The sequence below is a fragment of the Streptomyces sp. NPDC014676 genome (assembly GCF_043084105.1).
GTDB lineage: Bacteria > Actinomycetota > Actinomycetes > Streptomycetales > Streptomycetaceae > Streptomyces.
Window position 1 is genome coordinate 94,658 of sequence record NZ_JBIBZI010000017.1, and the last position, 56,208, is coordinate 150,865.

At 71.7% G+C, this 56,208-nt stretch carries 52 protein-coding genes and 3 pseudogenes (1 of these 55 running past the window's edge); 33 read left to right on the forward strand and 22 right to left on the reverse strand.

The features are described 5' to 3' along the window. Positions 1-109: 109 nt before the first annotated feature. The 6 genes from ACF1DX_RS33605 to ACF1DX_RS33630 are packed head-to-tail and all read right to left on the reverse strand — an operon-like array spanning position 110 to position 5,612. The gene (locus ACF1DX_RS33605; RefSeq protein WP_391794944.1) at positions 110-1,096 is read right to left on the reverse strand and encodes an ABC transporter substrate-binding protein; all 987 of its coding nucleotides are present in this window, start codon (positions 1,094-1,096) and stop codon (positions 110-112) included. Between the two features lie 37 nt (positions 1,097-1,133). Continuing rightward, on the reverse strand, positions 1,134-1,940 hold the full coding sequence (locus ACF1DX_RS33610) for an amino acid ABC transporter ATP-binding protein (RefSeq protein ID WP_391794945.1): 807 nt from the start codon (positions 1,938-1,940) through the stop codon (positions 1,134-1,136). Then, positions 1,937-2,959: an amino acid ABC transporter permease gene (locus ACF1DX_RS33615; protein ID WP_391794946.1), complete on the reverse strand. Its 1,023-nt coding sequence runs from the start codon at positions 2,957-2,959 to the stop codon at positions 1,937-1,939. Before ACF1DX_RS33615 ends, ACF1DX_RS33610 begins: the two co-directional genes overlap by 4 nt. A 21-nt stretch (positions 2,960-2,980) precedes the next feature. Then, the gene (locus tag ACF1DX_RS33620; RefSeq protein WP_391794947.1) at positions 2,981-3,937 is read right to left on the reverse strand and encodes an ABC transporter substrate-binding protein; all 957 of its coding nucleotides are present in this window, start codon (positions 3,935-3,937) and stop codon (positions 2,981-2,983) included. Continuing rightward, positions 3,934-4,479 carry a GNAT family N-acetyltransferase gene (locus tag ACF1DX_RS33625; RefSeq protein WP_391794948.1) on the reverse strand — a complete coding sequence of 182 codons (546 nt, stop codon included), beginning with the start codon at positions 4,477-4,479 and terminating at the stop codon, positions 3,934-3,936. The genes ACF1DX_RS33620 and ACF1DX_RS33625 overlap by 4 nt, the downstream gene beginning before the upstream one ends. Then, positions 4,476-5,612 carry an LLM class flavin-dependent oxidoreductase gene (locus ACF1DX_RS33630; protein ID WP_391794949.1) on the reverse strand — a complete coding sequence of 379 codons (1,137 nt, stop codon included), beginning with the start codon at positions 5,610-5,612 and terminating at the stop codon, positions 4,476-4,478. The genes ACF1DX_RS33625 and ACF1DX_RS33630 overlap by 4 nt, the downstream gene beginning before the upstream one ends. A 596-nt stretch (positions 5,613-6,208) precedes the next feature. On the opposite strand from ACF1DX_RS33630, the gene ACF1DX_RS33635 reads away from it, so the two are divergent. From ACF1DX_RS33635 to ACF1DX_RS33680, 10 genes are all read left to right on the forward strand, one after another. Beyond that, positions 6,209-7,216, forward strand: a complete 1,008-nt coding sequence (locus ACF1DX_RS33635) for an amino acid ABC transporter permease (RefSeq protein WP_391795020.1) — start codon at positions 6,209-6,211, stop codon at positions 7,214-7,216. Next, positions 7,213-9,189: an FAD/NAD(P)-binding protein gene (locus tag ACF1DX_RS33640; RefSeq protein WP_391794950.1), complete on the forward strand. Its 1,977-nt coding sequence runs from the start codon at positions 7,213-7,215 to the stop codon at positions 9,187-9,189. Before ACF1DX_RS33635 ends, ACF1DX_RS33640 begins: the two co-directional genes overlap by 4 nt. 273 nt (positions 9,190-9,462) lie before the next feature. Beyond that, entirely contained in the window at positions 9,463-10,032 is a 570-nt protein-coding gene (locus ACF1DX_RS33645) for a winged helix-turn-helix domain-containing protein (RefSeq protein ID WP_391794951.1), read from the forward strand. Positions 10,033-10,045: 13 nt separating this feature from the next. Then, positions 10,046-11,272, forward strand: a complete 1,227-nt coding sequence (locus ACF1DX_RS33650; RefSeq protein ID WP_391794952.1) for an acyl-CoA dehydrogenase family protein — start codon at positions 10,046-10,048, stop codon at positions 11,270-11,272. Between the two features lie 101 nt (positions 11,273-11,373). Next, complete coding sequence (locus ACF1DX_RS33655; protein WP_391794953.1) at positions 11,374-11,832, forward strand: RrF2 family transcriptional regulator; 459 nt, start codon at positions 11,374-11,376, stop codon at positions 11,830-11,832. Positions 11,833-11,971: 139 nt separating this feature from the next. Next, positions 11,972-12,073 carry a putative leader peptide gene (locus tag ACF1DX_RS33660; protein ID WP_366815035.1) on the forward strand — a complete coding sequence of 34 codons (102 nt, stop codon included), beginning with the start codon at positions 11,972-11,974 and terminating at the stop codon, positions 12,071-12,073. Between the two features lie 184 nt (positions 12,074-12,257). Beyond that, a complete protein-coding gene (locus ACF1DX_RS33665; RefSeq protein ID WP_391794954.1) occupies positions 12,258-13,364 on the forward strand; it encodes an aliphatic sulfonate ABC transporter substrate-binding protein in 1,107 nt (368 codons plus the stop codon). 460 nt (positions 13,365-13,824) lie between these two features. Further along, the gene (locus ACF1DX_RS33670; protein WP_391794955.1) at positions 13,825-14,895 is read left to right on the forward strand and encodes a Rieske 2Fe-2S domain-containing protein; all 1,071 of its coding nucleotides are present in this window, start codon (positions 13,825-13,827) and stop codon (positions 14,893-14,895) included. After that, complete coding sequence (locus tag ACF1DX_RS33675) at positions 14,892-15,062, forward strand: hypothetical protein (RefSeq protein WP_391794956.1); 171 nt, start codon at positions 14,892-14,894, stop codon at positions 15,060-15,062. The genes ACF1DX_RS33670 and ACF1DX_RS33675 overlap by 4 nt, the downstream gene beginning before the upstream one ends. After that, on the forward strand, positions 15,059-15,997 hold the full coding sequence (locus ACF1DX_RS33680) for a PDR/VanB family oxidoreductase (RefSeq protein WP_391794957.1): 939 nt from the start codon (positions 15,059-15,061) through the stop codon (positions 15,995-15,997). Before ACF1DX_RS33675 ends, ACF1DX_RS33680 begins: the two co-directional genes overlap by 4 nt. Here ACF1DX_RS33680 and ACF1DX_RS33685 read toward each other — a convergent pair. After that, the gene (locus ACF1DX_RS33685; RefSeq protein WP_391794958.1) at positions 15,948-16,763 is read right to left on the reverse strand and encodes an IclR family transcriptional regulator C-terminal domain-containing protein; all 816 of its coding nucleotides are present in this window, start codon (positions 16,761-16,763) and stop codon (positions 15,948-15,950) included. The two genes, ACF1DX_RS33680 and ACF1DX_RS33685, sit on opposite strands and share 50 nt — an antisense overlap. Before the next feature lie 284 nt (positions 16,764-17,047). On the opposite strand from ACF1DX_RS33685, the gene ACF1DX_RS33690 reads away from it, so the two are divergent. From ACF1DX_RS33690 to ACF1DX_RS33705, 4 genes are read left to right on the forward strand one after another with little or no spacing between them, the layout of a single operon-like run. After that, the gene (locus ACF1DX_RS33690) at positions 17,048-18,019 is read left to right on the forward strand and encodes an ABC transporter substrate-binding protein (RefSeq protein WP_391794959.1); all 972 of its coding nucleotides are present in this window, start codon (positions 17,048-17,050) and stop codon (positions 18,017-18,019) included. Further along, positions 18,016-18,789, forward strand: a complete 774-nt coding sequence (locus tag ACF1DX_RS33695; RefSeq protein WP_391794960.1) for an ABC transporter permease — start codon at positions 18,016-18,018, stop codon at positions 18,787-18,789. Before ACF1DX_RS33690 ends, ACF1DX_RS33695 begins: the two co-directional genes overlap by 4 nt. Next, entirely contained in the window at positions 18,786-19,565 is a 780-nt protein-coding gene (locus ACF1DX_RS33700; RefSeq protein WP_391794961.1) for an ABC transporter permease, read from the forward strand. The genes ACF1DX_RS33695 and ACF1DX_RS33700 overlap by 4 nt, the downstream gene beginning before the upstream one ends. Before the next feature lie 20 nt (positions 19,566-19,585). Beyond that, on the forward strand, positions 19,586-20,389 hold the full coding sequence (locus ACF1DX_RS33705; protein ID WP_391794962.1) for an ABC transporter ATP-binding protein: 804 nt from the start codon (positions 19,586-19,588) through the stop codon (positions 20,387-20,389). On the opposite strand, the gene ACF1DX_RS33710 is transcribed toward ACF1DX_RS33705, so the two are convergent. The 8 genes and pseudogenes from ACF1DX_RS33710 to ACF1DX_RS33745 all read right to left on the reverse strand — a co-directional run bounded on the left by ACF1DX_RS33710 (position 20,361) and on the right by ACF1DX_RS33745 (position 29,578). Beyond that, positions 20,361-22,526, reverse strand: a complete 2,166-nt coding sequence (locus ACF1DX_RS33710) for a discoidin domain-containing protein (RefSeq protein WP_391794963.1) — start codon at positions 22,524-22,526, stop codon at positions 20,361-20,363. The genes ACF1DX_RS33705 and ACF1DX_RS33710 overlap by 29 nt on opposite strands. A 36-nt stretch (positions 22,527-22,562) precedes the next feature. Further along, positions 22,563-24,146 (reverse strand): glycoside hydrolase family 13 protein, encoded by a 1,584-nt coding sequence (locus ACF1DX_RS33715; protein ID WP_391794964.1) that lies wholly within the window; start codon positions 24,144-24,146, stop codon positions 22,563-22,565. Positions 24,147-24,183: 37 nt separating this feature from the next. After that, positions 24,184-25,050, reverse strand: coding sequence for a carbohydrate ABC transporter permease (locus ACF1DX_RS33720; protein ID WP_391794965.1), 867 nt, complete (start codon positions 25,048-25,050; stop codon positions 24,184-24,186). Continuing rightward, complete coding sequence (locus ACF1DX_RS33725; RefSeq protein WP_391794966.1) at positions 25,047-26,000, reverse strand: carbohydrate ABC transporter permease; 954 nt, start codon at positions 25,998-26,000, stop codon at positions 25,047-25,049. Before ACF1DX_RS33725 ends, ACF1DX_RS33720 begins: the two co-directional genes overlap by 4 nt. Before the next feature lie 3 nt (positions 26,001-26,003). Further along, positions 26,004-27,347 carry an ABC transporter substrate-binding protein gene (locus ACF1DX_RS33730; protein ID WP_391794967.1) on the reverse strand — a complete coding sequence of 448 codons (1,344 nt, stop codon included), beginning with the start codon at positions 27,345-27,347 and terminating at the stop codon, positions 26,004-26,006. Between the two features lie 136 nt (positions 27,348-27,483). Beyond that, positions 27,484-28,482 (reverse strand): LacI family DNA-binding transcriptional regulator, encoded by a 999-nt coding sequence (locus ACF1DX_RS33735; protein WP_391794968.1) that lies wholly within the window; start codon positions 28,480-28,482, stop codon positions 27,484-27,486. 140 nt (positions 28,483-28,622) lie between these two features. Further along, a pseudogene (locus ACF1DX_RS33740) lies at positions 28,623-28,922 on the reverse strand (hypothetical protein); the annotation flags it as partial. Further along, the gene (locus ACF1DX_RS33745) at positions 28,919-29,578 is read right to left on the reverse strand and encodes a hypothetical protein (RefSeq protein ID WP_391794969.1); all 660 of its coding nucleotides are present in this window, start codon (positions 29,576-29,578) and stop codon (positions 28,919-28,921) included. The pseudogene ACF1DX_RS33740 and the gene ACF1DX_RS33745, both read right to left, overlap by 4 nt. A gap of 223 nt (positions 29,579-29,801) precedes the next feature. On the opposite strand from ACF1DX_RS33745, the gene ACF1DX_RS33750 reads away from it, so the two are divergent. Both ACF1DX_RS33750 and ACF1DX_RS33755 read left to right on the forward strand, forming a co-directional pair. Further along, on the forward strand, positions 29,802-30,458 hold the full coding sequence (locus ACF1DX_RS33750) for a helix-turn-helix domain-containing protein (protein ID WP_391794970.1): 657 nt from the start codon (positions 29,802-29,804) through the stop codon (positions 30,456-30,458). Between the two features lie 386 nt (positions 30,459-30,844). Further along, positions 30,845-31,081, forward strand: a complete 237-nt coding sequence (locus ACF1DX_RS33755) for a hypothetical protein (RefSeq protein ID WP_391794971.1) — start codon at positions 30,845-30,847, stop codon at positions 31,079-31,081. Positions 31,082-31,094: 13 nt separating this feature from the next. Here the strand turns inward: ACF1DX_RS33755 and ACF1DX_RS33760 are convergent, their stop codons facing one another. Further along, positions 31,095-31,772, reverse strand: coding sequence for a 4'-phosphopantetheinyl transferase (locus ACF1DX_RS33760; protein ID WP_391794972.1), 678 nt, complete (start codon positions 31,770-31,772; stop codon positions 31,095-31,097). Further along, positions 31,769-32,626, reverse strand: coding sequence for a metallophosphoesterase family protein (locus tag ACF1DX_RS33765; protein ID WP_391794973.1), 858 nt, complete (start codon positions 32,624-32,626; stop codon positions 31,769-31,771). The genes ACF1DX_RS33760 and ACF1DX_RS33765 overlap by 4 nt, the downstream gene beginning before the upstream one ends. A gap of 239 nt (positions 32,627-32,865) precedes the next feature. Between ACF1DX_RS33765 and ACF1DX_RS33770 the strand changes: the two genes are divergently transcribed. After that, on the forward strand, positions 32,866-33,993 hold the full coding sequence (locus tag ACF1DX_RS33770; RefSeq protein WP_391794974.1) for an ATP-grasp domain-containing protein: 1,128 nt from the start codon (positions 32,866-32,868) through the stop codon (positions 33,991-33,993). Positions 33,994-34,169: 176 nt separating this feature from the next. On the opposite strand, the gene ACF1DX_RS33775 is transcribed toward ACF1DX_RS33770, so the two are convergent. Further along, the gene (locus tag ACF1DX_RS33775; protein WP_391794975.1) at positions 34,170-35,507 is read right to left on the reverse strand and encodes a 6-phospho-beta-glucosidase; all 1,338 of its coding nucleotides are present in this window, start codon (positions 35,505-35,507) and stop codon (positions 34,170-34,172) included. 100 nt (positions 35,508-35,607) lie between these two features. Between ACF1DX_RS33775 and ACF1DX_RS33780 the strand changes: the two genes are divergently transcribed. The 5 genes and pseudogenes from ACF1DX_RS33780 to ACF1DX_RS33800 all read left to right on the forward strand — a co-directional run. Next, positions 35,608-36,378, forward strand: coding sequence for an IclR family transcriptional regulator (locus ACF1DX_RS33780; protein WP_391794976.1), 771 nt, complete (start codon positions 35,608-35,610; stop codon positions 36,376-36,378). A gap of 261 nt (positions 36,379-36,639) precedes the next feature. Then, a complete protein-coding gene (locus ACF1DX_RS33785; RefSeq protein ID WP_391794977.1) occupies positions 36,640-37,836 on the forward strand; it encodes a sensor histidine kinase in 1,197 nt (398 codons plus the stop codon). Beyond that, positions 37,833-38,501: a response regulator gene (locus ACF1DX_RS33790; RefSeq protein ID WP_391794978.1), complete on the forward strand. Its 669-nt coding sequence runs from the start codon at positions 37,833-37,835 to the stop codon at positions 38,499-38,501. Before ACF1DX_RS33785 ends, ACF1DX_RS33790 begins: the two co-directional genes overlap by 4 nt. Positions 38,502-38,629: 128 nt before the next feature. After that, positions 38,630-40,738: an MMPL family transporter gene (locus ACF1DX_RS33795; protein ID WP_391794979.1), complete on the forward strand. Its 2,109-nt coding sequence runs from the start codon at positions 38,630-38,632 to the stop codon at positions 40,736-40,738. Positions 40,739-40,884: 146 nt separating this feature from the next. Then, positions 40,885-41,082: pseudogene (locus tag ACF1DX_RS33800) on the forward strand (carbohydrate-binding protein); the annotation flags it as partial. Between the two features lie 27 nt (positions 41,083-41,109). On the opposite strand, the pseudogene ACF1DX_RS33805 reads toward ACF1DX_RS33800, so the two are convergent. Then, positions 41,110-41,232: pseudogene (locus tag ACF1DX_RS33805) on the reverse strand (RNA-guided endonuclease TnpB family protein); the annotation flags it as partial. Between the two features lie 143 nt (positions 41,233-41,375). Between ACF1DX_RS33805 and ACF1DX_RS33810 the strand changes: the two are divergent. From ACF1DX_RS33810 to ACF1DX_RS33840, 7 genes are all read left to right on the forward strand, one after another. After that, a complete protein-coding gene (locus tag ACF1DX_RS33810) occupies positions 41,376-41,534 on the forward strand; it encodes an Arc family DNA-binding protein (protein ID WP_391794980.1) in 159 nt (52 codons plus the stop codon). A 488-nt stretch (positions 41,535-42,022) separates the two neighbouring features. Continuing rightward, complete coding sequence (locus ACF1DX_RS33815) at positions 42,023-42,202, forward strand: hypothetical protein (protein ID WP_391795022.1); 180 nt, start codon at positions 42,023-42,025, stop codon at positions 42,200-42,202. After that, a complete protein-coding gene (gene zwf, locus ACF1DX_RS33820) occupies positions 42,199-43,812 on the forward strand; it encodes a glucose-6-phosphate dehydrogenase (RefSeq protein WP_391794982.1) in 1,614 nt (537 codons plus the stop codon). The genes ACF1DX_RS33815 and zwf overlap by 4 nt, the downstream gene beginning before the upstream one ends. After that, entirely contained in the window at positions 43,809-44,744 is a 936-nt protein-coding gene (gene opcA / locus ACF1DX_RS33825) for a glucose-6-phosphate dehydrogenase assembly protein OpcA (protein WP_391794983.1), read from the forward strand. Before zwf ends, opcA begins: the two co-directional genes overlap by 4 nt. Continuing rightward, positions 44,737-46,383 carry a glucose-6-phosphate isomerase gene (pgi, locus tag ACF1DX_RS33830; RefSeq protein ID WP_391794984.1) on the forward strand — a complete coding sequence of 549 codons (1,647 nt, stop codon included), beginning with the start codon at positions 44,737-44,739 and terminating at the stop codon, positions 46,381-46,383. The genes opcA and pgi overlap by 8 nt, the downstream gene beginning before the upstream one ends. Before the next feature lie 6 nt (positions 46,384-46,389). Continuing rightward, complete coding sequence (gnd, locus tag ACF1DX_RS33835; protein ID WP_391794985.1) at positions 46,390-47,274, forward strand: phosphogluconate dehydrogenase (NAD(+)-dependent, decarboxylating); 885 nt, start codon at positions 46,390-46,392, stop codon at positions 47,272-47,274. 5 nt (positions 47,275-47,279) lie between these two features. Further along, positions 47,280-47,864, forward strand: coding sequence for a histidine phosphatase family protein (locus tag ACF1DX_RS33840; protein ID WP_391794986.1), 585 nt, complete (start codon positions 47,280-47,282; stop codon positions 47,862-47,864). A gap of 191 nt (positions 47,865-48,055) precedes the next feature. On the opposite strand, the gene ACF1DX_RS33845 is transcribed toward ACF1DX_RS33840, so the two are convergent. After that, a complete protein-coding gene (locus tag ACF1DX_RS33845; RefSeq protein ID WP_391794987.1) occupies positions 48,056-49,849 on the reverse strand; it encodes a bifunctional sugar phosphate isomerase/epimerase/4-hydroxyphenylpyruvate dioxygenase family protein in 1,794 nt (597 codons plus the stop codon). A 51-nt stretch (positions 49,850-49,900) separates the two neighbouring features. Then, complete coding sequence (locus ACF1DX_RS33850) at positions 49,901-50,779, reverse strand: shikimate dehydrogenase (RefSeq protein WP_391794988.1); 879 nt, start codon at positions 50,777-50,779, stop codon at positions 49,901-49,903. A gap of 146 nt (positions 50,780-50,925) precedes the next feature. Between ACF1DX_RS33850 and ACF1DX_RS33855 the strand changes: the two genes are divergently transcribed. From ACF1DX_RS33855 to ACF1DX_RS33865, 3 genes are all read left to right on the forward strand, one after another. After that, positions 50,926-51,591, forward strand: coding sequence for a TetR/AcrR family transcriptional regulator (locus tag ACF1DX_RS33855; RefSeq protein ID WP_391794990.1), 666 nt, complete (start codon positions 50,926-50,928; stop codon positions 51,589-51,591). A gap of 177 nt (positions 51,592-51,768) precedes the next feature. After that, positions 51,769-53,127 carry an MFS transporter gene (locus ACF1DX_RS33860; protein ID WP_391794991.1) on the forward strand — a complete coding sequence of 453 codons (1,359 nt, stop codon included), beginning with the start codon at positions 51,769-51,771 and terminating at the stop codon, positions 53,125-53,127. 140 nt (positions 53,128-53,267) lie between these two features. Continuing rightward, a complete protein-coding gene (locus tag ACF1DX_RS33865; protein WP_391794992.1) occupies positions 53,268-55,655 on the forward strand; it encodes an ATP-binding cassette domain-containing protein in 2,388 nt (795 codons plus the stop codon). 33 nt (positions 55,656-55,688) lie between these two features. Here the strand turns inward: ACF1DX_RS33865 and ACF1DX_RS33870 are convergent, their stop codons facing one another. Then, positions 55,689-56,135: a PPOX class F420-dependent oxidoreductase gene (locus ACF1DX_RS33870; RefSeq protein WP_391794993.1), complete on the reverse strand. Its 447-nt coding sequence runs from the start codon at positions 56,133-56,135 to the stop codon at positions 55,689-55,691. Positions 56,136-56,192: 57 nt separating this feature from the next. Here ACF1DX_RS33870 and ACF1DX_RS33875 point away from each other — a divergent pair, with 57 nt between their 5' ends. Then, positions 56,193-56,208, forward strand: the start of a protein-coding gene (locus ACF1DX_RS33875; RefSeq protein ID WP_391794994.1) for a serine hydrolase domain-containing protein. Its footprint extends 1,214 nt past the window's final position; 16 of the gene's 1,230 nt are visible here — the first part of the coding sequence; its start codon is at positions 56,193-56,195; the stop codon falls past the right edge of the window.

Below are 56,208 nucleotides of genomic sequence, written 5' to 3' on the forward strand. Positions count from 1 at the left end.
GTGGTGTGTTTTTGGTTGTGGGTTGGTGGTTTTTGTGGGTTTGGGTTTTGTGTCGTGTTGGTGGGGGGGGGGGGGGGGGGGTGGCGGGCCCCGCCCACCCCCGGGTCGGCTACTTGTTGGTCCTGGGCAGGCCGGGCGGGTTGATCTCGGACTTGGTCACGGCCTCGTCGGACAGGCCCCAGCGCTCGAGAACCTTCGCGTATGTGCCGTTGTCGATGACGTGGTTGAGGGCGTCGGCGAGCGGCTCGGCCAGGCCGCTGTCCTTCTTGGTGGTGGCCGCGATGAGGCCCTGGAGGGTGGAGCCGGCGCCGGAGTACGTGCCGACCACTTCCGTCTTCCCGGTGGTGGCCGCGTGGTAGGCGGCGGTCGGGTTGGGGCCGAGGTAGAGGTCGATGCGGCCGGACTGGAGGGCGAGGTAGGTGTCGCTGTCGTTCTGGTAGTACTTGATGTTCACCGGCTCGCGGCCGGCCTTCTCGTTCTCCTTGCTCCACTCGATGAGCAGCTTCTCCTGGTTGGTGCCGCTCTGGACGGCGACGGTCTGTCCGGCCACGTCCTTGGGCCCGGTGACCTTCTGGCCGCTGCCCTTCTTCGCCTCGAAGCCCAGGTTGTCCTCGCGGTAGGTGGCGAAGTCGTACTTCTCCTTGCGCTCCTCGGTGACGGTGATGTTGCTGAAGCCGACGTCGTACTTGGCGCTGTCGAGGCCGACGAAGATGTTCTCCCAGGAGACGGCATGGAACTTCGGCTTGAGGCCGAGCACGTCGGCGACGAGGTGGGCGATGTCGGGCTCGACGCCGATGAGGGTCTTGTTGTCGGTGGCGTGGAAGTTCAGCGGCGCCGCGCTCCCGGACGACTGGACGAGTTCCAGCGTTCCTCTCTCGCGGATCTCCTCCGGGACCCCGGCGGCGATGGAGTCGACCTTGTCGGTGGTGACGCGGTTCTGGTCGGGACTGATGTTGATCTTCGTCTTGCCGCCCGACGTGGCCGCGACCTCGGTCGTGCCGCCGTCGTCGGGGTTGCTGCACGCGGCGAGGACGAGGGCGGTGGCGAGTCCGAGCGCGGCTGCGGCGGTGCGGCGGGGGATCGAGGTGGTCGACATGGTCGTGCTCCTTGCTGCGGAAAGGGGTGAGGGCCGGTCAGAGGACCTTGGAGAGGAAGGCGCGGGTGCGCTCGTGCCGCGGGTCGTCCAGGACGGCCGCGGGCGGACCCTGCTCCACGACGACACCGCCGTCCATGAACACCACGGTGTCGGCGACCTCGCGGGCGAAGCCGATCTCGTGGGTCACGACGATCATGGTGGTTCCGGTGCGGGCCAGGTCCTTGATGACGTCGAGGACTTCGCCGACCAGTTCCGGGTCGAGCGCCGAGGTGGGCTCGTCGAAGAGCAGCACCTTCGGTTCGAGGGCGAGCGCGCGGGCGATGGCCACGCGCTGCTGCTGGCCGCCGGAGAGCTGCCGGGGGTAGGCGTCGGCCTTGTCGGCGAGGCCGACCCGGTCGAGGAGCCGGCGGGCGGTCTCCTGCGCTGCCCTGCGCGGGCGGCGCAGTGCGGAGACGGGGGCCTCGATCAGGTTGTCCAGCACGGTCAGGTGCGGGAAGAGGTTGAAGTTCTGGAAGACGAACCCGATGTGGGTGCGCTGCTTCAGTACGTCCTTCTCCTTCAGCTCGTGCAGCTTGCTCCCGGAGCGGCGGTAGCCGATGAGTTCGCCGTCGATGCTGATCCAGCCGCGGTTGACTTTCTCCAGGTGGTTGATGGTGCGCAGCAGCGTGGACTTCCCCGAGCCGGACGGGCCGAGGATCACGGTGACCTCGCCGGCCCGGACCTTCAGGTCGACGCCGCGCAGCACCTCCAGCGGGCCGAAGCTCTTGTGGACGCCGTGGACGTCCACCATCACGTCGTCGGCCGTCGGCGTCGCGTCCTTGACGGCCACCGTCACGTCGCTCATCGGCTGTCTCCCAAGGGCTTCAGGGGTATGACGGGCTGGTCGCGCCGGGCGGCGGCCGCGCGCAGGGCGCGGACGAAGCGCCGGGCGCGCTGGAGCGGGGTGGGTGGCGGGGTGCGGTCGGCGCCCCGGGCGTAGCGGCGCTCCACGTAGTACTGCGCGACCGACAGCAGGGAGGTCAGCACCACGTACCAGGCGGTGGCGACCAGCAGCAGCGGGATCACCCGGCCGTTGCGGCCGTAGATCACCTGCGCCTGGTAGAACAGCTCGCCGATGGACATCACGTAGACCACCGAGGTGCCCTTGAGCAGCCCGATGATCTCGTTGCCGGCCGTGGGCAGGATGGCGCGCATGGCCTGCGGCAGCACGATCCGGCGGATCTGCCGCAGCCGGGGGATGCCCAGCGCGGCGGCCGCCTCCAGCTGCCCGTGGTCGACGGCGATGACACCGCCGCGCACGATCTCGGCGGCGTAGGCGGCCTGGTGCAGCGTCAGCCCGATGACGGCCGCGCCCATGGTGCCGATGATGCTGTTGCTGTCGACGGACCAGAACACCGGGCCGAAGGGGATGCCGAAGCCCAGCCTCTCGTAGAGCGCGCTCAGGTTGAACCAGAACACCAGCTGGACGATCATCGGGATGGACCGGAAGATCCAGATGTAGGTCCAGGCGACGGTCTGCAGCACCGGACTGCGCGACAGCCGCATGAAGGCCAGGACGGTGCCGAGGAGGAAGCCGAGCACGGTGGCGTAGGCGGTGAGCTGGAGGGTCACCCACACCGCTTGGACGATCGTCTCGGACAGCACGTAGTCGCTGAAGACATCCCACTCCCAGACCGGGTTGGTGGCCAGACCGTGCACGAACTGGGCGACCAGCACGATCACGGTGACGGCCGCCACCCAGCGGGCGTGGTGGCGGGCGGGGACGACCTTGAGGGAGGCCGGATCGTCCGGAGCGGGCGGGGCCCCGGGGCCGGTGCCCGGGGTGGCCGCGCCGGGCGGCGCGATGTCGGTGGTGGATGCCATCGTGGTGTACCTGCTCGACTCTCAGGTGTGCTCGGGCGGGTTGATCCGCGACGTGTCGATCGCGGAGGCGGAGGTGCCCCACTTCTCGAGGATCCGGGCGTACGTGCCGTCCTTGATCAGCTCGTTGACGGCCGCCTGGAAGGCCTTGGTGAGGGGGGAGCCCTTCTTGAAGGCGAAGCCGACGTCGAGGCGGTGGAACTCGCCGAGGAAGGTGGTTCGGGAGGCGGGCTGGGCCGCCTGGTGACGCAGGCCGTTGATGGTCGACATGATCACGTCGATACGGCCCTGCTGGAGCGCGCTGAGGGTCGCCGCGTTCTCCGAGTAGACCTTCACGTCGTACGGCTTCTTGCCCGCCTTCGCGCACACCCCCTTCCACGCGGTGAGGGTCGCCTCGAAGGTGGTGCCGGCGCCGGTGCCGATGGTCAGCCCGCACAGCCGGGTGAGGTCGGTGACCTTCTTGCCGAGGGCGGTGTTGCCCGTCCTCACCGCGAAGCCCTGGCCGTCGTTGATGTAGGTGACGAAGTCGATGGTCTTCAGGCGTTCGGCCGTGACGCCGAAGTTGCCGGTTCCGAAGTCGTACTTGCCGCTGCCCAGGGCGGGCAGGATCGTCTCGAAGGAGGCGTCCTGGCGCTCCAGCTCGACGCCGAGGACCTTGGCCACCGCGTCGGCGAGGTCGATGTCCTGGCCGGCGGGTGGCTTGTCCTGCCCGTTCGGGTAGTACGCCCCGGGCGGGAATCCGACCGAGCTGCCGACCCGCAGCGTGCCCGCCTCGCGGACGTCGGCGGGCAACAGGGCGGCGGCGGAGTCCACCTTGCGTACGGCGGCGACCGGGTCGTCGGTCGGCGCGGGGGACGCCTGAGCGCCCGCCGGTGCGGTGCCGGAGGTGTCGCCTGAGCCACAGGCGGTCAGCGCCAGTACGGGCAGCAGCGCGATGGTCGCGGCGATGCGCAGGCGGGTTCCGATCGGGTGGAGGTTCACAGGTCGGCTGCCTTTCCCGTACGTGCTGTGCGTGCTTCGGCCGGCAGATGCTTCTCGAAGGGCAGCGGGCCGATGGTTTCCGGGTCGGCCTCGGTGTCGAACAGCGGTGTGTAGCCGGTGGCCAGGTACAGGCCGCGGGCCTCGGGCTGGCGCGGCCCGGTGGTCAGGTGGACCCGCCGGTAGCCGCGTGCGCCCGCCTCGCGCTCCAGCTCGGCGATGACACGGCGGGCGAGGCCACGCCGCCGGTGGGCGGAGTGGGTCCAGATCCGCTTCAGCTCGGCGGTGGTCGCGTCGTACCGCCGGAAGGCGCCGCCCGCGACGGGCTCGCCGCGCTCCAGCAACAGGAGCAGCAGACCGCCGTACGGTTCGGTGAACTCCTCGTCGGGGTAGCGGGAGATCTCGGCGTGGGCGTCCTTGCCGTAGCGCGTGGAGTACTCGTGGCCGAGCTCGCGCAGCAGGGGTCTCACGCGCGGGTCGGACACAGGGACATGGAGTACCGTCACATCCACTGCTGCCGACGGCTGTTGGGCCACGGAGGTCATTCGCCCACCGCCGCAAGGGTCTGCGTCCCGCGTGCCGCCCGTTCGGCGTCGCGCTTGGCGACCTCCTCGCGGACGATCGGGATCACGTACCGGCCGAAGTCGATGGCGTCGCCCAGCAGGTCGTAGCCGCGGGCGGAGAGGATGTCGACGCCGAGGTCGTAGTAGTCGAGCAGCGCCCGGGCCACGGTCTCGGGGGTGCCGACCAGGGCGTTGGAGTTGCCCGCGCCACCGGTCGCGGCGGCGGTCGGGGTCCACAGGGCGCGGTCGTAGCGCTCCCCCGCCTCGGCGATGGCGATCAGCCGCTGCGATCCGGCGTTCTGAGGCCGGGCGTGCCCGTTGTGGCGTTTGGTGATCGCCTCGCCCTTCTCCTTGCGGGCCTTGATCGCGCCGACCGTGCGGTGGGCCTTCTCCCAGGCCAGTTCCTCGGTCGGGGCGATGACCGGGCGGAACGCGACCTGGATGCGGGGCACGTCGGTGCGGCCCGCGGCCTTGGCGGCGGCCTTGACGTTCTCGATCTGCTCGGCGGTCTCGGCGAGGGGCTCGCCCCACAGGCAGTAGATGTCGGCCTCGGCGCCTCCGGCGGCGTACGCGGCAGGGGACGAGCCTCCGAACGAGACGTTCGGGCGGGGCTGTTGGACGGGGAAGACGTCGCTGACGAAGTCATGGAAGCGGTAGTGCTCGCCCTCGTGGTCGAAGGGCTCGTGGGTGGTCCAGATCTTCTTGACGATCCGGATGTACTCGCGGGTGCGGGCGTAGCGCTCGTCCTTGGTGAGGGTGTCGCCCTCGCGGCCCTGCTCGTGGTCGTTGCCGCCGGTGATGAAGTGCACGGTCAGCCGGCCCTCGCTGATCCGGTCAAGGGTGGCGAAGGTCTTGGCGGCGAAGGTGGGGTAGGAGACGTTGGGCCGGTGGGCGAGCAGGATCTGCAGGCGCTCCAGCCGGCTCGCGATGTACGCGGCGGCCGGGGCGGGGTCCGGGGACCCGGAGCCGTAGGCGAACAGGACCCGGTCCCAGCCGTGGTCCTCGTGTGCCCGGGCGAGCCGGAGCGTGTACTCCTTGTCGAACGCGGCGCCGGAGCGGGGCGTGGTTTCGGAGCCGTCGTTGGTGGCGGCGATACCGAGGAACTCCACGGGCATGGGAATGGCCTTTCAGGAATCGCGGCGGCACGCGGGCAGGGCGGAATCGCCGTGCGTGCGGGCATGAGTGAACAGACCGTCAGGCGGACGGGTCGGTGCGGTCGTGACGACGTCGAGCGTGGGGAGAAGCAGAGCTTCGGCAGCGCGCGTGAGGGGAGAACTCGGCCCGCGACGGGGTCACCGAGGGAGGGAACGGCCGGTCAGACGGCCCGCTGCCGAGTCAGGCGCAACACGCGGCGGACCACACTCGACCGAAGTCGATGTGATCGCGCGTGACCAAGCGCGGCTGGGCATCCATGCGACTACTTGAGCAGTACATCGTGGCGCTCGTCAAGCAGCACCCGGATGCCGGACCGCCCGTGGCCGGCGCCGCGCCGGGCGCTGTTGACACATCGACGCCCTGGGCACATACGATCGACAGCGGATCGGCCGCCCTTCCCGGCAGCCTTTCCGGCCGCGTTGAGGGACGCGGCGGATGTGACGACGCCGAGCCCCGGCCGCACCGTACGCACGCAGCGCCTGTGCCGTTGCGCTCCCTGCGGGTGCCACCGGGTGGTCACCCACGCCTGCGATCCCCTCCCCCGGAGAGCCCCTCGATGCTCACGCCTTCCGAAGTCACGCCAATACCTGCGACGAAACCCCCGGAACGGGCGGGCGCGCCCGACCCCGACGTGCCGCGGGTCGTGCCGCGCCGGCATGTCGGCCGGTGGCTGACCGCTGTCGTCGCGCTGCTGCTGTTCGCGATGGTGCTCAACTCCGTCGTCCGCAACGACGCCTTCCAATGGAGCGTGGTGGGCCGGTACTTCACCACCGCCGCCGTGCTCGACGGACTGCTGCTGTCTCTGTGGCTGACGGCTGTGGTGATGGTGCTCGGATTCCTGCTCGGCACCGTGCTCGCGGTGATGCGGCTGTCGGGCAACCCGGTGCTGCGCACGCTGAGCTGGGGTTACGTGTGGATCTTCCGGTCCACGCCGTTGCTGGTGCAGCTGCTGTTCTGGTTCAACATCGGTGCCCTGTACCCGACGCTCGGCTTCGGCATCCCGTTCGGCCCGGAGTTCGTCACCGTCAGGACGGTGAATCTGCTCGGCCCCACCCTCACCGCCGTCATCGGCCTGACCCTGCACGAGACCGCCTACGCCGCGGAGGTGGTGCGCGGCGGCATCCTCTCCGTGGACGCCGGGCAGACCGAGGCCGCACAGGCACTCGGTCTGAGCAGACGCCGCACCCTGCGCCGGATCGTCGTCCCGCAGGCGATGCGCTCCATCGTGCCCACGGCCGGGAACATGCTGATCGGCACCCTCAAGGGCACCAGTATCGTCAGCGTGCTGGCCGTGCACGACCTGCTGTACTCGGTGCAGCTCATCTACAACCAGACCTACCAGGTCATCCCGCTGCTGATGGTCGTCACCCTCTGGTACATCGCGGTCACCACGGTGCTCAGCACGGGCCAGTTCTACGTCGAGCGGTACTACGCGCGCGGGGACTCCCGCGCCCTGCCGCCGACCCCGTTGCAACGGCTGCGCGGCCACCTGACCGCCGTGCGCCACCGGCTGAGCGCGGCCACGGCCGCCGACGCCCGCCCGGCGATCGGCGGTGACCGGTGAGCGGCACCCCTCCGCCGGCCGTCCTGGTCGTCGTCGGCGCGGGGCCGCGCGCCACGGGCCTGCTGGAGCGGATCGCCGCCAACGCGCCCGGACTGTGGGACGGAGCACGGGAGTTGCGCATCCACCTGGTGGACCCGCACCCGCCCGGTCCGGGACGCGTCTGGCGCCACGAGCAGTCGGCGCTGCTGCGGATGAACTCCATGGCCGAGGACGTCACCATGTTCACCGACGACTCCTCCACGATCGACGGCCCGGTACAGCCGGGCCCTTCCCTTGCCGAGTGGGCCGCCCAGTTCTCCGGCCGGAGCCCGCGCCACGCCCCGTACGCCGAACCCACCGACCCTGACGTGCTCGCCGAACTGCGCACGCTCGACGGGTCCGACTTCCCCACCCGCCGCGCCCAGAGCGCCTACCTGGACTGGGTGTTCCGCAGGGTGCTGGCCCGGCTGCCGTCCACCGTCACGGTCGAGTGGCACCCCACCACCGCGACCGCCGTCACCGGCCCCCCGGACGGCCCGCAGCAGGTGCACCTCGCCGACCGTGCCACTCCGCTCACCGCCGACCTGGTCGTCCTCGCCCAGGGCCACCTCGGCTCCACACCCGCCGCCGAGCACCGCGGCCACGCCGCCTTCGCCCGCCGCCACGGCCGCCGCCACCTCCCACCCGAGTTCACCGCCGACGCCGACCTGTCCGGACTGCGACCCGGCGAACATGTCATCGTGCGCGGCTTCGGACTGGCCTTCATCGACCTGATGGCGCTGCTCACCGAGGGGCGCGGCGGCACCTACCGCACCGAGGCCGACGGCACCCTCACCTACCTCCCGTCCGGCCGCGAGCCCGTCCTGCACGTCGGATCGCGGCGCGGGGTGCCGTACCACTCCAAGACGCGCTACCGCCTCCAGGGCCCGCCGCCGCCGCTGCCCCGCCACTTCGGCCCCGAGGCGGTCGACGCGCTGCTCGCCGAGGGCCGTCCGCTGGACCTGCGGCGCGATGTGTGGCCGCTGATGGCCAAGGAGATCGGCTTCGGCCACTACCACGAGCTCTTCCACGCCCACCCCGGGCGCACGGCCCTCCCCTGGCCGGATTTCGTCGCCGCCTACGACCGCCTGGGCTGGTACGACGCCGAGATGGCGGCCCTCGTCGCCACGGCCGTACCCGACCCGGTGGACCGCCTGGACTTCGAGGTCCTGGACCGCCCGCTGGGCGGCCTCGCGTTCCCCACGCCGGAGGCCTTCCAGGACCACCTGCGCGACCACATCTCCCGGGACGTCGCCCGCCGCGAGGACCCGGCGTTCAGCGCCGACCTCGGGGCGTTCCTCGCCCTGCTCTCGGTCTACGGGCAGCTGCCCCGCCTGGTCGCGGCGGGGCGACTGACCGCGCGTTCCGTCGCCGAGCAACTCGACGGCTGGTGGCACGGCTTCTTCAGCTTCCTGGCCTCCGGGCCGCCCGGCTTCCGCCTGCGCCAGCTGCTGGCTCTGTCCCGGGCCGGGGTCGTCCGTTTCCTGGGTGCCGGCATCCGGATCGGCACCGACGAGAGCACCGGCACCTTCACCGCGACCGGCCCCACCGTCCCGGGGCACACCCTTCACGCCACCGCCCTCGTCGAGGCGTACCTGCCGGGCCCCTCCCTGGCCCACACCGAGGACCCACTCCTGCGGGGCCTGTACCGGGAAGGCGCACTCGCCGAGGAGGTCATCGCCGACCCCACCCACACCCACCGCTCCGGCCTGCTCGCCGTCTCCCCCACGGACGGCCACGTCATCGACCCGTCCCTCGAGAGCCCCCATCCCCGCCGCATCGCCCTCGGCGCCCCCACCAACAGCCGGGCCGTCGCCGCCTTCGCCCGTCCCCGCACCAACGCGCCGGCCTTCCGCCAGAACGACGCGGTCGCCCGCGCGCTCCTGCGTGCCCTGAGCGCCACCGAGGCCGGGACGGCCACGTCTCCGGTGGACGGCCGGCCTCTCAGAGTGTGAGACCTTCCCTGCTTTTCCTATCGAATTACTAGGGAAACCTTGACTGCGTCCGCCGGGGGTGCACAGGATGGTGAACATGTCCCGTACGCAGCAACGACTCGTTCGTCGTCGGCATGTCGACTTTGGTCACGTCGTCAGTGCCGCCTGCTGCCGCGCGTGAGGCACGCGACTCACCCCTTCGTCCGTGCCGCTCCGCTCCCCCCCTTCCCAGGCGATCAGGCGAACTCACCCACCGCGCCTGACGGCCCGACACACTTCCGAGGGACAACTGCCATGACCACGACACTTCCGGCCCAGGCCGCCCCGCACGATCCGCTCCTCTCCGACACACCCCGTCTTCGTCTGGTGGGCGATACCGCTCAGAGGGACACCCAGGGACACACTTCCACGCCGCTCGTCGGCTACCTCGTGCTCGTCCCCGAGGGCACCGATCCCACCGAACTCTTCGCCAAGGACAGGCCACGGCCCGAGATCCGACCGGTCGCCGCCGCAGGCCCGGCCCCTGTCCCGCGGACGGCGGACGACGTCGTCCGGATCGATCCGGCGCGACATGTCGCCGAGGTCGACGGACGCGAACTCGACCTCACCTACCTGGAGTTCGAGCTGCTGGCGCATCTCGTTCAGCACCCCCACCACGTGCAGACGCGTGATCGGCTGGTGACCGCCGTCTGGGGCTACGACCACATCGGCGACGGCCGCACCGTGGATGTCCACATCGCCCGCCTGCGCCGCAAGCTGGGCAAAGCTCACCGGCACCGCATCGTCACCGTTCGGCGCGTGGGCTACAAGTACGTGCCCGACCAGCAGGAGAGCTCCAACGCCGCGCTCCGCGGCCGACCTTGAGGAGACCACTTCCATGCCTGCCTCCGCGCCGTCCCACCCCGCCTCACCGTCCGACCGGACCGGGCCCGGCCATGCGCACTGGCTGCGCGTGGCCCGCGAGGCGGCGGACGACCTGGCCACGGACACCGCGGCCAGGGAGCAGGCGGGCAAGGCCCCGATCGAGGAGGTGTCCCGGCTGCGCGAGGCGGGACTGCTGACGCTCCTGACGCCGGCCGGATCCCGGGGAGGCGGCGCGGACTGGCCCACGGCCTACGCCGTCGTCCGGGAGATCGCCGCGGCCGACGGCGCGATCGGTCGACTGCTCGGCTGTCACTACTTCCTGTCGTGGAGCGCCCGGTTCTTCGCCGGGCCCGCTCTCGCCGCGCGGACGGAGGAGCGGTCCGCGGCCGAACAGTGGTTCTGGGGCGGCGGTTTCGCTCCTCAGGAGCCGCCTCTGATGCTGGCCAGGACCTCCGAGGGACTGGTGCTCGACGGTCGGCAGAGCTACACCACCGGGGTCCTGGTCGCCGATCGTCTCGCCGTGCGCGCCGTGCGGGAGGACACGGGTGAACCGCTCGCCGTCGTGGTGGATCCCGCCCGTCGCGGTGTGGTGATCGACGGCGATACCGACACCTTCGGCCAGCGGCTCGCGGCCGGCGGCAGCGTGGAGTTCGACGACGTACCGGTGGATGCCGACGACGTGCTCGGCTCCCTGTCCGCGGACGAGGACCTGTTGTCGCCCCGGGCCGCCCTGGCAGCTCCGGTCGGGCGTCTCTTCTCCGCCCAGCTCCTTCTCGGCATGGCCGAGGGGGTCCTCTCCGAAACCCGTGAGTACAGCAGGACGGGCCACGCACCCTGGCACCCCGCCTGGCCGACCGGCACTCCGCACGACCCGCAGGTGCAGACCGCCTACGGAGAACTCACCGTCCTGACCCGCTCCGCGTCGGCACTCACCGATCAAGCACTGGAAGCCGTGCGGGGCGGCCTCGAGCGCGGCGAAGACCTCACCTACGACGAGTGGGCGGACATCTCCGCCCTCGTGGCGATGGCCGAAACCGCCGCGGCCCGGGCAGCGCAGGAGTCCACCACCCGCGCCCTCGACATCATCGGCGCCCGGTCCACCTCCGCGCGGCTGGGCTTCGACCGGTTCTGGCGCGATGCCAGGACCCACACCTTGTACGAGCCCGTCGCCCACCGGCTCCGCGATGTCGGGGAGTACTTCCTCAACGGCGCCCACCCCCCGTTCGTCCTGCCCGCCTGAGCGGGAGGCGGGGACGTTCGGGGAGACCGGTTCCGGAGATCGACCGGCCGGCGGCCTGCCGGTGACGGACACCGGCCGAGGTCATGCGGGATAATGGACGCATGCGGATCTCAGCCAGGGCGGACTACGCGGTACGTGCCGCGCTGCAGCTCGCCGCGTCACGGGACGACGGGCCACTGAAGGCCGAGGCCATCGCCGACGCCCAGGACATCCCGCACAAGTTCCTCGAGAGCATCCTGAACGACATGCGCCGGGGCGGTCTCGTGCTGAGCCAGCGCGGCGGCAACGGAGGCTACCGGCTGGCCAGGCCCGCCGAGTCCATCAGCATCGCCGACGTCATCCGCGCCGTGGACGGGCCGCTGGTCTCGGTGCGGGGGGTCCGCCCGCCGGACCTGTCCTACACCGGCCCCGCCGAGTCGCTGCTCCCCCTGTGGATCGCGCTGCGGTCCAATGTGCGCGAGATCCTCGAGGGTGTGTCGCTCGCCGATGTCGCATCGGCCCGGCTGCCCGACGACGTGGCCGCACTGACCGACGCCCCGAAGGCCTGGGTGAATCCCTGACGCACCGGACCGTCGACCAGGGATCCCGACAGGCGAGATGAGCGCGTCCGGCATATGAACACCCCCTTGGGGTGGGCGCCGCCTTCCGCCACAATCCCTATCAGCCAGGTAGGAAAACTAGGGATCTGTGGGGGTGGCCATGAGAACGCTCAGCCGCGCGGACCTTTCACTCCTCCTGCTGACCTCGCGCCGCCACATCGACCTCGGCCGCACGTCCAGCGCCATCTGTCGGACCGTCTGAGACCGTCCGCGGGGCGCCCTTCGGCCGGCAGCACCACTCGTCCGCGCACACCTCCGCTCCCGGACCCGCGACGGCGTTCCCGCCGCCGAGGGCCTTCGAGCGGAGTGCCCGCGCACGTCCGCGCGCTTTCGCCCCGCGCCCTCCTCACCTCCCCGATCGACTTCTTCCCTGAGAGGACACCTCCGTGTCTGCCGCAAGACCGCTCACCGCCCTGCGCACCTTCGCCGCCGTAGCGGCGTTTCCCCTCCTGCTCACCGCCTGCGGCTACGGATCCGACGCCGCTGACGACGACAAGCGGGCCGAGGTCGCGGCGGGTGCCGAGAAGCTCTCCGCCGACGAGGTGAGGATCGGCTACTTCCCCAACCTCACGCACGCCACCGCCCTGGTGGGCGTCCAGGAGGGTCTGCTCCAGAAGGAGCTCGGCGGCACCGAGATCAAGACCTCGACCTTCAACGCCGGCCCCTCCGAGATCGAGGCGCTCAACGCCGGGTCCATCGACATCGGCTGGATCGGCCCCTCCCCCGCCATCAACGGCTACACCAAGTCGAACGGCAAGAACCTGCGCATCATCGGCGGTTCCGCCTCCGGCGGCGTGAAGCTCGTGGTCAACCCGGACAGGATCAAGACCCTGGACGACCTCAAGGGCAAGAAGATCGCCACGCCCCAGCTCGGCAACACCCAGGACGTGGCGTTCCTCAACTGGATCGCGGAGAAGGGCTGGAAGGTCGACGCGGCGAGCGGCGCCGGCGACGTCTCCGTCGTCCGCACGGACAACAAGATCACACCGGACGCCTACAAGTCCGGCTCCATCGACGGCGCCTGGGTACCCGAGCCGACCGCGTCCAAGCTGGTCTCCGAGGGCGCCGAGGTGCTCCTCGACGAGGCCGACCTGTGGCCGGACAAGAAGTTCGTGATCACGAACATCATCGTGTCGCAGAAGTTCCTGAAGGAGCACCCGGACGTCGTCGAGGCCGTGCTGCGCGGTTCGGTGAACACCAACGAGTGGATCAACGCCAACCCGGACAAGGCCAAGGCGTCCGCCAACGCGGCGCTGAAGGAGCTGTCGGGCAAGGAACTGCCCGCCGACGTCATCGACCCGGCCTGGAAGTCGATCACCTTCCTCGACGACCCGCTGGCCTTGACCCTCAGCGCCGAGGCGGACCACGCGGTCAAGGCCGGCCTGCTGGAGAAGCCCGACCTGAAGGGCATCTACGACCTCGGGCCGCTCAACAAGGTCCTCGAGGCCGAGGGCAAGGACGAGGTCGACGACGCCGGTCTCGGCGCCGAGTGACGGCCACCGCACCCGAAGCGCTCCCGGGAGACGACGACCACGGCCACGACGACGGCACGGACGGCCGACCCGCCCCGATGCTCCAGGAGCACGCGCCGTTCCCGTGGCCGACCGCGGGCGAGGACACCGGACTCGCCCCGAGGCTCAGGAGGATCGCCGAGTCCGCTCGCCGGGATCGGCGCCGGCCCGCCGGAGCGGCGCGTGCCGCGCGGCCGGGGTCTGCCGGTCATCCGCTGAACGCACGGCACCGGCTCCGCGGGGCATCACCCACCGCGGAGCCGGTCGCGCCGTCCGCACCGGTGAACACCGCCGGGCCGGCCGGCACACTCCGGCCGGCCCTTTCACCGGAGCGCTTCCGCCCGGCAGAAGCCTCCTTGCCCGGTGGTCGCGGCCGGCAGGACCCTGAACCCGACCACGGAACGCGGGGCGACGACGCCCCGCCGACAGGGACGGGGCCGTCATGCCGCACATCACCGCCTTCGCCAGGAACCAGTGGTACGTCGCCGCCCACAGCCACGAGGTGGGCCGGGAGCTGCTCGGCCGGACGGTGCTCGGGGAGCCGCTCGTGCTCTACCGCACCGAGGGCGACGGAAGTCCGGTCGTGCTCAACGACCGTTGCGTGCACCGTCGTTACCCGCTCTCCGAGGCGCCGACGCGGCTCGACGGCGACCGGATCGTGTGCGGGTACCACGGGTTCACCTACGACACCACCGGTGCGTGCGTGTACGTGCCGGGGCAGAAGCGGGTGCCGCGCACCGCGCGCGTCGCCTCCTACCCCGTCGTCGAGCAGGACGCGCTGGTCTGGGTGTGGATCGGCGACCCGGCACTCGCCGACGCGGACAGCATTCCGCGGGCCCGGCACCTGGACTCCCCCGGCTGGGTGACCGTGCGGGGCATGGAGCCCGTCGACTGCGACCACGGGCTGCTCGTCGACAACCTCCTCGACCTCTCCCACGAGACCTACCTGCACGGCGGCTCCATCGGCACCCCCGAGGTCGCCGAGACGCCGATCACCACCGAGGTCGACGAGGGGGCCGGGATCGTCCGGGTGAGCCGGCACATGGACGACGCCGCGTGCCCGCCGTTCTACGCCCGGTCGACCGGCATCGAGGGGCGGATCACCCGCTGGCAGGACATCGAGTACCACGCGCCGTGCCTGTACCTGTTGCACAGCAGGATCGCCCCGGTCGGTGTGCTGCCCGAGCCGGACGGCAGCGACCCGAACGGCTTCCACACCGAGATCACGTACGCCATCACGCCGTCCGCCGACGGCAAGGTGTACGACTTCTGGGCGGTCTCACGGGACTGGGCCACGGACGACGGCGAGGTGAGCGAGTTCCTGCGGAGCAACAACCACACGGTCGTCATGCAGGACGTCGACGCGCTCAACCTGCTCCAGCGCTCCCTCGGCACCGAACGCGCCGGCTACCAGGAGCTGAGCATCAACATCGACACCGGCGGTCTGGCCGCCCGCCGTATCCTCGCCCGGCTGGTGGAGGAGGGGAACAAGCCCGTGGAGAGGGTCCGATGAGCGAGCGCACCGGCGAGGTCTACCGCGTCGACTGGCTGCCGGGCACCGATCTGCTGCACGGCACCTGTCACTGCGGGCGCGAGCACACCGCGCGGGACCCGGTCGAGATGTGGGAGTGGATGCTCGCCCATCCGCGGGGGCACGAGCCGCGGGGAGCCGGTGCATGACCTCGTACGACGACGTCGAACTCGTCGTGGAGCGGCGGGAGCCGGCGGCCGACGGCGTCCTCGTCCTCACCCTGCGGCACCCCTCGGGCGCGGAGCTGCCCGTCTGGGAACCGGGCGCGCACATCGACCTGCTGCTGGGGCCGGGTCTCGAGCGGCAGTACTCGCTGTGCGGGGACCCGGCCGACCGGGACCGCTGGCGGATCGCCGTCCTGCGGGAGCGGAACGGACGCGGTGGCTCGGCACATGTGCACGAGCGGGTCCGGCCGGGCGACAGGGTACGGGCGCGCGGGCCGCGCAACCGCTTCCGGCTGGAGCCGGCCGGGCGCTACCGCTTCGTCGCGGGCGGCATCGGCATCACCCCCCTGCTGCCGATGCTGGCCGCGGCCGAGGCGGCGGGCGCCGACTGGACCCTGCTGTACGGCGGGCGCACCCGTGCCTCCATGGCGTTCACCGGGGAGCTGGCCCGGTACGGGGAGCGGGTCACGCTCGCCCCCGAGGACGAGACCGGGCTACTGCACCTCTCCCCCGTGCTGGACGGCCTTCCGGAGGGTGCTCTCGTCTACTGCTGCGGTCCCGGTCCGCTGCTCGACGCGGTCGAGGAGCGGTGCCCGGCCGGAGCACTGCGCGTGGAGCGGTTCCGTCCAGCAGCACAACACGGTGGGACGGAGCGCGAGTTCGAGGTCGTACTGGCCCGCAGCGGCCGGACGCTCACCGTCCCGCCGGACGTCTCCGTCCTGGACACGGTGCGCGGAGCGGGCGTCGAGGTGCTCCACTCCTGCACGGAGGGCACCTGCGGCACCTGTGAGACCGAGGTGCTGGAGGGCGAGCCGGACCACCGTGACTCGGTGCTCACCGAGGAGGAGCGGGCGGCCGGGGAGACCATGCTCATCTGTGTGTCCCGGTGTCGCGGCCGGCGGCTCGTACTGGACCTGTGATCCGCAGGTCTGCGTCGATCCGGGCGACCGTCGCCAGCAGGTGGGGCAGCAGGTCCCGGCGTACGGACTCCACGGAGTTGCGGCCGGCGTGCACCGCGATGTTCACGCCGGCCACCACCTCGCCGTCCCGGTCCCGCACCGGCGCGGCGACGGACCTGAGCCCGTCCTCCAACTCCTGGTCGACGAGCGCGTAGCCCTGGCGGCGCACCCGGCGCAACTCGGCGCGCAGGGCGTCCGCCGTGACCAGGGTGCGGGCGGTGAGCGGGCGCAGGTCGGCACGGGCCAGCCGGGTGTCGATCTCGGTGTCCGGCAGACCGGCGAGGATCACCCGGCCCACCGAGGTCAGGTGGGCCGGGAAGCGGGTGCCGACCGTGATCGACGCCGTCATGATGCGGCTGGTGGGGACGCGGGCGACGTACACCACGTCGTCGCCGTCCAGCACGCACAGCGAGGACGACTCCCTCACCTGCGCGACGAGTCGTTCCAGATGCGGCTCGGCGAGCTGCGGCAGCGTGAACCCGGCGAGGTAGGAGTAGCCGAGCTCCAGCACCCGCGGGGTGAGCCGGAAGAGCCGGCCGTCGGTGTGGACGTAGCCGAGATCGGCCAGGGTGAGCAGGAAGCGGCGGGCCGCAGCGCGGGTCAGTTCGCAGGTGCGGGCGACCTCGCTCAGGGTCAGCGCGGGGTGCTCGGCGTCGAAGGCCCGGATGACGGCGAGGCCCCGCTCGAAGGACCGGACGAAGTGCGGTCCGCGGACGTCAACGGTCATCGTGGCCTCCGGGAAGACGTACGAACGTACGCGTCGCGCACGCTATGAGTGCGCGATCCGGCTGTCAACGATGCGTACGCGCACGGGCGGTTGTCCACGATGCGATCGTCGACGACGCGTCCGCGCACGAGCGGGTGTCCACGATGCGATCGTCAACAATTGGACGGCGTACGGGGATTGACCGTGTCTCGGCACGGGCCCTACGTTCCCGATCGGCACGTCCGTTCTCTCTGCGCACAGCCTGTCGGAGCATCCGGTCCGGTCCCACCGCGGGAGTCACAGTCATGCGTCGTCGTCTGCTCATCGGCCTCACGGCCCTGTCCGTCCTGACCGCCGCGACGGCCTGCGGCTCCTCCGACTCCGGTGGGTCGGACGGGGCCGGCTCGTCCGGCGGCACCACCAGCGTGACGGTGGGGCTGATCCCCATCGTCGATGTGGCGCCCCTGTATCTGGGCCAGAAGAAGGGCTTCTTCAGCGAGCGCGGGCTGAAGCTCGAATTCTCCAGCGCGCAGGGCGGCGCCGCCATCGTGCCCGGCGTGGCCAGCGGCCAGTTCGAGTTCGGGTTCTCCAACATGACCTCGCTGATGATCGCCCGGTCCAACAACGTGCCGGTGAAGGCGGTGGCGAACGGCATCGCCTCGACCGGTGTGGTGGGCGAGGACTTCGAGGCGCTCACCGTCAAGGGTGACAGCCCCATCAAGTCGGCGAAGGACCTGGAGGGCAAGAAGGTCGCCATCAACACCCTGAAGAACATCAACGAGACCGCGGTGCGCGCCTCGGTGCGCAAGGCGGGCGGCGACCCCGACAAGGTGGAGCTGGTCGAGCTGGCCTTCGACCAGATGCCGGCCGCGCTCGACGGCGGGCGGATCGACGCGGCGATGGTGGTGGAGCCGGCGCTGGCCACCGTCAAGAGCCAGGGCGGCCGGGAGATCGCCTCCCCCATGATCGACGTCGCGCCGAAGCTCACCGTCGCCATGTACTTCACCTCCGTCACGTACGCGCGGGAGAACCCGGAGACGGTGAGGAAGTTCCAGGAGGCCACCGCCGAGTCCCTGGCCTACGCCGACTCCCACCCCGACGAGGTGCGCGAGATCGTCACCACGTACACGAAGATCCCGGCCGACGTGCTGGCGAAGGTGACCCTGCCGAAGTGGCCGGCCGAGCCGAACCGCGCCTCCATCGAGGAACTGGCGGAACTGGGCGCCGAGGACGGGCTGTTCAAGCAGACTCCGGACCTGGACGAGCTGCTGCCGTGAGGGGAGCCGACGCCGCTCTCGGCGCGGCCGGGCTCGCGGCCTTCCTCCTGCTCGCGGAGGCGGTGCCGCGGCTCGGCCTGGTCGAGGAGGACTACTTCCCGCCGGTCACCCGGATCGCCGACGCCCTCGGCACGGAGCTCGCGGACGGCGCCTTCTGGACCGCGCTGGGCGACACCCTCACCGGCTGGGCGCTGGGCCTGGCGATCGCGGCCGTCGCGGGGATCGTCGCCGGGGTGGTCCTGTCGGTGGTGCCGTATCTGCGCGAGGCGACGGCGTCCACGATCGAGTTCCTGCGCCCCATCCCGTCGGTCGCGCTGATCCCGCTGGCGGTGCTGCTGTACGGCACCGAACTGCGGTCGGTGCTGCTCCTCGTCGTGTACGCCTCCTTCTGGCAGGTGCTGATCCAGGTCCTGTACGGCGTCCAGGACGTCGACCCGGTCGCCGAGGAGACGGCACGGTCGTACGGGCTCGGCACCTGGGCCATGGTCCGGCATGTGCTGTGGCCGACCGCGCTGCCGTATGTGATGACCGGGGTGCGGCTGGCGGCGGCGGTCGCGCTGATCCTCGCCGTCACCGCCGAACTCGTCATCGGCGCGCCGGGGCTGGGCGCGCGGATCGCGGTGGCGCAGACCTCGCAGGCGGTGCCCGAGATGTACGCGCTGATCGTCGTCACCGGTGTGCTCGGGCTGCTGGTCAACGTCGGGGCCCGGTCGGTGGAGCGGCGGGCGCTGGCCTGGCACCAGTCGGTGCGCGGGGAGGTGGCGGTGTGAGGCGGCTGCTGCTGCGGCTGGTGTTCGTGCTCGCGCTGCCGCTGGTGCTGGTGGCGGTGTGGTGGGTGTCCTCGGCCGGCAGCGAGGACGTGTACTGGCCGCCGCTGCGCACGATCCTGGAGACCTTCCCGGACGTCTGGACCGGCGAGCGGTGGCACGGTGACGTGCTGCCCAGCGTGCTGCGGCTCACGGCGGGATACGCCCTCGCCGCCGTCGCCGGAATCGCGCTCGGCACGCTGATCGGCTCGTACCGGAGGGTGCGCGCGGTGTGCGAACCGGTGCTGGAGTTCCTGCGGGCCGTGCCGCCGCCGGTGCTGGTGCCGGTGATCATGCTGTTCGCGGGCATCGGCGACACGATGAAGATCGTCGTCATCGCGAGCGGCTGTGTCTGGCCGGTGCTGCTCAACACCGTCGAGGGCGTGCGGGCGGTCGACGCGGTGATGACGGAGACGGCCCGCTCCTACGGCATCACGGGCGCCGCACGCCTGAAGGACGTGGTGCTGCCGGCGGCGAGCCCGCAGATCTTCGCGGGGCTGCGGCAGGCGCTGTCGATCGGGATCATCCTGATGGTGATCAGCGAGATGTTCGCCGCCAGCAACGGTCTCGGCTTCACCGTCGTGCAGTTCCAGCGCTCCTTCGCGATCCCCGGCATGTGGACCGGCATCCTGCTGCTCGGTCTGCTCGGCTTCGTCCTCTCGGTCCTCTTCCAGTTGGTCGAGCGGCGGGCGCTCGGCTGGTACCACGGTCTGCGCGCCGCCGCCCGGCGGTCCCGGTGAATCTCGCGAAAGGGCGGTCGATGCTCGACGTACGCGGTCTGCGGAAGGTGTACGAGGGTGCGGGGCGGCGCGTCGAGGCGGTGCGCGACCTGACCTTCACGGTGGAGGCCGGTGAACTGGTCTGCCTGGTCGGCCCGTCCGGCTGCGGCAAGACGACACTGCTGAAGTGCGTGGGCGGGCTGCTCGAACCGACGGCCGGCGAGGTGGTCCTGGCCGGGCGGAGGGTGGACGGCCCGCCGCCCGGGATGGCGTTCGTGTTCCAGGAGTACGGGCGCAGCCTGTTCCCGTGGATGCGGGTCGGGCAGAACGTCGAACTCCCGCTGAGGCAGAAGGACCTGGGCAAGGCGCGACGCCGCGAGCTGGTCGCGGACGCCCTCGCCTCGGTGGGGCTCGCGGACGCGGCCGGGGCGTACCCGTGGCAGCTCTCGGGCGGGATGCAGCAGCGGGTGGCGATCGCACGGGCGCTGGCGTACGAGCCCGAGGTGCTGCTGATGGACGAGCCGTTCGCGGCGGTCGACGCGCAGACCCGCGCCGATCTGGAGGATCTGGTACGGCGGTTGTGGCGGGAGCGCGGGATCACGGTCCTGTTCGTCACCCATGACATCGACGAGGCGGTGTACCTGGGCGAGCGGGTGATCGTGCTGTCGGCCTCCCCCACCGTCGTACAGGAGCAGCTGAAGGTCGATCTGCCGGCCGAGCGGGACCAGTTGAGCACCCGTGTGGCGCCGCGCTTCGCCGAGCTGCGGACCCATGTGTACGAGCGGATCCAGGCGGCGAAGCGCGGCGTCGTCACCGTCAAGACAGATACGCCTCCACCTCACTGAACTGGGCCGCCGGCCAGCCGGTGTTGCCGGTGACGTGCAGCCGCAGGTGGCGCAGGTCGCCGGTGACCGGGATGGTCACCGTGTTGCCGGTGGCCGGGTCGAAGCGGTACTCCTTCGAGGCGACCACCGTCGAGTACGCCGAGCCGTCGGCGCTGCCCTGCACGGACAGGGTCTGGGTGCGGGCTCCCCAGGCTGCCTGCGGGGGCAGTTTCAGCACCAGCCGGCGTACCGGCTGCCGGGAGCCGAGGTCGACCGTGAGGGACTGCGGAAAGGCGTGGTTGGCCGACTCCCAGTAGCTGTTGGCGTCCCCGTCGACCGCCTTGCCGGGGGTGTAGACGTCCTGGGAGCCCGTGGCGGTGGCCGGGCGGCCCTGGGCGAGGTTGCGGTCCGGGTCGGGGTCGGGGTTGCCCTGGCCGGGCTGGGGCCAGGTGGTGCAGTCTGACCAGGTGCTGTCCCAGCCGGAGTTGCCGCCGCCGTCGGTGACGGCGAAGGTGCCGGAGCCGGACGGGTAGGGGCAGTTGTAGACGCCGGCCGAACCGACGCCGGTCGCTGTCACGTTGCGGAAGGTGGCGGCCCCCTGGGTCTCCGCCTGGACGACGACCGTGCCCGCCCTGGTCACGGTGGCGCCGTCGACGGTGATGTTCTTCGCGGCGTGTCCGCGTCCGCTGCCCGAGACGAACTCGAAGGCGCTGTAGGGGCTGTCGGTGATGGTCGTGTTGGTGATCCGCACCTGCGCCTCGATGGCGCTGTCGTAGGAGTCGACGCGCAGGGCGCCCATCGGGTGGTTCCAGTTGGGGTTCATGGCGCCGGTGCGCACGAGGGTGTTGCCGTCGACGGTGATGGTGCCGGACAGCGGGTGGAAGGGGTCGAGGAACTTCTGGTTGGAGATGGCGATACCGCTGCCGAGGGCGTTGGTGTCGGAGATCAGGTTGTTCCGTACGGTGATGTCGGTGCCGCCGTAGACGGCGATGCCGTTGGCGAGGTTCGGCTGCGAGATGGTGTTGTTCTCGAAGCTGCTGTTCACGTCGGGGGCGTTCAGCGACCACATGGCGAGCGCGTCGTCGCCCTGGTTGCGCAGGAAGTTGTTGCGGACCTTCACTCCGCGCGCGTTGCCGTTGAGGTTGAGGCCGTCCGCGGTCATGTCGAGGAAGCGGTTGTTCTCGACGACGAGGTTGTCGTTGGTGCCGGTCAGCCAGAGGCCCACCTTGAGGTGCTGGAGCCACATGCCGGAGACGGTGGAGTTCGGGCCGAGCGAGCCGTTGACGAAGTTGTCGGGGCTGGAGTCGACGCGTTCGGTGACCTCGCCGATGACGGCGAAGTCCTTGAGGTGGACGTTCCCGGCGGAACCGGTCTGGTCGATGAAGCGGGAGCCGCGCACGATCGAGTGCCAGCTTCCGGCGCCCCGGATGGTGACGTTCTGGACGCCGTTGAGGGAGGAGGTGAGCCGGTACTCCCCCGGCGGGATCCAGACGGTGCCGCCCTGGGCGGCGGCGATCGCGGACCGGAAGGCCTGCGTGGAGTCTCCCTGTCCTCCGGGGTCGGCGCCGTGGTCGGTGACGGAGACGGCGCCGGAGGGCTTGGCGGCGGGGGCGGCGACCTGCTCGAAGTCGGCGACGTCGACGGTGACCTGGACGCCGGTGGCCTCCACGGCGACCTTGTCACCCGCCTGGAGGTCGCGTCCGAGCAGCATGCGGGTGTTGTCGTAGAGGTGGTGGGTCCTGGCGCCGGCGATCCAGGAGGTGTCGACGTAGGAGTACTTGGAGGTGACGGGGAGGGTCCTGTCGAGTCTCTGTCCGTTGACGTGGACGGCGAGGCTGCCGGACTGGCCGTCGGGGACGCTGTAGGCGACGTTCACGGCGTTGGCCGCGCGGGGCACGGTGAACTCCACGCGCTGGCCCGCGGCCAGGCGCACCGCTTGGCGGCCGGAGGCCTCGGAGGCGAGGGTGCCCTGGGTGTGGTCGGGTCCGATCCTCGTGCCGGTGCCGGTGGCCGCCTCGGCCTCGACGGAGGTGAAGGGGAGGGTGGCGCCCGCTGCGGCGTGGGCGGGGGCGGGCGCGAGGGCGACGAGCATGCCGGCGGCCACGGCGACGACCGTACCAATGGCTGACATGTTCCTGACAGTAGATCCGGTGCTCATGTGTACTGGTCCCTTCGTGGTGGGGGGCAGGGGAAGCTAGCCGCGCAGCCAGACCGCGGTGTCCTTCGGCAGTCGTCCGTCGGGGTCCAGGGGGCCGCTGCCGAGGAGCAGTGCGGTGTGGGCGGGGAGGGCGGCGGGTGCGTCCGCGAGATTGACCACGCAGAGGACGCCACCGTCCGCGCGGCTGAAGGCGAGGACGCCGTCGGCGGCGGGCAGCCAGGTGAGCGGGCCGTCGCCGAGGACCGGGCGCAGCCGGATCGCCTCACGGTAGAGGGCGAGCATCGAGCCGGGGTCCCCCTCCTGCCGGTCGGCCGCGTACGAGGCCCAGCCGGCGGGCTGCGGCAGCCACGGTTCGCCGCCGAACCCGGCGTGCGGTGCGTCGGCCGTCCACGGCAGCGGCACCCTGCACCCGTCGCGGCCGGGGTCGGTGCCCCCGGAGCGGGCGTGCATGGGGTCCTCGATGCGGTCGAGCGGGATGTCCGCCTCGGGCAGGCCGAGTTCCTCGCCCTGGTAGACGTAGACCGCGCCGGGCAGGGCCAGGGAGAGCAGGGCGGCGGCGCGGGCCCGGCGGGTGCCGAGGGCGAGGTCGGTCGGGGTGCCGAAGGCCTTGGCGGCGAAGTCGAAGCCGGTGTCGGCGCGGCCGTAGCGGGTGACGGTGCGGGTGACGTCGTGGTTGCACAGCACCCAGGTGGCGGGGGCGCCGACCGGGGCGTGTTCGGCGAGGGTGTCCTCGATGGAGGTGCGCAGGCGGGCCGCGTCCCAGGGGCAGGTCATGAAGGAGAAGTTGAACGCGGTGTGCAGTTCGTCGGGGCGGAGGTAGCGGGCGAAGCGTTCGGTGTCGGGGAGCCAGACCTCGCCGACGAAGACGCCGCCGTACTCGTCGGCGACGGCACGCCAGCCCCGGTAGACGTCGTGGAGTTCGTCGCGGTCGACATAGGGGTGCGGGTCGCGGCCCTCGACGAAGTCGGGCAGCCGGGGGTCCTTCACCAGCAGGGCGGCGGAGTCGATACGGACGCCGGCCACGCCCCGCTCGAACCAGAAGCGCAGGATGTCCTCGTGCTCCCGGCGGACTGCGGGATGGGCCCAGTTGAGGTCGGGCTGCTCGGGGGCGAACAGGTGGAGGTACCAGTCGCCGTCGTCCAGCCTGCTCCAGGCGGGGCCGCCGAACTCGGACTTCCAGTCGTTCGGGGGGAGTTCGCCGTGCTCGCCGCGGCCGGGGCGGAAGTGGAAAAGTTCCCGCTCGGGGCCGCCGGCGAGCGCGGCCCGGAACCAGGGGTGCTGGTCGGAGACGTGGTTCGGCACGATGTCGACGATCGTGCGGATGCCCAGTTCCCGGGCCTCGGCGATGAGTTTCTCGGCTTCGGCGAGGGTGCCGAAGGCCGGGTCGATGGCCCGGTAGTCGGCGACGTCGTAGCCGCCGTCCTTCATCGGGGACAGGTACCAGGGGTTGAACCACAGGGCGTCCACGCCGAGTTCGGCGAGGTACGGCAGCCTGGCGCGGACGCCGGCGAGGTCTCCGGTGCCGTCGCCGTCGCCGTCGGCGAAGCTGCGGACGTACACCTGGTAGATGACGGCGGAGCGCCACCAGTCGTCGTTCGGGGCAGGGGTGAGCTGTCCCACGGTGCGTGCCTTTCTCTTGTGCGGATGAGGTGCGGTGTCAGCCCTTGGTGCTGCCCGCGCTGATTCCGGCGATGATGTGCCGCTGGAAGATGAGGAACAGCGCGACCATGGGGATGCTGGCGATCACCATCGCGGCGATGAGCACGGTGAGCTGGATGTTCTGCGACAGTTGCACCAGTGCCACGCTGATCGGCTGCTTGCCGGTGTCGGAGAAGACCATCAGCGGCCACAGGAAGTCCTGCCACACGGCGACCAGCGCGAAGATCGACACCACGCCGAGCACCGGACGCGACATGGGCAGCACGACCGACCACAGGGTGCGCAGCTTCCCGGCGCCGTCCATCTCCGCGGCCTCGAGCACGTCCCTGGGCAGTTGGTCGAAGAACCGCTTGAGCAGGTAGAGGTTGAAGGCGTTGGCGACGGCCGGCAGCCAGATGGCGAGGGGGTCGTTGAGCAGGCCGAGGTCGGCCACGGTCAGGTACTTCGGTACGACCAGGGCCTGCGCCGGGACCATCAGGGTGGCGAGGATGCCGCCGAGGATCAGCGTGCCGAAGGCGGGCCGGAGCTTGGACAGGGCGTAGGCGGCGGCCGTGCAGAACACCAGTTGGAACAGCCAGGCGCCGGCCGCCTGCACCACCGTGTTCCACAGGTGCGTGGGCAGCTCCATCAGCTCCCAGGCGTCGGTGTACCCGCTGGTGCTCCAGCTCTCCGGGACGAGGGTGGGCGGGGTGCGCGCCACCTCGTCCGGTGACTTCATCGCGCCGCTCGCCATCCAGTAGACGGGGAAGAGGAAGGCGAGCGCGAACAGCACGACGACGCCGGTGAACACGGTCCGGTAGACGGCCCTGCCGCGCGGGCGGGCCAGCACGGCCGGGGAGACGAGGGTGCGGGTGGTGCTGCTCATACGGCCTCCTCTCCGGAGCGGGTGAGACGGAGGTAGACGGCGGAGAACGCGCCGAGCAGGGCGAGGAGCATCACGCTCAGCGCGCAGGCGCCGCCGAAGTCGTTGTAGAGGAAGGCGTACTTGTAGATGAGGTAGAGGACGGTCACGGTGGCGTTCTCGGGGCCGCCGCCGGTGATCACGAAGGGTTCGGTGAACACCTGCATGGTGGCGATGATCTGGAGCAGCATCAGCATGAGGATGACGAACCTGGTCTGCGGGATCGTCACATGGCGGATGCGCTGGAGCAGGCCCGCGCCGTCGAGTTCGGCGGCCTCGTACAGCTCGCCGGGGATGGACTGCAGGGCGGCGAGGTAGATGAGGACGGTGCCGCCCATGTTGGCCCAGGTGGCGACGATGACGAGGGAGATCAGTGCGGTGTCGGCGCCGTTGGACCAGTTCGAGGTGGGCAGGTGGAGGAAGCGCAGCGCCTCGTTGGCGAGGCCGGCGCCGGGGTCGTAGAACCACTTCCACAGCAGGGCGCTGACCACCGGCGGGATCATCACCGGCAGGTAGACGACGACCCGGAAGAAGGCCTTGGCGTGCCGCAGTTCGTTGAGCACGAGGGCCAGGACGAAGGGGATCGCGAAGCCGATCAGCAGGGCGAGCAGGGTGAAGGTGAGCGTGTTGCGCCAGGCGGCGCCGAATTCGGGGTCGTTCAGGACCCGGGTGAAGTTGGCGGTGCCGACCCATTCGGGGTCGGAGCCCGGCGTGTACTTCTGGAAGGCGATCACGACGGCGCGGATCGCCGGGTACCAGGAGAACAGGGCGAAGCAGACGAGTCCGCCGGCGAGGAAGCCGTAGGTGCGCAGGTGGTCGGTGAGGCGGCGCCGTCTCCGCTCCCCTGCCGGGGACGGCGCCTTCACCGGTCGGATCCGCACGGCCGTGGGCGGCCGTTCAGCCGTCTTCGTCACCGGTCAGCTCCGGGCCAGGATGCCGTCGATCTTGCCGGAGGCGTCCTTGAGGAGCCGGTCGATGTCCGCGTCCTCCTGGGTGAGGACGGCGGAGACGACACCGTCGAGGACGGAGTAGAGCTGCTGGGCGTGCGGCGGCTCGATCTTCATCTCCAGTTGCCGGCTGCCGTCGAGGAAGGCCTGGTAGTTCTCCACCGGGACGTTGGCGTTGGCCTTCTTGACCTGCTGGTCCTTCTCGTCGGCGGCGCCGGTGAACAGGCGGGGCTCGGGCAGGCCGACCGGGGCGTCGTTCCTCTTGGCGCGGGCGTAGTCGCCGAGGAAGCCGTCGCCGGGGGTGAGGAACATGTGGTCGAGCCACTTGAGGCCGGCGCGGATCTGTTCGGGTGAGGCGTTCTTGTCGAACATGTAGCCGTCGCCGCCGATGAGGGTGCCTTCGCCGCCGGGCATGGGGGCGAGGGCGATGTTCTCGTACGCGGCGCCCTTCTCCTTGACGAGGATCGGGATGTTGTCGGGGGCGGCGAGGTACATGCCGAGCTTGCCGGCGCCCATCATCTGCTGGACGTCGTTGATGACGAGCAGTTGCTTGCTGCCCATCGACTCGTCCTTCCACCGCATGTCGTGGAGGGTCCGGAGCACGGCGTGGCCCTCGGGGGTGTCGATGGTGGCCTTCCTGCCGTCGGCGCTCACCACGTCGCCGCCCTGGGAGTAGAGCTCGGCGGTGAAGTGCCAGCCGCCCTGGTTCTGGGCGCTGTAGTCGGCGTAGCCGACGGTGCCGTCGCCTAGTGCGGCGATCCTCTGGGCGGCGTCGCGGACTTCGGCCCAGGTGGTGGGCGGCCGGTCCGGGTCGAGGCCGGCCTTCTCGAAGAGCTCCCGGTTGTAGATCAGGCCCATGGAGTAACCGGTGCGCGGGATGCCGTAGACCTTGCCGTCGACGGTGTAGATGTCGCGGAGCTGCTGCTGGATGGTGTCGTAGCTCTTCAACTCCTTGACGTACGGGGTGAGATCGGCCGCCTGGTTGATGTCGACGACGTGCCGTGCGTCGGTGAAGTACGTGTAGAAGACGTCCTCCATCTGCCCGCCGGCGAGTTTGGCGTCGAACGTCTTCGGGTCCTGGCACGGGAAGGCGTCGTGCGGGACGACGTCGATGCCGGGGTTCTTCTTCTCGAAGGCGGCGATGTCCTCCTCGAAGAACTGCCGGTCGACCTTGGCGCTCTTGGGCGGCATGCAGTTGACGGTGATGCGGGTCTTGCCGCCTGCGGCGTCGTCGCCGTCCGAGCCGCAGGCGGTGAGCGCGAGCGCGCCGGCGCCTAGCGCGACGAGGGTACGACGGATCCCGGTGTTTCTCATCGGTGGACCCCTTAAGGGACAGGAGCGAGTGAACCCCTCGGAACAGGAGCGGTGGGCGGGGCACACTCAAGCACCGACGACATCGGTCCGCAAGATGTCGCGCAGAATTTGAAATTATTCGACAGCTGAGTGGATCTCAGGGACGAGGTGCCTGGGCGGTCGACCCCCGCACCACCAACTCGGGTTCGAAGAGCAGTTCTTCGGGGGCCACGGCGCTGCCGCTGATCTGCGCGTTCAGCAGCTCCACGACCGCCTTGCCCATGGCCTCGATGGGCTGCCGGACGGTGGTGAGCGGGGGCTCGGTGCAGTTCATCAGTGCCGAGTCGTCGTACCCCACGACGGATATCCGCCGCGGGACGTCGAGTCCCTTGCGGCGGGCGGCCCGTACGACACCGAGGGCGAGGGGGTCGCTGGCGCAGATGAAGCCGGTGACGCCCCGGTCGATGAGCCGGGAGGCGGCGGCGTGACCGCCCTCGATGGAGAACATGGCGCGGGCGACGTGCTCTTCGGGCACCTCGCCGGCGACCGCGAGGGCGGCGGCCAGCTTGCGGGCCGAGGGCACGTGGTCGCCGGGGCCGAGCACCAGCCCGATGCGCTCGTGGCCGAGCGAGGCCAGATGCCGCCAGGCCTGCTCCACGGCCACGGCGTCGTCGCACGACACGGCGGGGAAGCCGAGGTGCTCGATGGCCGCGTTGACGAGGACGACCGGGATGTTGCGCTCGGCGAGCCTCCGGTAGTGGTCGTGGGGCGCGTCGGCCTGGGCGTACAGGCCGCCGGCGAACACCACGCCGGACACCTGCTGCTGGAGCAGCAGGTCCACGTAGTCCGCCTCGGAGACACCGCCCCGCGTCTGGGTGCACAGCACCGGCGTGAGACCGAGCTGGGCCAGCGCGCCGCCGATGACCTCCGCGAAGGCCGGGAAGATCGGGTTCTGCAGCTCGGGCAGGACCAGGCCGACCAGCCGGGCGCGCTCACCGCGGAGCTGGGTGGGCCGCTCGTAGCCGAGCACGTCCAGGGCGGAGAGCACCGCCTGCCGGGTGGCCTCGGAGACTCCGGGCTTGCCGTTGAGCACCCGGCTGACCGTGGCCTCGCTGACCCCGACCTTCTTCGCCACCACAGCAAGTCGTCGTGTCATGCACGCAAGAGTAGCGCAAGAAACGCAAGCGACTTGCGTTTCCGCGCAAATTCGTTGTCAAGGCGCCGCCCGGAGCCCTCGGACATGTCCGAGGTGGCGGGTCGTCACGGCCCGTACGGTCTCCGTGTCCCGGGCGAGCTGTGCGTGTACTCGTCGAGCTGCCGGTCGGGGACGGCGGTGACCCGGAAGCTCTTGTGGGGCACGGTGTCGGCCAGCCCCTTCTTGGCGAGGTCGAGCATGGCCTCGCGCACGGGGCCCCGAAGCGGGCGGCGAGGACGGGGGGCCGAGTACACCTCGCCGGGGCGCAGTTCCCCGGCGATCAGCGCGGTCCGCAGCGCGTCCGCGACCCGCTCGCGGTAGCCGGGCCGGCGGCCGCCCGGATCGGGGAGGGCGGTGTTCAGGGGAAGACGGCGGACGTCGTCGGCGAAGGACCGCCTCAGCCGGTGGAGTGGACCACTCTCAGGTGGGAGGCGGCGCGGCGGCGCCCGCGCCCCCCGGACGGGGTACGGCGCGCCTCGCGCAGGACCAGCGTCAGCCGGGTGCAGTCCATGTCCTGGAGGGCCGGGGTCGTCTCCGTGACGATCCGGCAGTCCGTGGCGCCCCAGCGCGGGTCGGGGTGCAGCAACGGCCGTACGGCGCCGTCGTGTTCGGCGGCCTGCTCGCCGACGGCCCGCAGCCAGTGCGGCAGTCCGTGCCGGTAGGCGGCCTCCATGATGGGGTCCTGGGCGATGTCGCGGCGGATGGCCGCCAGGCCGTGGTCGTGGCCGTACCGTTCGACGGTCCCGGCGAAGTGGGCCAGCATCGGCAGGCACCAGCTCGACTCGTGGTCGCCGAGCACCGTGGCCGCGTCCGGGTGGAAGAGGACGAACCGGAGGAAGTTGTCGGCGGGCAGGGCCGTGGGGTGCGGCTCCACCCCCTGGAAGAGCGTCCGGAAAGCGGTGTTGGTGAGCAGCACGTCCCAGCGGTGGTCGACCACCAGGGAGGGAAAGGGGACCGCCTCCAGGAGGACGGCGTAGTCCCGCAGATAGGCCTGGGCCCCGGGAGTCCCGGGGACGGGCCGCGGTACCGGCCGCGGCCCTCCTGCCTGATGTGCCATCGGGAGGTCACCCCTCTTGCCTGTGCGGCCCTGACGCGGCGCCCCGATCCTGCTGCCCGCACGCGAGGCGTGTCAACTATCGTGGCATTTCATGCCGGTCGACGGCTGAAATTGGCCACAGTTGTGGCGAGACCTGGATGTGAGTTCGAGGCAACGGCTAGTCTCCGTCAGGTTCACGGCAATCGCTTGTGAGAAGCCTGTGAGAGACGTAGGAGATCTTTCGGTGACGGGTGGCTTCGAGGGTCCGGGCGCCACGCCGACGGCCGCGCTGCCGGCCGTCGTCGCCCGCGTCACCGCACTCGCCGACCGGCTCGGTGTGGCGCACACCGAGGTCTTCGACGTCGGCCGGCTGTCCGCCGCCTCCGGTGTCCCCGAGTCCGTGGTCAAGGCGCTGCTGAGCGGCCGGTCCGCGGGCGAGCCCGATGTACAGGCGCGGTTCGTGCAGCGGCTGGACCTGCTGCGCCGCACCCGGCTGAAGCCGAACGGCCGCAAGTACACGCAGCAGGAGATCGCCGACGGCGCGGGCATGTCCCGGCAGCAGGCCGGAGCACTGATCAACGGCGACCGGCGCCCGACCATGGAGCACTGCGACGCCATCCAGCGGTTCTTCCGGGTGCACGCCGGTTTCCTCACCGCCGAGGACCCCGAGGCGCTCGCGGGCGCGCTCCAGCACACCGAGCAGGAACTGCTGCAGAAACTCGCGGACCGTGAGCGGGCGGCGGCGGCACCGGCCGACGACCCGCTGGAGCGGCTGCTGCAGGACCACGGGGTGCGCCAGATCGCCTGGCGGGCCGCCCAGCTGCCCACCGACCAGCACCGCGACAAGGTCGCGGAGTGGCTGGACATGCTCCTGGAGAGCGTCCAGCGGCCCAGGACCTGACCCGGGGGCGACGCGCCGCCCGTACGGCGGGTTCCCGGCGGAGCCGACGCTTCCCGTCCCGGCACCGCCCGCCGATCCGTACGCGGCTCCGCGCGAGGTGGTGAGCGGACGCCGCGGCCGGCCCGTGCCGTTCCGTACGGCGCCCCTCCCAGCCGGGGCGGCGAGCGGGCCGGTACGACGCCGCGCGGGCCGGTACGGCGGAAGCGGGGCCGCGGGGCGGGACGAGGCGTCACCGGGATGCCCGGGGTCACGGGACCGGGCGGGCACGTCCCGGCGTGTGTGCCCGCCGGGCGGGCGAAGCGGCCCCTGGTGGGACCCGGCTGTCAGTGGCGGGCGGCAAGCTGGAGGCGATGGGTGACCGATCTCGACACGGGGAGAGCCGAGCGATGTCCACAGCCGTACCGACCGACCGTGAGCGCACCGCCGTCCAGGCCTATCTGCGGCTGCTGCACACGGTGCGCGCCGCCCTCGACACCCGGTCGGGCCCGCCGGGGCCCGTCGGGCCCCCGCTGGTGCCGCCCTCCGTGCTCGCCGAGGCGGAGACCGCCCTGGCCCGGGCGGGCCTGGCCGGCAACGAGGAGGTGTTCTTCCGGATGCTGCGTGACTGGTACCCCGGGCCGTAGGAGGGGTGCCCCGCTAGCTGTGCGGGACGGCGACCGCCGTCGCGACCAGGTCCTTCCCGGTGATCCAGCGGCCGGTGAAGTGGTCGACCACCCGGGTGCCGACGCGCGGGCCGGGGACGAGGAGGGTGGCCCGGAAGCCGCCGCGGGTGTGGTCGCCGGGGTCGGCGAAGAAGTCGAGGTCGGCCTCCATGAAGTCCAGCCACTTCCCGGTGAGCGGGAACCACGCCTTGTAGACGGACTCCTTGGCGCTGAACAGCAGCCGGTCCCAGTGCACGGCGGGCAGCTCCTCGGCCAGCCCGCCGATCCGCGCCGCCTCCCGCGGCAGCGCCACGGAGGACAGGACGCCCTCGGGCAGCGGAGCGTGGGGCTCCGCGTCGATGCCGAGGGACGCCAGGTCGGCGGCGCGCACCAGGGCGGCGGCGCAGTAGCCCTGGCAGTGGGTCATGCTGCCGGCCAGCCCGTCGGGCCAGACGGGGGCGCCCCGCTCACCGGGCAGCACCGGCTGCGCGGGCACGCCCAGCTTGTCCATGGCGCGGCGGGCACAGGAGCGTACGGCGGTGAACTCCCTGCGGCGCTTGGGGACGGCGCGCTCCAGCAGCGCCTCCTCCTCGGGATACAACGGGGCGTCGACGCCCTCGTCGCCGTAGGCCTCGACGGCCACCACCGTCTGCGGCAGCAGTTCCTCGATCATCGCCCCTCGTCCTCCCGCGGCACGATCCGGCGCAGCCGCCCCGGCGGCTCTTTCCGCTTGCGCCATTCACGCGGATAGCCCACCGAGACCTCCTCGAAGCGGACGCCGTCCTGCCGGGTGGTCCGGGGGATGTGCAGGTGGCCGTAGACCATGGTGTGGACGGGGAACCGCCGGTGCCAGTCGTCGGTGAGCACGGTGCCGCACCACATGGCGAACTCGGGGTACCACAGGACGTCCGTCGGATGGCGGTGCAGCGGCCAGTGGTTGACCAGGACGAGCGGCAGCCCGTCCGGCACCTCGGCCAGCCTGCGTTCGGTCTCGGCGACCCGGGCCCGGCACCAGGCCTCCCGGCTCGGGTAGGGGTCGGGGTGCAGCAGCTGCTCGTCGGTGCAGACGACTCCGGTGCCGTGCGCGTACTCCAGTCCCTCGGCCTTGGTGGCGCACCCGGGCGGCAGGAACGAGTAGTCGTACAGCAGGAACAGCGGTGCGACGGCGACCGGGCCGCCGGGGCCGTCCCAGACGGGGTAGGGGTCCTCGGGTGTGATCACCCCGAGGTCGCGGCACTGCTCGACCAGATGGTCGTAACGGGCGACGCCGCGCAGGGTGACCGGGTCGCTCGGATGGGTCCACAGCTCGTGGTTGCCGGGCACCCAGACGACCTTGGCGAACCGGCCGGCCAGGGTCTTGAGGGTCCAGCGGATGTCCTCCACGGTCTCCGCGATGTCACCGGCCACGATCAGCCAGTCCTCGTCCGACTCGGGCCGCATGCCGTCGACCAGGGCACGGTTCTCGGCGTAGCTGATGTGCAGGTCGCTGATGGCCCACAACTGTCCGCCGCCGTCTGTCCCCGACATCACCCGTCTCCCCTCCAGCCGTCAGACCCGCCTTCACGAAGAAGATCACATCCATGCCGCCGGAACAAGCACGGCCCTCACTCGGGTGTGGTACGGGAACGGCTCTCGAAGCCCTATGATCTGCCCCATCACCACCGCCGTGAAACGTCCTGCGCACAGGGCGGTTCGGTGACCCTCCACACTCCTGCCCGGGCAACGGGTCACTGAACCCTGCCCGCGACCCTCGGAAGGCGGCCTGCATGGTCTCTCGCGTACGCGTCTGGCTCAACCGCACGTACGCGGAGAACGTGTTCTTCATGGATCAGCTGCGGAGAAATCCCGGCGACCGGGCCGTCGAGATCCACGCCACCCACGGCGACCCCGACTCCCCCGTGCTGGCCGCCGCCGACACCGCCGAACTCGAACCCGAGGGGCTGTCCCCGGCGGCGTACGTCGAGTACGCGCTCGCCCAGTGCGCGCGGCGCGGCATCGACGTGTTCGTGCCCCGGCTGCACCAGGCGGCGATCGTCGCGCACCGCGCCGAGTTCGAGGCGGTCGGTACGGCGCTGCTCGCGCCGCCGCCCGAGGCGGTGGCCGTGTTCCACGACAAGGTGATCGCCTATGAGGCGGTCCAGGCGATCGGGGTGCCCGTGCCGCCGTGGTGGAGGGTCCGTGGTGCGGACGAACTCGTGGCGGCTGTGGACGAGTTGGAGGCGGGCGGGTACCGGGCCTGCTTCAAGCCCGCGTCCGGCGCGGGCGGGGTGGGCTTCCGCGTGATCACCCGCGCGCCCTTCTCGCTCACCCAGTTGAGCGGCTTCCCGAGCCCGTACGTGCCGCTCGGCCTGGTGCTGGACGCCCTGCGGGAGGCCGACGAGCCGGTGGACTGGCTGGTGATGCCCCGGCTGGAGCAGCCCGAGGTGTCGGTGGACTGTCTCACCGGCACCGACAACCGGATCCGGCTGGCGGTGGGGCGCACCAAGAACGGCCGGCGCAGGGGCTTCACGCTGCACGAGCGGTGGCTGGAGCCGGCCCGGCGGATCGCGGAGGGCTTCGGACTGCATTACCTGTCCAACATCCAGTTCCGGATGCTGGGCGAGCGGCCCGTGCTCATGGACGTCAACACCCGGCCGGCGGGCGGGCTGCACCAGTTGTCGCTGTGCGGGGTGAACGCCCCGTGGGCCGCCGTACGGCTGGCGCTCGGCGAGGACCCGGGCGAGCTGGCGCCGCCGTTCCTGGCCCAGGACTACACGGTGGTGTCGGGTCCGCGTCCGCTGCTGCCGGTGACGTTGCCGCAGCAGCGTGCCGACGTGCCCACGGCCGCGCTGGGTGCCGTACCGGCTCAGGCCGCGCCCGTGGAACCGCGGACGGCGACCGGGGCGCGCGCGTAGAGATTTTTTCGGGGAATTTCCGCCAGGGGTGTATCAGGAGCAGGACCGCGTGCTCTTGATGGTGAAGGCGACTTGGGGAAGCCGCCGGGGGGAAGCACGGGGGAACGGGGGACTCGGGTCGGTCGGCCGCTGTCACGGGGGGCGACCGGCCGGCCCGAAGCCGAGCGCCGTGCCGGCTAGCCGAGGTAGGCGAGACCGGGGTGGACGGCGGTGTAGCCGTCGACGAGACGGCGGGCCACGTTCACCGAGTCGACGAGCGGATGCAGCGCGAACGCCTTGACGGCCGTCGCGCGGGAGCCCGACCGGGCCGCGGCGAGCACCTCGCGCTCGACGGCCTTGACGGCGCAGACCAGACCGGTGGCGTGGTCGGGCAGCGGGTCGACGGAGACCGGGTGCGCGCCACTGGCGTCCACCAGGCAGGGGACCTCGATGACGGCGTCCCCGTCCAGGGGCGACAGGGTGCCGCGGTTGCGGACGTTGAGGATCAGGGTGGTGCGTTCGTCGCGGGCGATCGCCCGCATCAGGGCGAGCGCCACGTCCTCGTAGCCGCCGGACAGATCCTCGGCCTCGCGTTCGCCCGCACCGGCCGCCTCCCGGTTCTCGGCCATGTAGGTGGCCTCGCGTTCGGCGCGGGTACGGTCCCACAGCTCCAGGGCGGGCACGTCGGGGTCGGCCACCCCGGCGTAGAACCGTGCCTGCTGGTCGTGGAGGAACGCGCCCCGCGTCCGCTCCGCCTCCCGGTAGGCGCGTACGGTCTCGCGGTTGAAGTAGTAGTAGTGCAGGTACTCGTTGGGGATCGCGCCCAGGGACCGCAGCCAGTCGGCGCCGAAGAGCCTGCCCTCCTCGAAGGAGCCGAGCAGGACGGGGTCGGCGAGCAGGCGCGGGAGTTCGTCGCGGCCGGCGATCCGCAGACCGCGCACCCAGCCGAGGTGGTTGAGACCCACGTAGTCGATCCACGCCTCCCGCGGCCGCGCGCCGAGCACCCGGGCGACACGGCGGCCGAGGCCGACCGGTGAGTCGCAGATGCCGATGACGCGGTCGCCGAGGTGGCGGGACATGGCCTCGGTGACCAGGCCGGCGGGGTTGGTGAAGTTGATGACCCAGGCGTCGGGGGCGAGGCGGGCCACCCGCCGGGCGATGTCGACGGCGACGGGCACGGTGCGCAGACCGTAGGCGATGCCGCCCGCGCCGACCGTCTCCTGGCCGAGCACGCCCTCGGCGAGGGCGACCCGTTCGTCGTTCGCCCTGCCCTCGAGGCCGCCCACGCGGATCGCGGAGAAGACGAACGCGGCGCCGCGCAGCGCCTCGTCGAGGTCGGTGGTGAAGGCCACCTCGGGCGCGTCGGGCACACCGGAGGCCTGTTCGGCCAGTACCCGGGCGATCGCGCGCAGCCGTCCGGCGTCCACGTCGTGCAGGACGACACGGGTCACCCGGCCCTCGGCACGGTCCCCGAGCAGTGCCCCGTACACCAGCGGCACCCGGAATCCCCCACCGCCCAGAATCGTCAGCTTCACATCCGCACCTTCCCACCACGACGAACCGGGACGACCCTACTCGCGGCGCGACCGCGCCGGGTACGCTCCGCCGCCCCGACCCACCGGAGGACAGCCGGACATGACCAGCCGCTCCGCGTCCGACCGTCTGCTGTCCGTGCTCGCGGCCTTCGACCACGCGCACCCGGCGCTGACGTTGACGGACATCAGCCGCCGGGCCGGGCTCACGCTGACCACCGCGCACCGGCTCGTGGGCGAGCTCGCCCGGTGGGGCGCACTGGAGCGGGACGTGTCGGGGACGTACCACGTCGGGCTGCGGCTGTGGGAACTGGCCGCGCTCGCCCCGCGCGGGCCGGCGCTGCGGCAGGTCGCGCTGCCGTACCTGGAGGACCTGTACGAGGCGACGCACGAGAACGTGCAGCTGGCGGTGCGCGACGGGGGTGACGTCGTCTACACCGAGTGGCTGTCGGGGCGTTCGTCGGTCGGCGTGCACATACGGGTCGGCGCCCGCTGGCCGCTGCACGCCACCGGGGTGGGCCTCGCCCTGCTCGCGCACAGCGACGCCGGCTTCCAGGAGGAGTACTGCGCGGGCCCGCTCGCCGCCTTCACCCCGTACACGATCACCGAACCGGAGCCACTGCGCCGGGTACTGGCCGAGGTACGGCGCTCGGGTGTCGCGGTGAGCGACCGTCAGGTCACCCCGGACGCGCTGTCGGTGGCGGCGCCCGTACGCGGCCCCGACGGCGCGGTCACCGCCGCGGTGTCGGTCGTCGTCCCCCGCTCCGACGCCCGCGTCCCCACCCTGATCCCGGCCCTGCGCCTCGCGGCCCGCGGCATCTCCAGGGCCCTGGGCTGGCACCCGACCGCCCCGGCCCCCGCCGAAGACGCCTGAACTCCGGCTCCCGTCCCGGGCCGGGACTGCCGGGACCCGGGGGAAGCGGACGCGGCTGAGGAGCCGGCTCGTCACGTTCCCGCAGCCCCGGGGCGTCCGTCGGGCGAGCCGGAGGCCGCGGCATCGTCCCTCCCCTCGGCCGGAGCGGCGGACCGTCCCGCCCCGTGCGTGCGGAGCCGCGGCGAAATCCCTCTCACCGGTGAGGACCGGGCTCCCTGTTCCTCGTGATACTGGTACGGCCCCCGCCCCGAGGAGCCGCTCATGTCCCTCCGGTCCGCCTTCGCACCGGTCGTCGTGCGCTGGCGTACGGCGAGTCCGTACGCCCTCGACACGGCGCTCGCCACGCTCGTGCTGTTCGCCGTCTCCCTGCAGTGGGTCTTCCCCGACGAGGGCGACGACCGGCTGACCTGGCAGGGCTGGCTGCTGGGTGCCGCCACGGCCGTACCGCTGGTCTGGCGGCGGCGCGCACCCTGCGCGGCCGCGTGGGCCGTGTCGGTCGCCACCCCGGCGCAGGCGCTGTACCAGGCTCCCCCGCCGGACGTGATGTACGGCGGGATGGTCGTCCTGTACACCCTGGCCGCCCTGGGCAGGCCCTGGCAGCGCCGGATGATGCTCGCGGGCTGGGTGATCGGGGTCGTCGTGACCATGCAGCACCTGGCGGGCGACGAGCCCTTCGAGTACGCCTTCCATCTGCTGGGCCTCGTCTGCGCCTACGCCCTCGGGGTGCTCGCCCGGGTCCAGCGCGCGTACACCACCGAGCTGGAGGACCGGGCCCGCCGGCTGGAACGGGAGCGGGCCGCGGACACCGCGCGGGCCCGCGCCGAGGAACGCGCCCGTATCGCCCGGGACATGCACGACATCCTGGCGCACGCCGTGAGCCTGATGGTGGTGCAGGCGGAGGCCGGGCCCGTGGTGGTGCGCAAGGATCCGGAGCGCGCGGAGGCCACGTTCGACACCATCGCGACGACCGGACGGGACGCGATGGCCCAACTGCGGCGCATCCTCGGCGTGCTGAAGGAGGAGCGGCCGGACGACGAGGCCGCGCGGCGGCTGCCGCAGCCGAACCTGGCGGCACTGCCCCTGTTGGTCGGCCAGGTGCGGGACTCCACGGGGCTGCGCACCGAGCTGCGCACCACGGGCGTACCCTGCCCGCTGTCCTCGGACACCGAGGTCGCCGCCTACCGTGTGGTCCAGGAAGCTCTCACCAACACCGTGAAGCACGCCCGTGCCTCCCGCGCCGTGGTGGAGCTGGACTGGGCGGAGGACCAGGTGACCCTCACGGTGACGGACGACGGGCGGGGCACCCCCACGCCGGTCGGCGGACACGGGCTGATCGGCATCCGGGAGCGAGCCGCCGCCTGCGGGGGCAGCGCCGAGACCGGCAGCGGCCCGGACGGCGGTTTCCGGGTCGTCGTACGCCTGCCGGTGGCCGCCGACCGGGAGGGGGTCCTCGGATGAGCATCCGGGTGGTCGTCGCCGACGACCAGGAGCTGGTCCGGGCGGGCTTCGGCATGATCCTCGACGCCCAGGACGACATCGAGGTGGTCGCCGAGGCGGGGAACGGCGAGGAGGCCGTCGCGGCGGTGCGCCGGCACGCCCCGGACGTGCTGCTGCTCGACATCCGCATGCCGGTGATGGACGGCCTGGAGGCGGCCCGCCGGGTGTGCGCGCAGTCGGGCTGCAAGGTGGTCATGCTGACCACGTTCGACCTGGACGAGTACGTGTACGAGGCGCTGTACGCGGGTGCCAGCGGCTTCCTGCTGAAGGACGTCCGCCGGGACGACCTCGTGCACGCGGTACGGGTGGTCGCGGCCGGTGACTCGCTGCTCGCCCCGGCCGTGACCCGGCGGCTGGTCGCGGACATCGTGCGGTGCCGCCGGGAACAGGCCGCCGGGGCCGCCACCCCGCAGCGGCTGGACGCGCTCACCGCCCGCGAGACGGAGACGCTGCGGCTGCTGGCCCGGGGACTGTCCAACGCGGAGATCGCGACGACCCTGTTCGTCAGTGAACACACCGTCAAGACCCATGTGAGCAACGTGCTGGGCAAGCTCGGTCTCAGGGACCGGGTGCAGGCGGTGATCTGCGCCTACGAGACGGGTCTGGTCGCCCCCGGCTCCCCCTGAGGAGTGAGTGAGGGGGCCGTCTCCCCCGTACGGGCGAGGGCCGCGAACCGCTCCCCCGGGCGATCCGGCGCACCGCCCCGCGGCACGAGTCTGGGAGGCGACGGAGAACCAACTCGCCGGGAGGGAACGTGCTTTCCGCACTCGCCCGGGCGGCCACCCGCCGCCCCTTGACCGTGATGCTCCTGTGGGGGCTCTTTCTGCTGCTGGGATTCGGGCTGGGGACGGGCGTGTTCGCGCGGCTCTCCGACAACGTGCCCGAAGTACCCGGAACCGAGTCGGAGTCGGCCGCCCGGTACCTGGACCGGGTGGACCCGGCGGGCGAGTCGATCACCGGCGTGGTGGCCGGCACCGCCGTCTCGGACCCGAAGCTGCGCGCCGAGGTCGAGCGGGCCGTGGCCGACGTGCGGACGGTCGCCGGGGTCGCCGCCGTGCCCGACCCGTACACCACGCCCGGTCTGACCGCCGAGGACGGGCGGGCGCTGATCATCCCCGTCACGCTCGAGGGCGGTCTGGACGACGACGCCGAGGAGCGCACGCTCGACGCGGCGGCCGAACGGATCAGGGAGATCGACGCCCCCGACGTCCACGTGAGCGGGGGCCCGCTGCTGGGGCGGCAGATCGCCGAGCGGGCCCAGGAGGACGTGAAGAACGCCGAGTTGATCTCCCTGCCGGTGGTGCTGGCGCTGCTGCTCGTGGTGTTCGGCGGGCTGCGCTCGGCGTTGCTGCCGCTGGTCGTCGCGGTCGGCGGGATCGCGGGGGCCTTCCTGGCGCTGTTCCTCTTCAGTGAGGTCACGGACATCTCCGTGTACGCGATCCAGGTGACGACGATGCTGGGGCTCGGGCTCGCCGTGGACTACGCCCTGCTGATGCTGGTGCGGTTCCGGGAGGAGCGCCGGCACACCGAGGACGTCGCGGAGGCGGTGCACCGCACGGTCGCGGCGGCCGGGCGGACGGTGCTGTTCTCCGGGCTCACGGTGACCGTCAGCCTGACCGGGCTGCTGGTCTTCCCGAGCGTGTTCCTGCGCAGCATGGGCCTCGCGGTCGCCGCCGTGGTCGTCATCGACATGCTGGCCGCGCTCACCCTGCTGCCCGCGCTGCTGGCCCGGTTCGGCGGGCGGATCGCCCCGGCGAAGGACCGGCCGGAGGACGGGGAGGGCCGGCTCTTCGCCCGGATCGCCCGCTTCGCGGCCCGGCGCCGGATCGCCGTACTGGCCGTGGCCGTCCCGGTGCTGCTGGTCCTGGCGGTGCCGGCGGCCGGGATGCGGATCGCCCTCGGGGACGCGCGGCAGCTGCCCACGGACACCGAGGCCCGGCAACTGCACGACACCGTGGACGGCCACTTCCCGCCGGGGACCGGGGTCACGCCGGTCACCGTCGTCGTCCGGCCCGGTGCCGACGGCACGGTCGTCGACGGGATCCGCGCGCTGTCCCCGGCCACCACGGCCCGTGAACTGCCGGGCGGCGCCACGGTGCTGGAGATCCGGCCGCCCGGCGCGGCCGACGGCGAGGAGGCGACCGGGCTGGTCGAGCGGGTGCGGGAGGTACGCGGTGACGAACCGGTCGAGGTCACCGGGCCCGCGGCCCAACTGGTCGACTTCCGCGCGATGCTCGCCGAACGGGCACCGTGGGCGGCCGTGACCGTCCTGGCCGGCATCTTCGTGCTGTTGTTCGCGTTCACCGGTTCCGTGCTGCTGCCGCTGCGCACCATCGCGACGACGCTGCTCAGCCTGGGCGCCGCGCTCGGTGCGGTGGTGTGGGTCTTCCAGGACGGTCATCTGGCCGGGCTGCTGGGCGCCGAGGGGCTGGGCGCGCTGAGTCTCACCGCGCCGCCGCTGATCGTGGCGATCGCGTTCGGACTGGCCATGGACTACGAGCTGTTCATCCTGGCCCGGATGCGGGAGGCCCGGGAGCGCACCGGTGACGACGCGGAGGCCGTGGTGGATGGGCTGCGCCGCTCGGGCAGGGTGGTGACCTGTGCGGCGCTGCTGCTGGCGGTCGTCTTCGCCGCGTTCATGACGGGCGGCTTCTCGCCCGTCCTGCAGATCGGTCTGGGGCTCACCCTGGCCGTCCTCATCGACGCGACCGTCGTACGCATGCTCCTGGTGCCGGCCACCATGTCCCTCCTCGGGCGCCGCGCCTGGTGGGCCCCGGCGCCGTTGCGGCGGGTCCACGAGCGCTTCGGGCTCCACGAGGAGCCCGCGAAAGCGGCTCGGCCGCGGGTGCCGACGGGAGTGTGAGGGCCCGCGCACACCGGCCGGCACCGTTCACCCGACGGAGCGCCGGAAGTTCGCCCCCTCCGCCCCTTCCCTTCCCTGAGGGCTCCACCCCCCAGACCCCCACGTGCAGTTCCCCGCGCCCCTTCAGGGGCGCGGGGCTGTGTCGAGTCGACTTCGGCTCGAACCCGGCCCGGCAGTTCTCCGCGCGGGTGGCGAGCGGTGCGGCGTCGTGCGTCAGCGAGCTGGTCGAGGTGCGCCTGGACAGCCGGAGCAACGCGCCCGTCGGCGGCTTCGCCGTGGGCAACACGGGCGGCCGGCAGTCCTGGCGGACCGTCCCGGCGAACATCAGCGACTTGACTTCCTCCCCTCCCTGAAGGGAGGGGATTCCTGGCTCAGGCTGTCTGCGGGAGCAGCGCTCCCGGAGGTCTTCCGCCCTCGGCACCAGCCGGGTTGAGACCAGCCCGGACCAGCATCACACGCGCGGAGTTCTTGTCCCTGGGGGATACGGCCACGCACTCGTTCCAGATCCACCGGCAGCGCGCCCACTCGGCCATCAGGCCCGCGCGGGCGGTCGACGACACGCGGAGCCGGTAGGTGTACCGGGCACGCCCGGCATCCTCCCTGCACTCCACTGGTGTCATCATGGCATGGTTTTAGCATGGAAGACGAGAAGCGGATTTCTCTCCGCCTACCCACGGAACTGCACGCACGCCTGGCCGAGAAGGCCCGCACCGACCGGCGGTCCCTCAACTCCGAGATCGTCCACCTGCTTGAGGCCGCACTCGGCCCGGTGGGCGGAGACGGGCAATCGCCCTGACGGCGATCGCTCTTTCCTTGCCCTGCTCCGCAGGAGTTCGATTCCTCCCGGGCCTGAAGGGCGAGGCATCCTCGGAGGTATCTGGTGAACGTCACCTGGTTCACCTTCGGCCACTGATCCCACCCCCCACACCGGCCCTCCCCGGCCGGGAACGACGGAGGGCCCCGCGCGTGCGCGCGGGGCCCTCCGTCGCACGCTCCGGCCGGAGACTGCATGGTCATGGCGGTTCCGCGGTACCCGGCGCCGCGCGAGGAGCGGGGCCGCCGACACCGAGGGCGTCCCGCAGGCCGGGAGGGAACCTGCCACCAAAAAGATCATACTTTTAAACTTGGACACATGACGGCATCGATGTTGCTCGAACCGAGGACTTCTTGAAGTGACGCGGCGTGCCACCCGCCCCGCGCGGCGCCACCCCGGCAACGTGACCGCCGGGGAATCACCGGCCGCCGCACACGGTTGTCATGGCCGCGAGAAAGAAGATGAGCACTGTGAGTGAAACAGCCGTGAGGGCCCTCCCCGGTGAGCGCCGGGCGTCCGCCGGGGTGAAGGACCCGGCGGACAAGGACACCCTGGACCACGAGGGCGTCGCGAAGTCCGGGGATGCCTGGCAGGCGCTGCGCGACGCGGTGACGAAGTCGCCCGACCGCAAGGGAGCTGACGCGGAATGACCGACGAGACGACCGAACCGACGACGGACGCCCCGGACGGACAAGAAGAACAGGGGGAGAGCCTCGCGGCCCTCCCCGCACCCCCGGCCGACTGGGCCAACCCGCTGCGCGACCCGCGGGACCGGCGGCTGCCCCGGGTGGCGGGCCCCTCCGGTCTGGTCATCTTCGGGGTGACCGGCGACCTGTCCCGCAGGAAGCTGATGCCGGCCGTGTACGACCTCGCCAACCGGGGTCTGCTGCCGCCGGGCTTCTCGCTGGTGGGGTTCGCCCGCCGGGACTGGGAGGACCAGGACTTCGCCCAGGTCGTGCACGACGCCGTCAAGGAGCACGCGCGGACCCCGTTCCGCGAGGAGGTCTGGCAGCAGCTCGCCGAGGGCATGCGGTTCGTTCCGGGCGACTTCGACGACGACCACGCGTTCGACCAGCTCCGTGAGGCCGTGGACGAGCTGGACGCCCATCGGGGCACCAGCGGCAACTACGCCTTCTACCTCTCCGTACCGCCGAGGTTCTTCCCGAAGGTCGTCCAGCAGCTGAAGAAGCACGGGCTGGCCGACGCCCCCGAGGGGTCCTGGCGGCGCGCGGTGATCGAGAAGCCGTTCGGGCACGACCTGAGGTCGGCCGAGGAGCTCAACGCGATCGTGCACGAGGTGTTCGACCCGGAGCAGGTCTTCCGTATCGACCATTACCTCGGCAAGGAGACCGTCCAGAACATCCTGGCGCTGCGCTTCGCCAACCAGATGTTCGAGCCGATCTGGAACCGGTCCTTCGTGGACCATGTGCAGATCACCATGGCGGAGGACATCGGCATCGGCGGGCGCGCGGGCTACTACGACGGCATCGGCGCCGCCCGTGACGTCATCCAGAACCACCTCCTCCAGCTCATGGCGCTCACCGCGATGGAGGAGCCGGCCTCCTTCGACGCGGCCTCGCTGCTGACCGAGAAGCTGAAGGTGTTCCGGGCCGTGAAGGTCCCGGACGACCTGGGCCGCAGCACGGTGCGCGGACAGTACGAGGGTGCCTGGCAGGGCGGCGCCAGGGTGCGCGGCTATCTGGAGGAGGAGGGCATCGACCCCTCCTCGAAGACCGACACCTACGCCGCGATCAAGCTCGGCGTGGACAACCGCCGCTGGGCGGGCGTCCCCTTCTACCTGCGTACCGGCAAGCGGCTGGGCCGCCGGGTCACCGAGATCGCGGTGGTCTTCCAGCGGGCGCCGCACTCCCCCTTCGACTCCACCGCCACCGAGGAACTCGGGCAGAACGCGGTCGTCATCCGGGTCCAGCCGGACGAAGGCATGACGGTCCGCTTCGGCTCCAAGGTGCCGGGCACGTCGATGGAGCTGCGGGACGTGACCATGGACTTCGCGTACGGCGAGTCGTTCACCGAGTCCAGCCCGGAGGCGTACGAACGGCTCATCCTGGACGTCCTGCTGGGGGACGCCAACCTGTTCCCCCGCCACCAGGAAGTGGAAGAGTCCTGGAGGATCCTCGACCCGATCGAGGAGTACTGGGCGTCGCACGGCCGGCCGGCGCGGTACACCTCGGGCAGCTGGGGCCCCGCGGAAGCCGACGAGATGCTCGCACGAGACGGACGGAGCTGGCGCAGGCCATGAAGATCGACCTGACCGACACCACGGCAAGCAAGGTCAACAAGGCGCTGGTGCAGGGCCGCCGCGCCATCGGCACACCGGCCGTGGGCATGGTCCTGACGATGGTGATCGTCACGGACGAGGAGAACGCCTACGACGCGATCAAGGCGGCCGAGGAGGCCTCGCACGAGCACCCCTCACGCACCCTGGTCGTGATCAAGCGGCACACCCGCAACCCGCGCGAGCGCACCCACCCCCGGCTGGACGCCGAGGTCCGGGTCGGTTCGGAGGCCGGCACCGGCGAGACGGTGGTGCTGCGGACCTACGGCGAGGTGTCCGACCACGCCGACTCGGTGGTGCTGCCGCTGCTGCTGCCGGACGCGCCGGTGGTGGTGTGGTGGCCGACGGACGCGCCCGAGAACCCGGCGCAGGACCCGCTGGGCGCGCTGGGGCAGCGCAGGATCACCGACCTGTACACGGCCGAGAACCCCATGGAGGTACTGGAGGCCCGGCGGCGCACCTACGCGCCCGGCGACACCGACCTCGCCTGGACCAGGCTGACGCTGTGGCGCTCCATGCTGGCGGCGGCGCTGGACCAGGCGCGGGCGACGGTGATCTCGGCGACCGTGGAGGCCGAGGCCGACAACCCGGCCGCCGAGCTGCTGGCGCGCTGGCTGGAGGCTCGGCTGCGGGTGACCGTCGACCGGGTGGTGACCGCGGGGCCCGTCGTCACGGCGGTCCGTCTCGGCACCGCGGACGGCGAGGTCGTCATCGACCGTCCCGAGGGCCCGCTGGCCACGCTGACCCTGCCGGGGCAGCCCCCGCGCCGGCTGGCGCTGAAGGTCCGTCCCACCTCCGAACTCATCGCCGAGGAGCTCAGGCGCCTCGACGCGGACGAGATGTACGCCGTCGCCCTGCGCGGCGAGGCCACCGAGGAGATCCCCGCCCATGTCTGACGTCCCCGAGCCGACCCGGCGCCCCCAGTGGACCGCCCTGGAGAACCACCGCGCGGACACGCTGCCCCGGCCGGACCTGCGCGAGCTGTTCGACGCCGACCCGTCCCGCGCCGAGCGGTACGTCGTGCACGTGGGCGACCTGCGCATCGACTACTCCAAGCACCTGGTCACCGACGAGACGCTCGCCCTGCTGCGCGAACTGGCCGAGGCCGCCGATGTGTCCGGGCTGCGTGACGCCATGTTCCGCGGTGAGCGGATCAACGTCACCGAGGACCGGGCCGTGCTGCACACCGCGCTGCGCGCCCCGCGGGACGCGGTGATCGAGGTCGACGGGGAGAACGTCGTCCCGGCCGTGCACGCCGTGCTCGACAGGATGGCCGACTTCGCCGGCCGGGTCCGCTCCGGCGCGTGGACGGGTCACACCGGCAAGCGCATCCGCAATGTCGTCAACATCGGCATCGGCGGTTCCGACCTCGGTCCGGCGATGGCGTACGAGGCGCTGCGCCCGTACACCGACCGCTCGCTGACGTTCCGGTTCGTGTCCAACGTGGACGGCGCCGACCTGCACGAGGCGACCCGGGACCTGGATCCGGCGGAGACGCTGTTCATCGTCGCCTCCAAGACCTTCACCACGATCGAGACGGTCACCAACGCCACCTCGGCACGGACCTGGCTGCTCAAGGGTCTGGGAGGTGACGAGAAGGCGGTGGCCCGGCATTTCGTCGCGCTGTCGACCAACGCCGAGAAGGTCACGGGCTTCGGCATCGACACGGCGAACATGTTCGAGTTCTGGGACTGGGTCGGGGGACGCTACTCCTACGACTCCGCGATCGGCCTGTCGCTGATGATCGCCATCGGCCCGGACCGCTTCCGGGAGATGCTCGACGGGTTCCGGATCGTCGACGAGCACTTCGTCAACGCTCCCGCCGAGGCCAACGCCCCGCTGCTGATGGGCCTGCTGGGCGTCTGGTACAACAACTTCCTCGACGCCCAGTCGCACGCGGTGCTGCCGTACTCGCACTACCTGTCGAAGTTCACCGCCTACCTCCAGCAGCTCGACATGGAGTCCAACGGCAAGTCGGTGGACCGGCAGGGGCGTCCCGTCGGCTGGCAGACGGGACCGGTGGTGTGGGGCACGCCCGGCACCAACGGGCAGCACGCCTACTACCAGTTGATCCACCAGGGGACGAAGCTGATCCCGGCCGACCTGATCGGCTTCGCCCGCCCGGTCGCCGAGCTGAGCGACGAACTCAAGGCGCAGCACGACCTGTTGATGGCCAACCTGTTCGCGCAGGGCCAGGCCCTCGCGTTCGGCAAGACCGCCGAGGAGGTGCGGGCGGAGGGCGTGCCCGAGGAGCAGGTGCCGCACCGCACCTTCCGGGGCAACCACCCCACCACGACCATCCTGGCCACCGAACCGACCCCCTCGGTGCTCGGCCAGCTGATCGCGCTGTACGAGCACAAGGTGTTCGTCCAGGGCGCCGTCTGGGACATCGACTCCTTCGACCAGTGGGGCGTCGAACTCGGCAAGGTGCTCGCCAAGCGCGTCGAGCCCGCCCTCTCCGAAGGCGCCGACGTCCCCGGCCTCGACCCGTCCACGGCCGCGCTGGTGGCCGCCTACCGCGAACTCAGGAAGTGAACTGACATGGAGATCGGTCTTGTTGGGCTCGGCAAGATGGGCGGCAACATGCGCGAGCGCCTCCGCAACGCCGGCCACACCGTCATCGGGTACGACACCAATCCCGAGCTCTCCGACGTCGACCACCTGTCCGACCTCGTCGTCCGGCTCGAAAGGCCGCGCGCGGTGTGGGTGATGGTGCCGGCCGGCGCCGTCACCCAGCAGGTCGTCGACCAGCTCGGAAGCCTGCTCAGGCCCGGCGACACGGTCGTCGACGGCGGCAACTCCCGCTGGACGGACGACGAGAAGCACGCCAAGGAGCTGGGCGCCCGGGGCATCGGCTTCGTCGACGCGGGTGTCTCGGGCGGCGTGTGGGGCCTGAAGAACGGCTACGCCCTGATGGTCGGCGGCGACGAGGAGCACGTGGAGCGGCTGAAGCCGATCTTCGACGCGCTCAAGCCGGAGGGTCCGTACGGTTATGTCCACGCGGGCAAGGTGGGCGCCGGGCACTTCGCGAAGATGGTCCACAACGGCATCGAGTACGCCATGATGCAGGCCTACGCCGAGGGCTGGGAGCTCCTGGAGAAGGTCGACTCGGTGGACAACGTCCGGGAGGTGTTCCGCTCCTGGCAGGAGGGCACCGTCATCCGCTCCTGGCTGCTCGACCTCGCGGTGAACGCCCTCGACGAGGACCAGCACCTGGAGCGGCTGCGCGGATACGCCGAGGACTCGGGCGAGGGCCGCTGGACCGTGGAGGCGGCCATCGACAACGCCGTGCCGCTGCCGGCGATCACCGCCTCGCTGTTCGCGCGGTTCGCCTCGCGCCAGGAGGACTCGCCGCAGATGAAGATGATCGCGGCGCTGCGCAAGCAGTTCGGCGGCCACGCCGTCGAGTCGGCGAAGAAGGCGTAACGACCGTGGGGGATCTGCTGCTGGCCCGGCACGGCGAGACGGAGTGGAGCAGGGCGGGCCGGCACACCGGCCGGACCGATCTTCCGCTGACCCCGGCCGGTGAGGCCCAGGCCAAGTCCCTCGCGCCGCTGCTGGCGGGGCGGGCCTTCGGGCTGGTCCTCGCCAGTCCGCTGGTCCGCGCCCGGCACACCGCCGAGCTGGCGGGACTGACCGGAGTGGTGGAGGAGCCGGACCTGCGGGAGTGGGACTACGGCGGCTACGAGGGGATCACCACCGCGGAGATCCACCGCACCCGGCCCGGCTGGGACCTGTGGACCGACGGGGTGCCGCCCGGCCGGGAGTTCCCCGGCGAGTCCCCGGAGCAGGTCGGCGAGCGCGCGGACCGGGTGCTGTCCCGGGTGGCCGGGGCGCTGGAGGAGGGGGACGTGATGCTGGTGGCGCACGGCCACCTGCTCCGCGTCCTGACGGCCCGCCGCCTGGGCCTGCCACCGTCCGCCGGACGCCTGTTCCGCCTGGAGACGGGTACCCTGAGCCGCCTGTCGCTGGAGCACGGCCGCCCGGTGATCGCGGAGTGGAACACACGGCCGTGATCCGTGGGCCGGACCCCGGTCACCCGCCCCGGGCGGCTGCGGCCGGGGCCGGCCTCTGTTCCACCCGGCTCTCCGGCAGGGTGCGGCCCGTCACCCCTGCGCGCGGTTGCGGGCCGGGAGAAGAGGGGCCGGCGGACACCGGCGCCGCGGCCCGTGCCGCGATCTCCACGGCCCGGTAAGGGCTCGGGCACTCAGCCGCCCGTGTGTGTCTGTGCCGCGTGCTGGGCGGCCAGGCGGACCGGGGCGTTGCGGGCGCCGTAGCCGCGGTGGGCGCCGTCGCGCTGGACGAGTTCGAAGAAGACGCGGCCGACGGTGAGGGTGTAGCAGTGGCGCAGGGTGCCGTGCTCGTCGGCGTCGTAGAGGATGCCCAGGTCGCGGTAGGTCTCCAGCTCGCCGTCGGCGAACTCGTGGCGGGCCGCGAGGTCGTCGTAGTAGTTCGCCGGGATGGGCAGCAGCCGGCCGCCCGCGTCGCGGAAGCGGCGGGCCGCGGCGACCACGTCGTCGGTGGCGAGCGCGATGTGCTGGGCGTGCACGGTGTCGTCCGTGGGCGCGGCACCGACACCGAGGGCGATCCGGACACTGCCGTCGGCGTTGCCGACCGCGCGGCTGCGCTGCAGGCCGTAGGGGTCGGCGAGGTCCACGCTCTCGTCGGCGCTCAGCCCGAGCACGCTGCGGTGGAAGAGGGCCGCCTCGTCGAAGTGGTGCCAGGGCTGGGTGAGGGCGAGATGGTCGATGTGCCGTACGGCCGTGGCGGCGGGGGCGTGCTCCACGTCCGCGAAGTCGGACCGCCAGCCGCCGGAGAGCGTCCGGGTGCCGCAGAAGAACAGTTCCGTGCCGTCGGGCGCGGCCACCGCGTCGAGCGGGGCGTCCTCGGGGGCGCGGCGGCGCGGCAGTACGGGCGCCAGCAGGGCCTCCGCGCGGCGGGCGGCACCGGCGGCGTCGGGTGACTCGAGGCCGACGGCCGCGAGCCGGGTGCCGTCACGGCGTACGGCCGCCCCGGTGTTGACGAGGATCCGGGCCTTGCCCTGCTGCCACAGGTCGACGGGTTTGCCGCGGTGCCGGGCGGTGCGGGCGAAGCCCAGCGCGTCGAGCAGACCCGCGAGGGGGTCCGCGTCGGGCGTGACGAGTTCGGCGAAGGCGAACCCGGTGGGGACGACGGGGGCCGGAAGTTCGGCCACGCCCACCTCCTCCTGGAGCATCAGCAGGGAGCGTCGGGCGTCCACGGCGGTCGGTCCGGCCTCGGCCTGCCGGACGACGTCGTTGAAGACCTCCAGGGAGAGGGGCCCGGCGTAGCCGGTGCGCAGCACGTGGCGGACCAGTCCGGCGACGTCGAAGCCGCCCTGGCCGGGGAAGCAGCGGTGGTGGCGGCTCCACTGCAGCACGTCCATCGCGGGCAGCGGGGCGTCGGCGAGCTGGAGGAAGAAGATCTTCTCGCCGGGGATGTCCTCGATGCCCCGGGGGTCACTGCCGCGCGAGAGGATGTGGAAGCTGTCCAGACAGGTCCCGAGCGCGGGATGCCCGGCCGCCTCGACGATGCGCCAGGCGTGGTCGTACGTACTGACGTGCCGCCCCCAGGCCAGCGCCTCGTACGCCACCCGGATGCCGAAGTCGTCCGCCAGGTCGGCCAGTTCGCTCAGCTGCCGCGCGGCGAGGGCGTCGTCGTCGACGGCGGACGGGTCGACGCTGGAGCAGACGAGGACCGTGTCGGCGCCCAGCCTGCGCATCAGCTCGAACGTGTGCCGGGCGCGGCGCAGATTGCGGGCGAAGAGGTCCGCGGGCACGGCCTCGACGTCCCGCAGCGGCTGGTAGAGGTCGATGCCCAGGCCGAGGTCGGCGCAGCGGGCGCGGATCTCCTCGGGGGTGAGCACCGCGGTGAGCAGGTCGTTCTCGAAGATCTCCACGCCGTCGAAGCCGGCCCGTGCCGCGGCCGTGAGCTTCTCGGTGAGGGAGCCGCTGAGGGAGACGGTGGCGATGGACGTACGCACGTCGGTACCTCTTGCTTCTGTGGGGCTTCTCGGTCTCTCGGGCTTCCCGGTCTACTTCGGCGCCCCGACGGCGCCGTCGGTCAGCTCGGTGAGGTCCGCGAGCATCCGCGCGCTGTCGGGTTCCCGGCCGGTGAACAGGCGGAACGCGTCGGCGGCCTGGAAGGCGGCCATGCCGCCGCCGTCGAGGGTGGCGCAGCCGGCCGCGCGGGCGGTGCGCAGCAACTCGGTCTCCAGCGGGCGGTAGACGACCTCGGCGACCCACAGTCCGGGGTGCAGCAGCCCGGCCGGCAGGGGCAGGCCGGGGTGGGCGGCCATGCCGGTGGGGGTGGCGTGCACGAGGCCGTCGGCGGCGCCGAGCAGCTCCGGCAGCCGGTCCGGGGGCGCGGCGGCGGCGCGGCCCGGTCCGAAGCCGCGGTTCAGCGCGGCGGCGAGGTCGGCGGCCCGCTCGGGCAGCGCGTCGACGACGGTGACCCGTTCGGCGCCGAGGGTGAGCGTGGCGTGCGCGACGGCCGCGCCGGCGCCGCCCGCGCCGAGCTGCACGACCCGTTCCAGCGGGGCGTCGGGCAGACCGCGGGCGAAGGCGGCGGCGAAGCCGGTGACGTCCGTGTTGTGGCCGATGGCGCGCCCGCCCTCGAACACGACGGTGTTGACCGCGCCGAGCGCCTCGGCCCGCGGGTCGAGGGCGTCCAGGTGCTCGACGACGAGCCGCTTGCACGGGTGGGTGATGTTGAGCCCGTCGAAACCGAGCAGCCGGGCGGCGCGCAGCAGCTCGCCCACCGCCTCGGGCGGGACACCGATCGTGTCGAGGTCGAGGAGTCGGTAGAGACAACGCAGGCCCTGCCGGCCGGCTTCCCGCTCGTGCAGCGCGGGGCTGAGCGAGGGGCCGATGCCGGAGCCGATCAGCCCGACGAGATACGAGTCCTTGAGCACCGCGGACCTCCAGAGGCGGCTCACTAATGTACGAACCAGTACGTTAGCTATATCAGCCGTCCGGTGCCCGCGGGAAGACCCGTCGGGCCGGGCGAGGGGCTGCTTCTAGAATCACCGGCACCGCACCCCCGGCCCGAAGGGACCCGATGACCAGCGTCGAAGAACCGGCACGGCCCGGCGAGCGCATCCGTGACGCCGCCCGCACCAGGGCCGAGATCCTCGACGTGGCGACGCGGGAGTTCTCCCGGGCCGGCTACGACGGGGCCCGCGTCGACGAGATCGCCGCCCGCACCCGCACCACCAAGCGGATGATCTACTACTACTTCGGCGGCAAGGAGCAGCTGTTCACGGCCGTGCTGGAGCGGGCGTACGGGGTGATCCGCGAGGCCGAGCAGCAGTTGGACGTGGACCATCTGGACCCGGTGGCGGCCATCCGGCGGCTGGCGGAGCTGACGTTCGACCACCATGAGCGGCACCCGGACTTCATCCGCCTGGTCGGCATCGAGAACATCCACGGCGCGGAGCACATCGCGGCCTCCGAGGAACTGGGCCGGATGGGCTCGCCCGCGCTGGACGTGATCCGCCGGATCCTGGCGGCCGGACAGGAGTCGGGGCTGTTCACGGCCGACGTCGACGCCGTGGACCTGCATGCGATGATCAGTTCCTTCTGCTTCTTCCGGGTGTCCAACCGGCACACCTTCGGCGCGCTGTTCGGCCGCGACCTGGTGGCCCCTGACCGGCGCGAGCACTACCGGGCGATGCTGGGCGACATGGTGATCGCCTATCTGACGGCGGAACGCACGGCGGACTGAGCCCTGCCCAGGACCTGACCGAAGTCCGTACGACGCGACCCCTTGACAGTGCGTGCGGCCGGGCGCAGCATCCCTACCCAGCCGCTACTAACTACCCAGTGGGTTAATTAGCACCTCGGCACCTCCCCTCCGCTCGTCCTCCGCGTACCGTCGTGGAGTCCCCCGAAGGAGCACGCCGTGACCGTCCCCGCACCGCCCCGCGACGCCTCCCCGCCCGGACAGCCGAAGAAGGCGGCGGCCGCCGCCTGGATCGGCAGCGCATTGGAGTACTACGACTTCTTCATCTACGGCAGCGCGGCCGCGCTGATCTTCCCGGAGATCTTCTTCGACGACTCCGACCCGGCCACCGCGACCCTGCTGTCGCTGGCCACGTTCGGTGTCGCCTACGCGGCCCGGCCCATCGGCGCGCTCTTCCTCGGGCACATCGGGGACCGGCTCGGCCGCAAGAAGATCATGGTCTTCACGCTGATGCTGATGGGCCTGTCGACCTTCCTCATCGGCTGTCTGCCCACCCGCGCCCAGGTCGGCTCCCTCGCCCCGGTCCTGCTGGTGCTGTGCCGGGTGCTGCAGGGCATCTCGGCGGCCGGCGAGCAGGCCAGCGCGAACTCGATGACGCTGGAACACGCGCCGCCGGACCGGCGTGGCTTCTTCACCAGCTTCACCCTCAGCGGCACGCAGGGCGGCCAGTTGCTGGCCACGCTGGTCTTCATCCCGATCGCCGCGCTGCCCGAGGAGCAGCTGCTCTCCTGGGGCTGGCGGGTGCCGTTCTGGCTGAGCGTCGCGGTCGCCGTCGTCGGGTGGGTCATCCGCCGCAGGCTGGACGAGACACCGGCGTTCGAGCAGCAGACCGCCGGCGAGGGGGTCGTGAAGCTGCCGCTGGTGGTGCTGCTGCGCGAGCACTGGGCGGACGTCCTGCGGGTGGTCGCGGGCGCGCTGATCGCCTCGGTCAGCACCATCTTCACGGTGTGGGCGCTGGCGTACGCCACCGGTGACACGGTCGGCATGTCCCGCTCGTCGATGCTGTGGGTGGGCGCGCTGGCCAATGTCGTCGCGCTGGCCGCGATCCCCCTGTGGGCCGCGCTCTCCGACCGGGTGGGCCGCCGTCCCGTCTATCTGATCGGTGCCGTCGGCAGCGCGGTGACGATGTTCCTCTACCTGTGGGCGATCTCCACGGGCAGCTACCCGCTCACCCTGTTCCTCGGGATCGTCGCGTTCGGCGTGGTCTACAGCGCCGCGAACGGTGTGTGGCCGTCCTTCTACGGCGAGATGTTCCCGACCAGGGTCCGGCTGTCAGGCGTGGCGATCGGCACGCAGATCGGCTTCGCGGTGGCCGGGTTCGCGGTCACGTTCGCCGCGCGGATCGCGGGTCCGGACGGCGACGACTGGACGGCGGTGGCCCTCTTCACGGCCGCTCTGTGCGTGCCCCCGGTCATCGCGGCGGTCACGGCCCGCGAGACCCATCGCGTCCCCGCCGAACGGCTCGGTGAACGTGCCGTCGAGGAGGGCGCGGAGCGGCCGGAGAAGGTGACGGCCTGATCCGTGCCGAGGGCGTCCCCGACCGGTCAGGAATCGAGAAGCGCGGGTGGGCACGGGCCGCCTAGCCTAGCCTTGCCGCGATGGGGACGCCGGCGGGGACCGCGCACACGGTCCCCGCCCGACGGAGGGGAACGACGAGCATGACCACGAGGACAGAGCAGCAGCCGGCCGGGCCGCACGCCGCCGACAGCCATGATCTGATCCGCGTGCACGGGGCGCGTGAGAACAACCTCAAGGACGTCAGCATCGAGATCCCCAAGCGGCGGCTGACGGTGTTCACCGGTGTCTCCGGCTCGGGCAAGAGCTCCCTGGTGTTCGACACGATCGCCGCCGAGTCGCAGCGGCTGATCAACGAGACCTACAGCGCGTTCCTCCAGGGTTTCATGCCGAACCTGGCCCGTCCCGAGGTCGACGTGCTCGACGGTCTGACCACCGCCATCACCGTCGACCAGCAGCGGATGGGCTCCGACCCCCGCTCCACCGTCGGCACCGCCACCGACGCCAACGCGATGCTGCGCATCCTCTTCAGCCGGCTCGGCACGCCGCACATCGGCCCGCCCGCCGCGTACTCCTTCAACGTCGCCTCGGTCTCGGCGACCGGCGGCTTCACCGTGGACCGCGGCTCCGAGAAGACGAAGACCGAGAAGGTCAGCTTCAGCCGCACCGGCGGCATGTGCACGCGCTGCGAGGGCCGGGGCACCGTCTCCGACATCGACCTCACACAACTGTTCGACGACTCCAAGTCGCTCTCCGAGGACCCCTTCACCATCCCCGGCTACACCGGTGACGGCTGGGTGGTGCGGGTCATCGCCGAGTCGGGCTTCTTCGACAAGGAGAAGCCGATCCGCGAGTACGGCAAGAAGGAGCGGCACGACTTCCTGTACCGCGAGCCGACCAAGGTGAAGATCAACGGGGTCAACCTCACCTACGAGGGGCTGATCCCGAAGATCCAGAAGTCGTTCCTGTCCAAGGACCGCGAGTCGATGCAGCCGCACATCCGGGCCTTCGTGGACCGGGCGGTCACCTTCACCGAGTGCCCCGAGTGCGACGGCACCCGGCTCAGCGAGCTCGCCCGCTCCTCGAAGATCGACGGGGTCAGCATCGCCGACGCCTGCGCCATGGAGATCCGTGACTTGGCCGCATGGGTCCGCGGGCTGACGGAGCCGTCGGTGACGCCGCTGCTGGCCAAGCTCCAGCACACCCTCGACTCGTTCGTGGAGATCGGCCTCGGCTACCTCTCGCTCGACCGCGCCTCGGGCACGCTCTCCGGCGGTGAGGCGCAGCGCACCAAGATGATCCGCCACCTCGGCTCCTCGCTCACCGACGTCACCTACGTCTTCGACGAGCCCTCGATCGGCCTGCACCCGCACGACATCCAGCGGATGAACAACCTGCTGCTGCGGCTGCGGGACAAGGGCAACACGGTGCTGGTGGTGGAGCACAAGCCGGAGACGATCGCCATCGCCGACCACGTCGTGGACCTCGGTCCCGGCGCCGGCACGGCGGGCGGCACCGTCTGCTTCGAGGGCACCGTCGACGGCCTGCGGGCGAGCGACACCGTCACCGGCCGCCACCTCGACGACCGGGCCAGGCTGAAGGAGAAGGTCCGCGAGGCCACCGGCGCGCTGGAGATCCGCGGCGCGAACGCCAACAACCTCCAGGACGTCGACGTCGACATCCCGCTCGGTGTGCTCTGCGTCGTCACCGGCGTCGCCGGCTCCGGCAAGAGCTCCCTCGTCCACGGTTCCATACCGGCCTCCGAGGGCGTGGTCTCGGTGGACCAGACCCCGATCCGCGGCTCGCGCCGCAGCAACCCGGCGACGTACACGGGGCTGCTCGACCCGATCCGCAAGGCGTTCGCCAAGGCCAACGGCGTCAAGCCGGCCCTGTTCAGCGCCAACTCCGAGGGCGCCTGCCCCACCTGCAACGGCGCCGGCGTCATCTACACCGACCTGGCGATCATGCAGAGCACCGCCACGACCTGCGAGGACTGCGGGGGCAAGCGGTTCGACGCGTCGGTCCTTGAGTACCGCTTCGGCGGCCGGGACATCAGCGAGGTGCTCGCGATGTCGGTGACCGAGGCCGAGGAGTTCTTCCGCGAGGGCGCGTCACGCATCCCGGCCGCGCACCGGATCGTGGAGCGGATGGCGGACGTCGGGCTCGGCTACCTCACCCTCGGCCAGCCGCTCACCACGCTCTCCGGCGGTGAGCGGCAGCGGCTGAAACTGGCCGTCCACATGGCCGACAAGGGCGGGGTGTACGTCCTCGACGAGCCGACCACCGGTCTGCACCTGGCCGACGTGGAGCAGCTGCTCGGCCTGCTCGACCGGCTCGTGGACTCCGGGAAGTCGGTCATCGTCATCGAGCACCACCAGGCGGTGATGGCGCACGCCGACTGGATCGTCGACCTCGGCCCCGGGGCCGGTCACGACGGCGGCCGGATCGTCTTCGAGGGCACCCCCGCCGACCTGGTCGCCGCCCGCGCCGGCCTCACGGGCGAGCACCTCGCGGAGTACGTCGGCGCCTGAGCCACGCACGGTACGCGCCGGGGTGTCCTTCGGTCACGCCCCGGCGCGGCGCGGGATGCCGTACGCCCGTTCCACACGCAGGCGCAGCACCAGGCGCCGGTCGCGGACCATCGCGGCGCGGTAGTCGTCCCAGTCGGCGTGCTCGCCGTTGACGTCGCGGTACAGCCGGATCAGTTCCTCCACCGTCTCGTCGTACAGGTTCCCGGCGACGGGCGACAGGTCGGCGGTGCCCTCGGCGACCGTGTAGGCCCACCGGTCGTCGGTGGTGACGTGGTAGGAGGCGCGGGGGTCGCGCCGCAGGTTGCGGGTCTTGGCCCGGTCGTCGGTGAGCGAGACGCGGATGACCCGCTCGTCGGGGTAGTAAGCGTGCATGACGTTCGACAGCTGGGGCCGTCCGTCGCGTTTCAGGGTGACGAGCACCCCGTCGTGCCGCTCGGAGAGCAGGGCGAGCAGTGCGTTCTGTTCGGCGTCCTGGGTCATGACTCGTTCAACGGCCCGCACCGGGCCGGTGTTCCTCCGAGGGGAGCGAGGAGAACGATGACAGTGCTGCGGC

Bases quoted from the DNA above. Each gene is read 5' to 3' on its own strand.
- ACF1DX_RS33605 (WP_391794944.1), bottom strand. From the start codon at position 1,096: ATGTCGACCACCTCGATCCCCCGCCGCACCGCCGCAGCCGCGCTCGGA.
- ACF1DX_RS33610 (WP_391794945.1), bottom strand. From the start codon at position 1,940: ATGAGCGACGTGACGGTGGCCGTCAAGGACGCGACGCCGACGGCCGAC.
- ACF1DX_RS33615 (WP_391794946.1), bottom strand. From the start codon at position 2,959: ATGGCATCCACCACCGACATCGCGCCGCCCGGCGCGGCCACCCCGGGC.
- ACF1DX_RS33625 (WP_391794948.1), bottom strand. From the start codon at position 4,479: ATGACCTCCGTGGCCCAACAGCCGTCGGCAGCAGTGGATGTGACGGTA.
- ACF1DX_RS33630 (WP_391794949.1), bottom strand. From the start codon at position 5,612: ATGCCCGTGGAGTTCCTCGGTATCGCCGCCACCAACGACGGCTCCGAA.
- ACF1DX_RS33635 (WP_391795020.1), top strand. From the start codon at position 6,209: ATGCTCACGCCTTCCGAAGTCACGCCAATACCTGCGACGAAACCCCCG.
- ACF1DX_RS33645 (WP_391794951.1), top strand. From the start codon at position 9,463: ATGACCACGACACTTCCGGCCCAGGCCGCCCCGCACGATCCGCTCCTC.
- ACF1DX_RS33650 (WP_391794952.1), top strand. From the start codon at position 10,046: ATGCCTGCCTCCGCGCCGTCCCACCCCGCCTCACCGTCCGACCGGACC.
- ACF1DX_RS33655 (WP_391794953.1), top strand. From the start codon at position 11,374: ATGCGGATCTCAGCCAGGGCGGACTACGCGGTACGTGCCGCGCTGCAG.
- ACF1DX_RS33660 (WP_366815035.1), top strand. From the start codon at position 11,972: ATGAGAACGCTCAGCCGCGCGGACCTTTCACTCCTCCTGCTGACCTCG.
- ACF1DX_RS33670 (WP_391794955.1), top strand. From the start codon at position 13,825: ATGCCGCACATCACCGCCTTCGCCAGGAACCAGTGGTACGTCGCCGCC.
- ACF1DX_RS33675 (WP_391794956.1), top strand. From the start codon at position 14,892: ATGAGCGAGCGCACCGGCGAGGTCTACCGCGTCGACTGGCTGCCGGGC.
- ACF1DX_RS33680 (WP_391794957.1), top strand. From the start codon at position 15,059: ATGACCTCGTACGACGACGTCGAACTCGTCGTGGAGCGGCGGGAGCCG.
- ACF1DX_RS33685 (WP_391794958.1), bottom strand. From the start codon at position 16,763: ATGACCGTTGACGTCCGCGGACCGCACTTCGTCCGGTCCTTCGAGCGG.
- ACF1DX_RS33690 (WP_391794959.1), top strand. From the start codon at position 17,048: ATGCGTCGTCGTCTGCTCATCGGCCTCACGGCCCTGTCCGTCCTGACC.
- ACF1DX_RS33705 (WP_391794962.1), top strand. From the start codon at position 19,586: ATGCTCGACGTACGCGGTCTGCGGAAGGTGTACGAGGGTGCGGGGCGG.
- ACF1DX_RS33710 (WP_391794963.1), bottom strand. From the start codon at position 22,526: ATGAGCACCGGATCTACTGTCAGGAACATGTCAGCCATTGGTACGGTC.
- ACF1DX_RS33720 (WP_391794965.1), bottom strand. From the start codon at position 25,050: ATGAGCAGCACCACCCGCACCCTCGTCTCCCCGGCCGTGCTGGCCCGC.
- ACF1DX_RS33730 (WP_391794967.1), bottom strand. From the start codon at position 27,347: ATGAGAAACACCGGGATCCGTCGTACCCTCGTCGCGCTAGGCGCCGGC.
- ACF1DX_RS33735 (WP_391794968.1), bottom strand. From the start codon at position 28,482: ATGACACGACGACTTGCTGTGGTGGCGAAGAAGGTCGGGGTCAGCGAG.
- ACF1DX_RS33745 (WP_391794969.1), bottom strand. From the start codon at position 29,578: ATGGCACATCAGGCAGGAGGGCCGCGGCCGGTACCGCGGCCCGTCCCC.
- ACF1DX_RS33755 (WP_391794971.1), top strand. From the start codon at position 30,845: ATGTCCACAGCCGTACCGACCGACCGTGAGCGCACCGCCGTCCAGGCC.
- ACF1DX_RS33760 (WP_391794972.1), bottom strand. From the start codon at position 31,772: ATGATCGAGGAACTGCTGCCGCAGACGGTGGTGGCCGTCGAGGCCTAC.
- ACF1DX_RS33765 (WP_391794973.1), bottom strand. From the start codon at position 32,626: ATGTCGGGGACAGACGGCGGCGGACAGTTGTGGGCCATCAGCGACCTG.
- ACF1DX_RS33770 (WP_391794974.1), top strand. From the start codon at position 32,866: ATGGTCTCTCGCGTACGCGTCTGGCTCAACCGCACGTACGCGGAGAAC.
- ACF1DX_RS33780 (WP_391794976.1), top strand. From the start codon at position 35,608: ATGACCAGCCGCTCCGCGTCCGACCGTCTGCTGTCCGTGCTCGCGGCC.
- ACF1DX_RS33785 (WP_391794977.1), top strand. From the start codon at position 36,640: ATGTCCCTCCGGTCCGCCTTCGCACCGGTCGTCGTGCGCTGGCGTACG.
- ACF1DX_RS33790 (WP_391794978.1), top strand. From the start codon at position 37,833: ATGAGCATCCGGGTGGTCGTCGCCGACGACCAGGAGCTGGTCCGGGCG.
- ACF1DX_RS33810 (WP_391794980.1), top strand. From the start codon at position 41,376: ATGGAAGACGAGAAGCGGATTTCTCTCCGCCTACCCACGGAACTGCAC.
- zwf (WP_391794982.1), top strand. From the start codon at position 42,199: ATGACCGACGAGACGACCGAACCGACGACGGACGCCCCGGACGGACAA.
- opcA (WP_391794983.1), top strand. From the start codon at position 43,809: ATGAAGATCGACCTGACCGACACCACGGCAAGCAAGGTCAACAAGGCG.
- pgi (WP_391794984.1), top strand. From the start codon at position 44,737: ATGTCTGACGTCCCCGAGCCGACCCGGCGCCCCCAGTGGACCGCCCTG.
- gnd (WP_391794985.1), top strand. From the start codon at position 46,390: ATGGAGATCGGTCTTGTTGGGCTCGGCAAGATGGGCGGCAACATGCGC.
- ACF1DX_RS33855 (WP_391794990.1), top strand. From the start codon at position 50,926: ATGACCAGCGTCGAAGAACCGGCACGGCCCGGCGAGCGCATCCGTGAC.
- ACF1DX_RS33865 (WP_391794992.1), top strand. From the start codon at position 53,268: ATGACCACGAGGACAGAGCAGCAGCCGGCCGGGCCGCACGCCGCCGAC.
- ACF1DX_RS33870 (WP_391794993.1), bottom strand. From the start codon at position 56,135: ATGACCCAGGACGCCGAACAGAACGCACTGCTCGCCCTGCTCTCCGAG.